The organism is Micromonospora andamanensis, from assembly GCF_016863495.1.
In the GTDB taxonomy this organism is placed as follows: domain Bacteria; phylum Actinomycetota; class Actinomycetes; order Mycobacteriales; family Micromonosporaceae; genus Micromonospora; species Micromonospora andamanensis.
In genome coordinates, this window is sequence record NZ_BOOZ01000040.1 from 1 (window position 1) to 57671 (window position 57671).

The 57671-nt window shown below is 67.8% G+C and carries 48 protein-coding genes and 3 pseudogenes (1 of these 51 running past the window's edge); 16 read left to right on the forward strand and 35 right to left on the reverse strand.

The features are described from left to right. Positions 1-102: 102 nt before the first annotated feature. Together Van01_RS25640 and Van01_RS25645 are read right to left on the reverse strand one after the other, a co-directional pair. On the reverse strand, positions 103-888 hold the full coding sequence (locus Van01_RS25640) for an alpha/beta fold hydrolase (RefSeq protein WP_239093944.1): 786 nt from the start codon (positions 886-888) through the stop codon (positions 103-105). A 194-nt stretch (positions 889-1082) separates the two neighbouring features. Continuing rightward, positions 1083-2159 carry an NADH:flavin oxidoreductase/NADH oxidase gene (locus tag Van01_RS25645; RefSeq protein ID WP_239099300.1) on the reverse strand — a complete coding sequence of 359 codons (1077 nt, stop codon included), beginning with the start codon at positions 2157-2159 and terminating at the stop codon, positions 1083-1085. A 98-nt stretch (positions 2160-2257) separates the two neighbouring features. Here Van01_RS25645 and Van01_RS25650 point away from each other — a divergent pair, with 98 nt between their 5' ends. Together Van01_RS25650 and Van01_RS25655 are read left to right on the forward strand one after the other, a co-directional pair. Then, positions 2258-2578: an ArsR/SmtB family transcription factor gene (locus Van01_RS25650; protein ID WP_239093942.1), complete on the forward strand. Its 321-nt coding sequence runs from the start codon at positions 2258-2260 to the stop codon at positions 2576-2578. Positions 2579-2722: 144 nt separating this feature from the next. After that, a complete protein-coding gene (locus tag Van01_RS25655) occupies positions 2723-3412 on the forward strand; it encodes a class I SAM-dependent methyltransferase (RefSeq protein WP_204012732.1) in 690 nt (229 codons plus the stop codon). A 72-nt stretch (positions 3413-3484) separates the two neighbouring features. Here Van01_RS25655 and Van01_RS25660 read toward each other — a convergent pair whose 3' ends face one another. Next, positions 3485-4027: a hypothetical protein gene (locus Van01_RS25660; RefSeq protein WP_204012734.1), complete on the reverse strand. Its 543-nt coding sequence runs from the start codon at positions 4025-4027 to the stop codon at positions 3485-3487. Between the two features lie 256 nt (positions 4028-4283). Between Van01_RS25660 and Van01_RS25665 the strand changes: the two genes are divergently transcribed. Further along, a complete protein-coding gene (locus Van01_RS25665) occupies positions 4284-5072 on the forward strand; it encodes a DUF4253 domain-containing protein (protein WP_204012735.1) in 789 nt (262 codons plus the stop codon). A gap of 256 nt (positions 5073-5328) precedes the next feature. Here the strand turns inward: Van01_RS25665 and Van01_RS25670 are convergent, their stop codons facing one another. Then, a complete protein-coding gene (locus Van01_RS25670; RefSeq protein ID WP_204012736.1) occupies positions 5329-6297 on the reverse strand; it encodes a nitrilase family protein in 969 nt (322 codons plus the stop codon). 70 nt (positions 6298-6367) lie between these two features. Between Van01_RS25670 and Van01_RS25675 the strand changes: the two genes are divergently transcribed. Continuing rightward, entirely contained in the window at positions 6368-7225 is an 858-nt protein-coding gene (locus tag Van01_RS25675; protein WP_204012737.1) for a LysR family transcriptional regulator, read from the forward strand. Positions 7226-7465: 240 nt separating this feature from the next. On the opposite strand, the gene Van01_RS33830 is transcribed toward Van01_RS25675, so the two are convergent. The 12 genes from Van01_RS33830 to Van01_RS25735 all read right to left on the reverse strand — a co-directional run bounded on the left by Van01_RS33830 (position 7466) and on the right by Van01_RS25735 (position 26482). Further along, on the reverse strand, positions 7466-7777 hold the full coding sequence (locus tag Van01_RS33830; protein ID WP_373306292.1) for a response regulator transcription factor: 312 nt from the start codon (positions 7775-7777) through the stop codon (positions 7466-7468). A gap of 412 nt (positions 7778-8189) precedes the next feature. Then, positions 8190-14300 carry an RHS repeat domain-containing protein gene (locus Van01_RS25685; RefSeq protein WP_204012740.1) on the reverse strand — a complete coding sequence of 2037 codons (6111 nt, stop codon included), beginning with the start codon at positions 14298-14300 and terminating at the stop codon, positions 8190-8192. Positions 14301-14377: 77 nt separating this feature from the next. After that, positions 14378-18319, reverse strand: coding sequence for a LamG-like jellyroll fold domain-containing protein (locus Van01_RS25690; protein ID WP_204012741.1), 3942 nt, complete (start codon positions 18317-18319; stop codon positions 14378-14380). 1287 nt (positions 18320-19606) lie between these two features. Then, positions 19607-19834, reverse strand: a complete 228-nt coding sequence (locus tag Van01_RS25695) for a hypothetical protein (RefSeq protein WP_204012743.1) — start codon at positions 19832-19834, stop codon at positions 19607-19609. A gap of 335 nt (positions 19835-20169) precedes the next feature. After that, positions 20170-20382, reverse strand: coding sequence for a hypothetical protein (locus Van01_RS25700; protein ID WP_204012745.1), 213 nt, complete (start codon positions 20380-20382; stop codon positions 20170-20172). A 52-nt stretch (positions 20383-20434) separates the two neighbouring features. Further along, the gene (locus tag Van01_RS25705; protein ID WP_204012747.1) at positions 20435-20662 is read right to left on the reverse strand and encodes a hypothetical protein; all 228 of its coding nucleotides are present in this window, start codon (positions 20660-20662) and stop codon (positions 20435-20437) included. Between the two features lie 194 nt (positions 20663-20856). Beyond that, positions 20857-22704: an AfsR/SARP family transcriptional regulator gene (locus Van01_RS25710; protein WP_204012749.1), complete on the reverse strand. Its 1848-nt coding sequence runs from the start codon at positions 22702-22704 to the stop codon at positions 20857-20859. 179 nt (positions 22705-22883) lie between these two features. Beyond that, positions 22884-24650: an ABC transporter ATP-binding protein gene (locus Van01_RS25715; protein ID WP_204012752.1), complete on the reverse strand. Its 1767-nt coding sequence runs from the start codon at positions 24648-24650 to the stop codon at positions 22884-22886. A 96-nt stretch (positions 24651-24746) separates the two neighbouring features. Further along, positions 24747-25277, reverse strand: coding sequence for a TlpA family protein disulfide reductase (locus Van01_RS25720; RefSeq protein ID WP_204012755.1), 531 nt, complete (start codon positions 25275-25277; stop codon positions 24747-24749). Between the two features lie 4 nt (positions 25278-25281). Continuing rightward, complete coding sequence (locus tag Van01_RS25725) at positions 25282-25815, reverse strand: MauE/DoxX family redox-associated membrane protein (RefSeq protein WP_204012759.1); 534 nt, start codon at positions 25813-25815, stop codon at positions 25282-25284. Next, a complete protein-coding gene (locus tag Van01_RS25730; protein WP_204012761.1) occupies positions 25812-26264 on the reverse strand; it encodes a S26 family signal peptidase in 453 nt (150 codons plus the stop codon). Before Van01_RS25730 ends, Van01_RS25725 begins: the two co-directional genes overlap by 4 nt. Positions 26265-26275: 11 nt before the next feature. Beyond that, complete coding sequence (locus Van01_RS25735) at positions 26276-26482, reverse strand: hypothetical protein (protein ID WP_204012764.1); 207 nt, start codon at positions 26480-26482, stop codon at positions 26276-26278. A gap of 275 nt (positions 26483-26757) precedes the next feature. On the opposite strand from Van01_RS25735, the gene Van01_RS25740 reads away from it, so the two are divergent. Continuing rightward, positions 26758-27228 carry a CYTH domain-containing protein gene (locus tag Van01_RS25740; protein ID WP_204012769.1) on the forward strand — a complete coding sequence of 157 codons (471 nt, stop codon included), beginning with the start codon at positions 26758-26760 and terminating at the stop codon, positions 27226-27228. Positions 27229-27665: 437 nt separating this feature from the next. Here the strand turns inward: Van01_RS25740 and Van01_RS25745 are convergent, their stop codons facing one another. Next, a complete protein-coding gene (locus Van01_RS25745) occupies positions 27666-28349 on the reverse strand; it encodes a class I SAM-dependent methyltransferase (protein WP_204012772.1) in 684 nt (227 codons plus the stop codon). A gap of 71 nt (positions 28350-28420) precedes the next feature. Here Van01_RS25745 and Van01_RS25750 point away from each other — a divergent pair, with 71 nt between their 5' ends. Next, on the forward strand, positions 28421-28735 hold the full coding sequence (locus Van01_RS25750) for a helix-turn-helix domain-containing protein (RefSeq protein WP_204012775.1): 315 nt from the start codon (positions 28421-28423) through the stop codon (positions 28733-28735). 7 nt (positions 28736-28742) lie between these two features. Here Van01_RS25750 and Van01_RS25755 read toward each other — a convergent pair whose 3' ends face one another. The 7 genes from Van01_RS25755 to Van01_RS25785 all read right to left on the reverse strand — a co-directional run bounded on the left by Van01_RS25755 (position 28743) and on the right by Van01_RS25785 (position 35792). Continuing rightward, positions 28743-29894, reverse strand: a complete 1152-nt coding sequence (locus Van01_RS25755) for an MFS transporter (RefSeq protein ID WP_204012777.1) — start codon at positions 29892-29894, stop codon at positions 28743-28745. Positions 29895-30121: 227 nt separating this feature from the next. Further along, complete coding sequence (locus Van01_RS25760) at positions 30122-31243, reverse strand: hypothetical protein (protein ID WP_204012779.1); 1122 nt, start codon at positions 31241-31243, stop codon at positions 30122-30124. A 16-nt stretch (positions 31244-31259) separates the two neighbouring features. After that, complete coding sequence (locus Van01_RS25765; RefSeq protein ID WP_204012781.1) at positions 31260-31910, reverse strand: cupin domain-containing protein; 651 nt, start codon at positions 31908-31910, stop codon at positions 31260-31262. A 43-nt stretch (positions 31911-31953) separates the two neighbouring features. Further along, the gene (locus Van01_RS25770; protein WP_204012783.1) at positions 31954-34038 is read right to left on the reverse strand and encodes an acetate--CoA ligase family protein; all 2085 of its coding nucleotides are present in this window, start codon (positions 34036-34038) and stop codon (positions 31954-31956) included. Positions 34039-34160: 122 nt separating this feature from the next. Then, the gene (locus Van01_RS25775; RefSeq protein ID WP_204012785.1) at positions 34161-34868 is read right to left on the reverse strand and encodes a helix-turn-helix domain-containing protein; all 708 of its coding nucleotides are present in this window, start codon (positions 34866-34868) and stop codon (positions 34161-34163) included. A gap of 91 nt (positions 34869-34959) precedes the next feature. Continuing rightward, positions 34960-35307, reverse strand: coding sequence for a hypothetical protein (locus Van01_RS25780; RefSeq protein WP_204012787.1), 348 nt, complete (start codon positions 35305-35307; stop codon positions 34960-34962). 68 nt (positions 35308-35375) lie between these two features. After that, positions 35376-35792, reverse strand: a complete 417-nt coding sequence (locus Van01_RS25785; protein ID WP_204012789.1) for a hypothetical protein — start codon at positions 35790-35792, stop codon at positions 35376-35378. A 381-nt stretch (positions 35793-36173) separates the two neighbouring features. On the opposite strand from Van01_RS25785, the gene Van01_RS25790 reads away from it, so the two are divergent. Both Van01_RS25790 and Van01_RS25795 read left to right on the forward strand, forming a co-directional pair. Further along, positions 36174-38189 carry a hypothetical protein gene (locus Van01_RS25790; RefSeq protein ID WP_204012791.1) on the forward strand — a complete coding sequence of 672 codons (2016 nt, stop codon included), beginning with the start codon at positions 36174-36176 and terminating at the stop codon, positions 38187-38189. Positions 38190-38260: 71 nt separating this feature from the next. Next, complete coding sequence (locus tag Van01_RS25795; RefSeq protein WP_204012793.1) at positions 38261-38695, forward strand: VOC family protein; 435 nt, start codon at positions 38261-38263, stop codon at positions 38693-38695. A 601-nt stretch (positions 38696-39296) separates the two neighbouring features. Here Van01_RS25795 and Van01_RS25800 read toward each other — a convergent pair. Continuing rightward, positions 39297-40187, reverse strand: a complete 891-nt coding sequence (locus tag Van01_RS25800; RefSeq protein ID WP_204012795.1) for a LysR family transcriptional regulator — start codon at positions 40185-40187, stop codon at positions 39297-39299. Between the two features lie 72 nt (positions 40188-40259). On the opposite strand from Van01_RS25800, the gene Van01_RS25805 reads away from it, so the two are divergent. Further along, positions 40260-41678 (forward strand): MFS transporter, encoded by a 1419-nt coding sequence (locus Van01_RS25805; protein ID WP_204012797.1) that lies wholly within the window; start codon positions 40260-40262, stop codon positions 41676-41678. A 237-nt stretch (positions 41679-41915) separates the two neighbouring features. Continuing rightward, positions 41916-42371, forward strand: coding sequence for an antibiotic biosynthesis monooxygenase family protein (locus Van01_RS25810; protein ID WP_204012799.1), 456 nt, complete (start codon positions 41916-41918; stop codon positions 42369-42371). Here Van01_RS25810 and Van01_RS33835 read toward each other — a convergent pair. Together Van01_RS33835 and Van01_RS25820 are read right to left on the reverse strand one after the other, a co-directional pair. Beyond that, positions 42291-42797 (reverse strand): LysE family translocator, encoded by a 507-nt coding sequence (locus tag Van01_RS33835; protein ID WP_204012862.1) that lies wholly within the window; start codon positions 42795-42797, stop codon positions 42291-42293. The genes Van01_RS25810 and Van01_RS33835 overlap by 81 nt on opposite strands. Before the next feature lie 91 nt (positions 42798-42888). Continuing rightward, positions 42889-43957: pseudogene (locus Van01_RS25820) on the reverse strand (adenosine deaminase). Between the two features lie 809 nt (positions 43958-44766). Between Van01_RS25820 and rph the strand changes: the two are divergent. After that, the gene (gene rph / locus Van01_RS25825) at positions 44767-47364 is read left to right on the forward strand and encodes a rifamycin-inactivating phosphotransferase (protein ID WP_204012801.1); all 2598 of its coding nucleotides are present in this window, start codon (positions 44767-44769) and stop codon (positions 47362-47364) included. A gap of 502 nt (positions 47365-47866) precedes the next feature. On the opposite strand, the gene Van01_RS25830 is transcribed toward rph, so the two are convergent. Continuing rightward, the gene (locus Van01_RS25830) at positions 47867-48472 is read right to left on the reverse strand and encodes a TetR/AcrR family transcriptional regulator (protein WP_204012803.1); all 606 of its coding nucleotides are present in this window, start codon (positions 48470-48472) and stop codon (positions 47867-47869) included. 131 nt (positions 48473-48603) lie between these two features. Between Van01_RS25830 and Van01_RS25835 the strand changes: the two genes are divergently transcribed. The 3 genes and pseudogenes from Van01_RS25835 to Van01_RS25845 all read left to right on the forward strand — a co-directional run bounded on the left by Van01_RS25835 (position 48604) and on the right by Van01_RS25845 (position 50538). Beyond that, positions 48604-49707 carry an aldo/keto reductase gene (locus Van01_RS25835; RefSeq protein WP_204012806.1) on the forward strand — a complete coding sequence of 368 codons (1104 nt, stop codon included), beginning with the start codon at positions 48604-48606 and terminating at the stop codon, positions 49705-49707. A 67-nt stretch (positions 49708-49774) separates the two neighbouring features. After that, positions 49775-49969 (forward strand): annotated as a pseudogene (locus tag Van01_RS25840) (nuclear transport factor 2 family protein); the annotation flags it as partial. 311 nt (positions 49970-50280) lie between these two features. Then, the gene (locus Van01_RS25845; protein ID WP_204012810.1) at positions 50281-50538 is read left to right on the forward strand and encodes a hypothetical protein; all 258 of its coding nucleotides are present in this window, start codon (positions 50281-50283) and stop codon (positions 50536-50538) included. An 88-nt stretch (positions 50539-50626) separates the two neighbouring features. On the opposite strand, the pseudogene Van01_RS33990 reads toward Van01_RS25845, so the two are convergent. After that, positions 50627-50980 (reverse strand): annotated as a pseudogene (locus Van01_RS33990) (hypothetical protein); the annotation flags it as partial. Between the two features lie 86 nt (positions 50981-51066). Further along, the gene (locus Van01_RS25850) at positions 51067-51690 is read right to left on the reverse strand and encodes a DUF2867 domain-containing protein (RefSeq protein WP_204012812.1); all 624 of its coding nucleotides are present in this window, start codon (positions 51688-51690) and stop codon (positions 51067-51069) included. A 234-nt stretch (positions 51691-51924) separates the two neighbouring features. Between Van01_RS25850 and Van01_RS25855 the strand changes: the two genes are divergently transcribed. Beyond that, positions 51925-52512 carry a TetR/AcrR family transcriptional regulator gene (locus tag Van01_RS25855; RefSeq protein WP_204012814.1) on the forward strand — a complete coding sequence of 196 codons (588 nt, stop codon included), beginning with the start codon at positions 51925-51927 and terminating at the stop codon, positions 52510-52512. A gap of 243 nt (positions 52513-52755) precedes the next feature. Here Van01_RS25855 and Van01_RS25860 read toward each other — a convergent pair whose 3' ends face one another. Continuing rightward, positions 52756-53286 (reverse strand): MarR family winged helix-turn-helix transcriptional regulator, encoded by a 531-nt coding sequence (locus tag Van01_RS25860; protein ID WP_204012816.1) that lies wholly within the window; start codon positions 53284-53286, stop codon positions 52756-52758. A 253-nt stretch (positions 53287-53539) separates the two neighbouring features. On the opposite strand from Van01_RS25860, the gene Van01_RS25865 reads away from it, so the two are divergent. Further along, complete coding sequence (locus Van01_RS25865; RefSeq protein ID WP_204012818.1) at positions 53540-54376, forward strand: DMT family transporter; 837 nt, start codon at positions 53540-53542, stop codon at positions 54374-54376. A 99-nt stretch (positions 54377-54475) separates the two neighbouring features. On the opposite strand, the gene Van01_RS25870 is transcribed toward Van01_RS25865, so the two are convergent. The 4 genes from Van01_RS25870 to Van01_RS25885 form a co-directional block, all read right to left on the reverse strand. Next, positions 54476-55267 (reverse strand): hypothetical protein, encoded by a 792-nt coding sequence (locus tag Van01_RS25870; protein WP_204012820.1) that lies wholly within the window; start codon positions 55265-55267, stop codon positions 54476-54478. Further along, positions 55264-55944, reverse strand: coding sequence for an RNA polymerase sigma factor (locus tag Van01_RS25875; RefSeq protein WP_204012823.1), 681 nt, complete (start codon positions 55942-55944; stop codon positions 55264-55266). The genes Van01_RS25870 and Van01_RS25875 overlap by 4 nt, the downstream gene beginning before the upstream one ends. A gap of 423 nt (positions 55945-56367) precedes the next feature. Then, the gene (locus tag Van01_RS25880; RefSeq protein ID WP_204012826.1) at positions 56368-56679 is read right to left on the reverse strand and encodes a hypothetical protein; all 312 of its coding nucleotides are present in this window, start codon (positions 56677-56679) and stop codon (positions 56368-56370) included. 208 nt (positions 56680-56887) lie between these two features. Then, positions 56888-57671, reverse strand: the 3' portion of a protein-coding gene (locus tag Van01_RS25885; protein WP_204012828.1) for an alpha/beta fold hydrolase. 86 nt of this gene lie beyond the right edge of the window; 784 of the gene's 870 nt are visible here — the last part of the coding sequence; its start codon lies off the right edge, out of view — the gene reads right to left on this strand; its stop codon occupies positions 56888-56890.

Sequence of the window (57671 nt, forward strand, 5' to 3'; positions counted from 1 at the left end):
GATGTCCTGAGATTTCGTGGTTTCGCTCCCATGTGAGGCACCGCCCGCGCCGCACTGCCCCGATTGTCCCGGCCAGGCTGCGCGCCATGGGTGGATGGATGTCTACGGCTGTTGAAGTGCCGCAGCCAGGATCAACTCGCCGACCTCCTCCGGTGCTTCCAGCATGGGTAGGTGTCCGACGCCGGCGAGCACCTCGATCCGCGCCTGGGGCACCGCTTCGTACTGACGTACCGATGTCGGATCCCAACGGGGGTCGGCGGACCCGAAGATCACCAACACCGGCACCTCAAGCCCGGCGAGCCGCTCAGGCAGCGTCCGTTGGCGGAGATACGAGGTGTGCTGTTGGAGAACCCGTCGCGTGGTGCGGTAGCCCGTCGCCCGCAGCCCGGCGACGACGTCGTCCGGAACGGCCACCGGGCGGGCGCAGGTCGCGACAACCGCCCGGCGGACCATCGCGTCGGAGCGGACCGCCCACAGCAGCGGGCCGAGCGGCGGAGCCAGCAGGGCTCGGAGCAGGACCGGTTGGGGTGACACCGCATCAAGGCTCGGGCCGCTGCTGATCAGCGTGAGCATGCGCACCAGGTCGGGCCGGCCGGTAGCGAGCGCCGTGGCGACGTAGCCTCCGCTGGAGTGCGCGGCGACGCTCGCGTTCCGGATGCCGAGGCCGTCGAGGGCTGCTGCCACCCGGTCGGCCTGCGCGGGAACCTCGTAGGACGACGCGGGCGGGGACTGCCCGTGGCCCGGCAGATCGATCCGGATCACGTGGTGGTCACCGGCGAGCGCCGGCACGACCGGACCCCAGAATGCGTTCGTGGCGCCCGATCCATGGATCAGAACCAGCGGTGGCGCGTGTCGCGGACCGTCACGGACGACATACATCTCACTCATACCCAAGACAACGCATATCGGCCAAAACAGATGTTCGTACGAATATCCGCCTGTCTCCGCCTTCCATTCCCCGCCCTCGCCGGTGCCCGGTCAGGCGGCCGGTCGCCAGGTAGAACCGCGCCGGGGATCTGTGGACCTCGCTCCGTCTACCGGACCGTCTGGACCGCGCCTCGCCTCGGCATGGTCGACAGGGCTCAGACAGCGCGGCGGTACTGGTCGGGCCAGCGGGCCGGTACGCCGAGCGTGCGGGCGGCCTGGTGCGGCCAGTAGGGGTTGCGCAGCAACTCGCGGCCGAGGAGGACGGCGTCGGCTTGACCGGTGGCCAGGATCGTCGCCGCCTGGTGGGGATCGGTGATCTCACCTACCGCGGCCACTGGCAGGTCGGTCTCGGCGCGGACCCTGGCGGCGAATGGCACCTGATAGCCGGGGCCGGTGTGGACCTTGGCGTTCGCTGCGTTGCCGCCGCTGGAGGTGTCGAGCAGGTCGACGCCGTGGGCGAGCAGTTCCTTGGCGAAGCGCACGGTGTCGTCGAGGGTCCAGCCGCGGTCCTCGGGCAGCCAGTCGGTGGCCGAGATGCGGAAGAACACCGGCAGGTCGTCGGGCCAGGCAGCGCGCACGGCGTCGACCACCTCCAACGGGAAGCGGATGCGGTTCTCGAACGTGCCGCCGTAGCCGTCGGTGCGATGATTACTGTGCGGGGACAGGAACTGGCCGATCAGATAGCCATGTGCGCCGTGGACCTCGACGACCTGGAAGCCCGCACGGAGTGCACGCTGGGCTGCCGTCGCGAAGTCGTCGACGATGCGCCGGATCTCGGTCGTCGTCAGCTCATCCGGCATCGGGTGGCCCTCGGTGAACGGCACTGGGCTGGGCGCCAGCGGCTGCCAGCCGCCGTTGACGCGGTCGACCGGCCCGCCGCCGCGCCACGGCCGGTCGGTCGACGCCTTGCGGCCGGCGTGCGCGAGTTGGATTGCCGGCACGGTGCCCTGTTCGGACAGGAACTCGGTGATCCGCGCAAGCTCCTTCTCCTGGCGTTCGTTCCACAGCCCGAGGTCGGCTGGGCTGATGCGGCCCTCGGGAGAGACCGCCGTCGCCTCGACGAGGATGAGACCCGCGCCGCCGACCGCCCGGGCGGCGAGGTGAGCGAAGTGCCAGTCGTTGGCGACGCCGGCCGCAGGGCCGTCCGGCGCGGCCGAGTACTGGCACATGGGTGCCATCCAGATCCGGTTGGGGATCATCAGTGATCGCAGCGTCAGGGGTTCGAAGAGCACGGCGCACCTCATGTTCTGGTCTTTACTACGGCAATCATCGTACTACGACGTTCGTCGTAGTACGACGGGCATCGTAGTATGGGATGGAGGAGGCACTGATGAGGGTTCTGGACCATCCAGCCGTCGAGGACATCCGGCTGGAGTCGGTGTTACACGCACTCGCCGATCCACGGCGACTGGAGGTGGTGTGCTTCCTGGCCAACTCGGATGTGGAGGTGCCCTGCTCGGAGATTGATCTGGCGGTCAGCAAGTCCACTGGCACCCACCACTACCGGGTGCTTCGCGAGGCCGGAGTCATCAGCCAGGTCTACCGAGGCACCGCGAAGTTGAACTCGCTACGCCGCGCCGACCTCGACGCACTCTTTCCCGGCCTGCTCGAGCGCGTCATCGCCGCAGCTACCAAGCAGTCCCGGACGTGAACGCCACGCAATCGTTGACGAGGACCAGGCGGCCGAAACCTGCGTCACCATGGCGACCAGCCCCGACGTTTCGAATTATCGGGAATCTTTTTCATCAAGGAGTTGTCGACGGTAGGGTCCAGCAACTGACGAGAGGAGCACTCCGTGGTCACGTCGGACCTGGTGACATCGTGGGACGCGATGATGGGTCGCTACCAGCCCGGCCGCGCCGACATGCTGCGGACGGCAGCGGCGACGGCGGAGGCCGCGCTGGGTGACGCCCCGGCCACGGTCCTCGACCTCGGCGGCGGACCCGGCACCACCGCGCGAGATCTGCTCGACATGTGGCCGGCGGCGCAGGTGACCGTCGCCGATCTGGATCCGGTGCTGCTGGCCCTCGCCGCCGCGACGCTGCCACCGTCGGCGACTGTCAGATCCGTCGACCTGCGCACGCCGGACTGGAACACGACACTCGGCGGCCCGTATGACCTCGTGCTCGTCGTCATGACCCTGCACTACCTGCCCGGCGACCGCGTCCGCGACGTATACGCCGACATCGCTTCGCTGCTGCGCCCACGCGGGCTGCTGCTGCACGCCGACGTGCTCGACGACGTGTCCGACACCATCGACACGGTCGACGACGGCACATGGACCCGATGGTGGGACCGGGCCCTCGCCGAGCCGGCGCTCGCCGACGCCGCCACCGCCCGGGCCACGGCCCTGCACGACGTGACGTCGGCGGAGTTCACCGCCTCGACAGCGTGGCATCGCGCAGCGCTCACCGCCGCCGGATACCGCGAGGTGTCCGTACCGTGGCGGCGCGGCCGGCACGGCCTGCTCGCCGCGACCCGCTGATCCGGCAGGACTGTGCGGGGCGCGTACCGCGGCGCGGACGGCAGTCGACGAGGGTTTCGGACGGACGGCGGGTCAGCCGATCAGGATGCCGAGGCCAGCGAGCAGGGCGGCGCCGCCGAGGACGCCCAGCACCACCCAGCGGCGGCGCACCGGATGGCGACGCCCGTAGGACAGAGCCGCCAGGGTGAACAGCACACCGGGTACGCCCCACACCGCCCAGGCTGCCGCGAAGTTGAACCAGCCGGTCGCGCTCATGTCGCTGATGCCCTTGTCGATCGGCGCCATCGCACCAGTGAGGATCAGCCCTTTGACCACGGTCTCGGCGATCGGATACGCGAGTTGCACCGCCGCGGCCCCCCAGAGCCCGGCGAGCAGCATCCACGCAGGCACGACGCGACCCCAGGGATACACCGACGCGATGGCCATCGCGATCGTGACCAGCCGCAGCAGGATGGCCAGCAGCACCACCGCGCTGTCCTCGCCGGCACCGCCCCGCGCCACGTCCCACACCAGCGCAGTTGAGGCGATCAGACAGAACAATGACACGTACACGGCAGCGGCGACGGCGGGCCACCGCCGAACAGCCGGCCGGTGCCGGGCGACATGGGTCGACATGGGAAACCTCCAGGCGGGATCAGCTCACGCAATTTATGACGAGGCGTACGCCGTTCCGGCCCGATCACGCGTCGTTCACGGTCGCCATCAGCAGACGACCGGCAGTCTCCGACGGTAGCTCCGACCGCCTACGGCGTAGCGACAGATCGGCGTCACGGCCGCAGGTGGCGCTCGGCCCGCCAGCCAGGTCCGCCACATCAACGGCAGAACGTCGACGTGACGCTGAGCCGTCACAGGCGTCACCTAGCCTGCGCGCGTGACCGAACTCCCCCGCCTCGTCGCCGCGCTGCCGCCCGATCTGCTGCCGCCCGGCCGCCTCGTCGCCCCGTTCGAACAGCTCGACACACCCGCGTACTGGCTCAGCGACGGCCCCGCCGCCGCGGAAACCTGGTCGATGCTCTATGCCCGCCGTTCGGAGACCGGCCTGTACCCGCTCCTGCTCACGGGCACCGGCCGAGACGCCACCCGCCCCTGGGCCGACGGCGAGGTCTGGCCCGCACACAACTCGGCACCCGGGGCGCACGACCCGGCAGCGCTGCTCGCCGAATGGTGGGCCCGGCACGCTCCGGACGACGACAGCGACACGAGGACCGCACCGTACGGTCGCGTCTGGCCCGGCCGTGCCGGCTCCCCGACAGACCACCCGCACGGCACGGTGGGCGACCCCGACGCCGAGGCGACAAGTCTCGCGCGCCAACTCGTCGACGACACCAAGCGCCTCGGGCTCGTAGCCGCGTCCCGCGGCGCGGACACACTCGCTACCACCGGGTGGGCCGGACCCGCGAACCACACAGGCGACAGCGGCGAGATCGCCGCTGTCGTGCGTTCCTGGGAGGACCGCTTCGACGTACGCGTCGTCGAGGTCGGCTTCGACACCCTGTATCTCAGCGTCGCCGCCCCGCCGACCACCCACGAGCACGCGCTGCATGTCGCGGCCGAACATTTCGCGTTCTGCCCGGACATCATCCTGCAGGGCGTCGGCTCCCTGCAGGCGTACGCCAAGCACCTCGTCGGGGCTCGCACCTGGGCCTTCTGGTGGGACTGACCAGACCTCGCCCAGGCTCAGCGCCATCGAACTGCGCGAACGTTATCTCGACGGTCGCGACGCCCGTCGAGACCACGTACCGCGCGATGATCGGCTGGGCGGATCCACCGCGATCGTCCTCTCGCCGACTGCACGCGCGCGCAGCTCGAGTCCGTCCTCACCCCCCGCACCGCACCGTGCCAGGAGATCCGTGATCTGATCTCTGGATGTTGAGATAAGATCATGAACTCGGCCAATCGCGCCCGTGGCGTCGTTGTCAGATGTTGACGGGTTTGGTGGAGAACCGGGCCGTGCGTGGGTCGCGTTCGTTGCCGAATCTGCGGGTGAGGATGTCGTAGAGTTCCGGGCGGCGGCCGGCGAGCCAACGTCGGCCGGTGGACAGGGGGACCATCCCGAGGTCCAGCTCGGCGAGGACCATCTCGTCGGCGGCTGCCCAGGTCTCGGCGACGATCCGACCGTAGGGGTCGAGCACCATGGCATTGCCGGTGCGTATCTCGTCGTCGTCGCGGCCGACTCCGTTGCTGAAGATCACGAACGTGCCGTTGTCGTGGGCGCGTGCCGGCAGCCAGCGCATCAGCCAGGCTCGTCCATTGGGGCCGCGGAACTCCCGCTCGATTGCTGCGGGGTCGGTGTGCCGGTTTTCCCAGAGGGCCAGGGGGACCGGGTGCATGCCGTGAGGGCTGCGGGATGCGGTCCCGCCGGTCTGATGCGGCGCGATCAGTACCGAGGCGCCGGCCAGGGCACAGGCGCGGACGTTTTCGACGAGGTTGTTGTCCCAGCAGATCAGGATCGCCATGCGTGCACCCCATGGCGTGTCAAACACGGTGTAGCTATCGCCGCTGCTGATGGCCTGGTGCTCGAACGCGTGCAGCTTGCGGTGGACGTGCACGGCCCCGTCGGGCAGACACACGGCGTAGGAGTTGAAGAGTTCTCCGTCAGCGCTTTCCAGGAATCCGGCGCCAACCCCGATGCCGTGCTGTTTCGCGAGCGAACGCACCGCGCTCACCGACGGCCCACCCACAGGTTCGGCCAGTGCCTGCAACGTATCCGCGCTATGTCGGCGCATGTGCCAGTAGCCGACCAGGCACATCTCCGGGCACACCACGAGCTGGGCCCCGGCGGCCGCACCATGACGCGCGAAGTGCGCGACGCGCTCCAGGTTGTACTGCTTGTCGTCTGCACGGTGCTCGAACTGCACCGTTGCGATCTTCAGAACTTCTGCCATGGCTTTATCCCAGACCACCCACCATCCATTCGTCCAATGAATCTTTGGCTGAGTGGCATAAGGTATAGGAATGAATCCAGGGTTACGGGCCTTCGTCGCAGTGGCCGACCATCGAGGCTTCGGCCCAGCCGCGCACAGCCTGGCGATCACCCAGCCCGCATTGACCAAACGCATCCAGGCCCTGGAACGCGAAACGGGCCTCAGTTTGTTCACCCGTGGCCGGCATGGCGCCACACTCACCGAGTTCGGTGCCATGCTGCTGCCCCAGGCACGTGAGTTGGTCGCAGCGGCTGACGAGTTCACACGTAGGGCCCATCGCCTCTCTCGCTGTGAAGAGGGTCGGCTCGCCCTCGGGTTTGGGCTCTCCACCATCGACCTCGCTCCACTCGCGGTCGCTGCGTTCCGGCGGTCGTATCCCAGGGTCGAGATCAGCCTGGAGGATCTGCCGTCCTCGGTTCAGATCGATCGGATTCGCACAGGTGAGCTGCACGCAGGATTCCTCCGACTACCCGTGGGAGACAACCTCCAGCAGCGCGTGCTCCGCGTCGATCAGCTCGCTATCGCCAGCACCGACCCAGTCCCGAACGACATCATCGGCTGGCTCGGCGAGCAGCCGCTGGTCCGGCTGGCCCACGCCAAGGGATCCGGCCTGGCCGCGCAGATCGACCGGTTGTGCGCGGCCTGGCACATCCGTCCTGGCACTCTGCACGAAACCCACGACCTACAGACCGTGCTCGCGCTCGTCGCCGCCGGCGCCGGCCCCGCACTGGTCCCCGCCACCGCCGCCCACATCGCCCCGCCCACCGTCACCTTTACCCGGCTCGACGACCCGGCCGCCGTCTGGAACGTCGGTATCGCCTGGCAACCCGCCCAACCCACCGGCCTCATCGCCAATTTCCTGGCCGTCCTAACCCATCAAGCATCCTGACTCCCTGCCTGGCCATATCGGGGCGCTGCGAAGACCCGGTCGAGCTGAGCCGGGGCTGGGTCCAGGTTGGCCCAGGACGGCGCCCACGATTTTGAGTTTCCGTGCCGCCCACGATGACGGCGGCCGCAGAGACTGCACGGACGCTGGAGAATACGGTCGCCGGGTCGGGACGTGGGGCGGCTACGAATGCAGCTACATGCCGCATGACAACCAGTCCAAGCCGTGGCGGCTGTACGCACACTACAACTGATCACTGCGGCTGACGAAGCCGGGCGGGCGGAACCAGGGAGTGGTTCCGCCCGCCCACCATTTCACAGTGAGCTCGGTACGGCTGCGCGAATCAGATTTCGCCAGGATGCGTGTGACGTGCTTCTTGACTGTCGAGACCCCGACCATTAACTCGTGAGCTATCTGTTCGTTGGTTCTCCCAGCCACCACGAGCGCCGCGACCTGCAACTCGCGAGCACTAAGGTGCCATTCTGTGCGGACAGAACCGAGGACCGCGGCGGAGTCTTTCTGGTGCCTGATTGGGCACCGATTGCAGGGTCGCACGGTCTCGTCAACTGACAACTCAATCCACTCCAGAGGTTTGCCTGGTTGGTGTCGGTCTATCCGCGACCCTAGGGTCGCGTGCCTTCACCGTTGCGTCACTCTGGCCACAAGCCAGCACCAGGTTGACCACCTCCGGCACGATGATGCCGTCGGAGCCGTCACCGCCTGGCGGCACGGCAGATGAGCCAGAGCCAGCACCGTCTGCCTTCCAGATTCGCGGCGCCGCCACCGGGCTCGGCGCTACGTGCGACGCCCGCGAGCCGCGAAGCCGCCACCGGCCCGAACACCCCCTTCACCCCTCAAGCTGATGAGCGTCCGGCCCGTTCTGACCATGTAGCCGAGGCGGCCGTGGCCGGCCGACATCAGTCGATGTCTGCCGGCCACGCCCCTCACGTGTCAGTTACGGCCTAGGTCAGAGATCGAATCGCCAGTGCTCCCGCTTGGATGCGAAGTCCCTGGCGCGACCGAGTTGGTTCTGCACGCCAGCACGACCGCCCGTGCGATAAATCTTCGATAATGCCCATCCTCCGATACCGAGTCCTTTTCTGGCAGCCGCCACGCCACCTTGAGCTGCCGATTTCAACGTCCAGCCAACCACCTTCTCATCGGTGATCTCCTCGCCGATGAGATGTGCGGCGCCAACGTGCGCCGTACCACCGACGAGCATCCCAGCGGCCGCACCGACAACGACGAGACAACCGATTCCTGCCGTCAAGCCGCAGACTGCTGCGCTAGCAGCCCCCGCGGCGATCGTGGTGGCGATGTCGACCACCTTGTGCACGATCCCCGAGTTGCGGCACCAGAAGCTGGCTTCACACTCGGCTGCCTCGCGTGCCTTCTGGGCCTGCTGTTCATCCGCTTCGTGCCGTGCCGTGTCCTCTCGCCCCTGGGCGGCGCCGACCTCCCGGTACGCCTGGTCGCGCATGACTTCGTTCTCGTCCCAGGACCGGCCGTGCTGGCCGAACGCGGCCCGACCGGCCTTCTTCTTCGCCTTCACCGCGTGGAAGTGGCAGCTGTCGCACTGCGGCGCCCACTTCCAGCTCCGCATCTGCCGCTTCTTGTACAGCTTGTACATCTTCTTGCTGTACGAGGTGCCCGGCGCCTTGGCGGCGGTGTGCTTCTTGCCCTTCTTGTTGGCGCTGGGGCCGCGGTGTCCGCCGCAGTCGCCGTCGGGGCAGCTGAACCGCAGCCCGTCGGGGTCACTCATGGTGGCGGGGTTGTTGTTGGAGTACGCGTAGGCGTTCATCTGCTGCGGATCTGCCGGGTCGATGATCGGATCCACCGAGATGAACCGGCCGAGCAGCGGGTCGTACTCCCGGGCGCCCAGGCGCACCAGACCTGTGCCCAGGTTGGTGAACCCACCGACGAAGCCCCGGTCCCCCGCCGGCCACGCCGGGTTGGCGCCCCGCGCGTTGCCGAACGGGTCGGTTCGCCGTGGCGTCACCTCCAACGTGCCGGAGTGGATCGCCACCGTGTTGGTGCCGTGGCGGTCGGCCACCGTCCAGGTGAGGCCACTCGCGGTACGCACGCCGATCCCGTCGTAGACACGGGTGCCCCGCTTGCTGCCGGTGGCGGTGTCGACGGTGACCTCGCCGCTGGCCAGGAACAGGGTGACCTTGCCGGGGTCACGACGGATCAGCACTTCGCCGTCCGCGTCGTACCGGTACTCGGTCCGCTGCGCGCCGCTGGCGATGGACGCCAGCCGTCCCTCGTCGTCCCAGGCCAGGGTCTGGGTGCCGGAAGGTCCGGGTCGACTGGTCATGTTGCCGGTCGCGTCGTAGCCGTAGGTCGCCGTCGTGGACCCGGTGACCACGGAGGTCACCGCGTGCGGACGGACCACTCCGTCCCCGGGCGTCGGGTAGGCGTAGGTGCTCGTCGAGTCCGCCGCGCCGCCGACACCGTGGCGGACAACCTGCTTCCGGTTGCCGATAGCGTCGTAGGAGTAGCTGTGCCAGTACGGCGCCGGGCCGCCAACCGTTCCGGTCGAAGGCGCCACGGTGCAGTCCTGCTCGGCCGTCCACGCCCGGGTCATCCGGCGCAGCTGGTCGTAGTCGAAGCACTGCCGGTCCTGCTCGTGGCCGATCGTCCGGTCGGTGATGGCCCGCACGTTCCCGACGTGGTCGTACTGGTACGTCAGGTCGTTGGCGAACGGACTCTCGGGCTTGTCCCGTTCGACGAGGGTCTTGGTCAGTCGGCGGGTGTCCTCCTCGTAGTACGGCGTGAAGGCCAGCCGCTTGCCCACCCGCTCTTCCATCTCGACCTGCGCGACCTCACCCAACTCGTTGTACTCGGTCTTGCCGACGTAGGTTGTCCAGCCCTTGACCGTGTCGCGCTGCCCGAGGTTGGTGTAGGTGAAGTTGAGGGTCTCGCCCCAGAGGTCGCCGCCGAGCATCGGCAGGATGACCTTCTTGATGCTGCCGTCGTGCATGTACTCGTACGACGTCTTGTAGGTGCCCTTGACCTCGGTCTCCGTGGCCGGGATGACTGTCTCGTCACCGGTGGGCCGGCCGGCCGCGTCGTAGCCGGTCACCTGGCGGGTGTAGGCGTTCCCGTCGACGTAGCGCGTCGACGACGTCGGCAGGCCCTTGCCACCCGTCAGGGTGTCGTAGACCCGCTTGGTGAGCAGCGTGCCGGTGGCCGAGCCGAGCCGCGTCTCAGTGAGACGACCGAGGGCGTCGTAGGACGAGGCCGTCGTCTTCCCTCGCGCGTCAGTGATCGTGAGCAGCTGCCCGGCGTTGTCGTACGTCATCGTCGAGTCGCCCTTGTCGGGATCCTCGGCGCTGACGGTGCGCCCCAGGACGTCGTAGCTGTAGCGCCACACGTTGCCGGCGGCGTCGGTGACCGACGCGAGCGCGTCCCCCGGGGTGTAGCTGTAGCGGGTGGTGTTCCCGGCCCCGGACGGCGGCCCCGACTGCGGGCGCGTCGCGTACTGCACGAGCTTGACGGTGCGACCCCGCGCGTCGACGTGGGTCGTTGTCGCGGTGCCACCGTCGGGTGGGACGACGCTTGTGTGGTCGCCGCCGTGGTAGGTCCTGGTCCGCCAGCGTTCGGTGTTGCGGACCAGGTGGATGGAGTCGGTCTCCCGTCCGGCGCCGTCGTAGACCGTCACCGTGGCCGAGGGAACCGCGCCGGCGTCGGGCACGACGAGTGTCGTGCCCGGGCCGGCGTCGCCGTTGTGGTAGGCGGCGTTGGTACGGGCCACCAGACCACGGGAGTCGTACCAGGTGTCGGTGATGATCCGACCGCCCACCGGGCTGGGCGCCTGCGTCTGTCGGGGTCGGAGCAGACCGTCGAGAAGCTGATAGGCGGTGACGTAGTTGCCGTTGGCCGCCAGCGATTCGGTACGGACCCAGCTCGGGCCACCAGCGTTGCGGATCTCGTAGCCGTACTTGATGCTCGCCGGGTCCGTCGTGAGGCGGCCCGGCTGCCACACCTCGACGATCCGGCCGAGCGGGTCGTACTTGACGGTGCTGCTGCGCCCGTTGGCGTCGGTCGTCTTGACCACCGCACCCCACGCCGGCTCTGTGTCGGTGGTGACGGTGTGACCGAGGGGATCGGTGGCCTTGGTGCGTGTGGTCAGGCCGCGGGTCTCCGTGTAGGCGGTCTTGCTCGTCCTGTCGAGCGAGTCGGTGGTCTCGGTGACCCGGCCGTACATGTCGTACGTGGAGGTCGCCGTGGTCAGCCAGGTCGGCTCGCCGCCGGTGTAGCCGGACACCACCTCGGTCTTCGCGAGATTACCCGCGCCGTCGTACGTGGCTTGCTCGTCGGCGATGGCGTCCGCCGGGAGGGTCGGCGTACGGTCGCAGTCGACCGCGACGGTGGTGGTCTGCTTCGGCAGGTCCATCATCCATTGGTCAACACGCTGCTCGTACGTAGTCTTGGTGCACCGCTCGTCGCCGCTGACCGCCGTGTCGCCGTGGTCGTCGACCTCGATCGCATTGCCGTAATGGTCGTGCGTGGTGTCGACCCGGGTGCTCCGGTAGGTGCCGCTGGACAGCCGGGTACGGGTGACCGTCCGGGAGTTCTCCACCTGATAGGCGGTGAACGGGCCCTGGGTGGCGACACTGCGCTTCCACGGGGTGTGGATCTCGCCTTCGACCTCGGAGCCGCCGTCACCGTTGTAGGTGATCTCCTCGCGGAGGAAGCCCGCGAGAGGTTCGGCGTCCACCATCACGGTGCCGGTCGAGTCCTCGACGCTTTGGCCGTTCATGCCCCGGAAGTACTGGTAGCGGGTCAGGGACCGCTGCCCGGCGGGGTCGCCCTTGCGCACCTCGACCTTCTGGTAGCCGCGCCACTCGTTCCAGGTCTGCTTGGCGGTGGGCACCAACGGGTCGACGTTCTTCGCCCAGGCCGCGCCACCAAGGTAGGTGTAGCTGGTGACGATGTCCTCGGATCCGCCCCCGGTACCCCCGAGGACGTGGTCGTCCTCGACGGTCTGCGTGACGACGTACTTGTGGAACCAGTCGTCGGTGGGGTCAGCCTCCTCTGGCGCTGTCCAGGTGACCGGGAAACACCGTTTGGTGTTGCCGGCCGGCACCGTGGTGCCACACTCCCGCTCCGAGTAGCTCACGTCGGTCTTGCCGCCGGACTCGGCGAGGATGCTGGTGACCCGCAGCTTGTTCAACGCGGGCAAACCGTCGGTGGCGCTGTTGACGCGGTTCGGATAGAACGTGCCGACGAACCGCACCGGTGGCAGCGGTGCCTCGCTACCCCGTGCCCCGGTGTGTCGGATCTGGGTCAACCACAGTGCCGCGCTGGTGCCGTCGCCCGGGTCCGGGTAGCTGTGGTCGGCGTTCCAACGGTCCACCGGCACGTAGTCGCCGGTGGTCGGGAGGATCCTGGTGGTCACGGTGGTCAGCCGCTTACTCGACCAGAAGGTCGGGGAGTACTTCCCGGTGCACGGCGCGGCCGTGCACTCCTGTTCCCACGGCACGTCCGGCCAGGCGGGCTTGTTGGTCTTGGCACAGTTCGAGGAGCCGGGTACGCAGCGGTCGGCCACGCTGAACAGCACCTGGGCGGGCGCCTCGGCGTAGGCGTTGGTGTCGCGCAGGCCGTACTCGATCCGCTCGAGCCAGCCACCGCGTACGTAGTCCACGACAGTTCGACCGAGGTTGGCGCCGTACTTGTTCGACTCCGTGGCGTAGTAGTAGCTCATGGCGTTACCGTTCGGGTCGACCACGTAGTCGAGGTTCCACCGGTACGCCTGCTTGTCCTTCTTGGACGCGGCAAAGTTCCCGGCGACGTATCCGGTACCGGCCGGGTCGGACGCCTCGTTCGCGTACACCGGCACGGTCCACACCGAACGCGTCTCCTGCTTACCCGACGCCCAACCGGGCAGCCGGTTGAGCCCGAAGTGATACCGGGTGCCGTCGGTGGCCGTCAGCACCCACCGCTCGCCGTCGTCGTCGCCGTTGACCGCACCCGTCAGGCGCTGGATCCGGGTGCCGTCGTCGTCCATCAACCGCCAGTTGTCGCCGTCAGCGTCCAGGGACACCAGCCGACCCGAACGGCTCCCGAAGGACAACGTGGCGTTCTGCGTCTCCCAGCACAGGTCGCCGGTCTTCTCAGTGTTGTTCGCACCAGAGCCCATGTCGTCGGCACAGGCCTTGTACGACCGTTCGACGAACGCCTCTCCGAGGTTCCAGCCCTCCCCCAGCCACGAGGGCTGGTTGTTGCGGGCCGCCACCCGACCGTCGACCGCCTGCGAGTTGTAGGACGCGGCGATCTCAGGTGTGAGGCCACCCGGCACGGGCGGCACCCGCATCGGGTAGGTCCAGGCGAAGGCACCCGACGACGTCGACACCTGCCACCTGCCCTCGGGAGACAGCGACGTCGCCGTGTAGTCGCCCGCGGAACCCGCGGGCGCCGCCATCAACGCGTACGTCGCGTCCGTACCCGACACGGTCACCTGGGCCGAGACCCGACCGGCCGTCACATCGTTGCGCACCCCCGTCGGGTCGGCCGCGCCGTCCAGCGGCACGAGCCGCAGCCGGCTCGCCCAGTCACCGCCGAACGCGTGCCGGAACGACGAATAGTCCACCGAGACCTTCACCGGGGCGGCCTCGGCCCGGCCGTCGGCGCGGCGCACGGCGAGCACGAGCCCGTCCACACCGGCCTTGGCGGTCGCTGCGCGATCCCGAACGGCCACTCGTACCCGTTGCGGTGCCGTACCCACAGCGGTGGACCGCTTGGTGGCTCCGGCGCTGACCGCTGCGGCGGCGGCTACCGGAAGCGTGCCGGCCGCCGCAGCGCGGGTCGTGAGGTTCACCTCCGCGGTTCCAGCCGGAGGCCACGTCACGTCCGGGTCACCGGTGAGTGCGCGCGGTGACGACGGCGCGGCGGTCCGGCCGGCCACCGGCCGCACCGGCACGCTGCGGACATTCTGCGGCGTGCTCCACTGCACCGGTGCCGGCCCGTCCGTGCCGTCGATGGGTTCGCGTGCCTGAACGGGCGTGACGACGGTCAGCGCCATCACTGCGCCCATGGCGGCGGCGAGACTTCGCCGCCATCGGGATGTGCTCATGTGCGTCCTCGTCAATGGTTCGAAGGGTGGGCCGGGGCGGCGTCGAGTCGACGCCGCCCCGGTGAGGGAAGTCGTGCTCAGAGCGAGGCGATCGTGTATCCGAGGAACGCGACGAAGTCCTCGCCGTCGCAGCCCGGATTGTCTGCCTCGAAGACGTCCCCGGCCGTCGTGCGGCAGCGGAACAGACCACCGAGTTCCGTCACACCCTGCGGCGGGGTCTCCGGGTGCCAGAGGCTTGCGGACTGGGTCACCACAGTCGCGCCCTCGCAGGCGGGGTCGGTGGAGCTGAACGTGTCCTCCCCGGATCGGCAGGTCATCAGCGGCACCGTCCCCGCTCCGCCGTTCAGGGAGACCAGGCCGAGCTTCTGCTGCGGCCGGTAGTCGGCAGGCAGGCCATGCGCCGCGGCGGCGCGGTCGGGCGGCGTCGACGGCCGCTGGCTGCCGACGAGGTTGCCGTAGGCGAGGGCGTGGCCGAGGAAGCCCTCATACACCCGGCCCTCGCAGGTCGAACTCCTGGAGGCGAAGTGCGTTCCAGTCGGCGACTGCTTGCACCTGTGGACCGGCACGGTCGGGATCCCGTCCGGAACTGTGGCGTACAGCCCGCCGAGCGCACCGAGCCGGGTGTACCCCTCGCAGTCCTCCATAAGCGACAGGAAGTAATTCACGTGCGCCCGGCAGGAGTACAGCGTCCGGGTGCCCTCCGTCCCCGCTGGCGTCAACGTGCCCAGGGACCACTCGAAGCGGTGATCCGCGGCGACGGGGCGGGTGGTGACCACGTGATGGCCCGCCGGACTCCAGTACCGCGACAACTGACCGCCGTGTGGCGTCTGCTTCACCGAGGCGGGATCGGTGAACTCGGCGCGGATCTGGTCACCGGTGAGCGCCCCGGACCACACCTGGACATTGTCGATCGCACCCTTCCACGGGTCCTTGACACCGCCGTTGTACTTGGCCCTACCGATCTCCATCGGCCCGTTCGCGTGCCATGCGGGCAGGGTGTAGGGCTCCGTAGCGACGAGTTCGCCGTCCTTGTACAGGCGGATCTGCTGGGCCGCGGCGTCGTACACACCGGCCAGGTGCAGCCAGTTCGACTGGCCCTGGCTGGCCGGCGTGGACGCGATGGTCCGCGCCGCGTTGTGCTCGTCCTTGTGGAACAGCATGAACGACCAACCCTTGTCAGGCCGGTACTGGAGGTTCAATCCGCTGGCGAACTCACCGTGCTGGCTCACCACGGTCCTCGTGGTGCTGTACGAATCGACGTCCGGCTTGACCCACGCGGCGACGGTGAAGCTGCTGTCGGTCCGCACCACCTGACCGGTCGTCGTCAACGCGCCGGAGCCGCTGCCGTCGAAGTCGACAGCTCCGGCGCCGACCCGGCCGGTCACCTGTGACGTGCCGGGCCCGAAGGTACCGACGTGATGCCGGCCGGCGACATCGACCGATGTGGCTCCCAATCGGTCGTCGAGCGGAAAGTGCGCCTGCGCCACGGCGGGCAGGTTAGCCAGATCCCGAACCTCCTCAGGTGCCAGGAGCCGGTCGTAGACGCGCACGTCATCCAGCGTGCCCGGCCACGGGTCGACCCTGGCACTGTTCCACTGGGACCGGCCCAGGGTCAGCGGACCCTCAGCCCGCCACGCCGGGATCGTCCTGGTCAACGATCCCGCCAACCGGCCGTTGACGTACAGCAACTGCCGCATGGCTGCGGCGTCATGCACCGCCACCAGATGGGTCCAGGCACCGGTCCGCGCCGGCCGGTCCGACCGCACCCGGTAGTGCGATGTCCCACCGCCATTGACGTTCGCGCTGGGCATCGCGAAGGCCCACTCGCCCTCCGGCGTGGCCTGAAGCTGGAACGCCGCCGTGGCACCGCCGTCGAGCGACACCGCGGCCGGGAATCCACCCAACCGGTCCAGCCGCACCCACGCCGCGACCGCGAAGGTCTTCGACGTGTCGATCGGCGCCGTTCCGGAGGTCGTCACCGACGCGTCAAGGGTGCCGTTCATCCACAGGCCGGTGCCGTGACGTCCTTCGCGCCAGGTAGCCGGGCCGAGGGTCACCGTGCCGTGCCGTCCGCCACCGGAGTCGTCACGTGCAGCCGTTTCGGTGTGCCCCTGCAGACGCCAGTGGCCGGTCGGCGGGGTGCCCGCGCCGACGAAGAAGTGGTAGATCCTCGGCGGAGAGACGTTGCCGGCCCGGTCGACCGCCCGGACGTACAGGTCCGTACTCATGTCGTCGTTCGGGGTGATCTGGGCGACCGCCTTACCGTCCGCGCCGGCCTGGACGTAGGTGGGCGCCTGGTCGTGCAGGTGGTAGCGGTAACCGGCCACGTCGCTGTCGCCGGCGGCGGGGGTCAGGGTGAAGGCGCCGGTCTGTCCGACGCCACCGCTGGCCTGGCAGTCGGGGCCGTCGCACTCGCGGTAGGTGGTCGAGGTGACCGTGGGCGTGTTGGGTGCGGTGCGGTCGATGACCACGTGGCACCACGGCGAGGTCCAGTTCGAAATGAGTGAACTGTCCTTGGCGCGGGCCCGGACCGCCAGCTTCGCCCCGTCTGCAGCGGCGGCTGAGGCGACGTCCGCGGTGAACGTCGAGCCTGAGGACTTCATCACTGTCGTCGCCCCGCCGATGCGGGTGCCGGAGTAGTTCGCCCACTCGAACTCCACCTGCACTGACCCGGCGTCCGGGTCACTGCCCGTGGCGGTCAGCCTGGGTCCGCGGGGGCCCTTGAGCGGGTCGTTGTCGATCCGCGGGTTGACATGGGGCTCGTTCGGGGACTGCTTGCAGCCCTTGCCCTCCACCGACAGCGCCGACGGCACGTTCGGGCGCGAGTTGTAGCTGACCACCAGAGTCGGGTTCGTGTCGAACTTCTTCCACGAGTACTCGTCGGTGCCCGTGGCCCGAAGGGCGATCGCCACCGTGCCACCATGACTGTCCAGGCCCTTGGTCACCGCCGCCTTGGCACCGAACCCGAGCCACCGGGGGTTACACGAGGACGAGGTGCCGTAGAACGACGCAACATGGGCTCCCAGACGCACCTTGCTGGACAGCCAGTACGGCTGGTTGTTCCAGGTCGTCGCCGAACTCACCGGGTTCGTGCCCCATGCCTCCACCTCCCGCGGCGCGTCGCATCTCGGTGAGTACCGACCGAAGACGTTGAACTCGGCACCAAGAATCTCTTTGCCCGCCAACGCCGACGCATTGAACTGGAAGTACGACATGGCAGTACCGACGTCCCTGCACGTCGAGTCGTACGAGATCGGACAGGGACCGACCTTGGCGATGTTGTCGCCATCGCCGTTCCAGTACGACTGGGTCGCCTTGGCGGTGGTCACCAACGCCCAGCCGGTCCGTCCGACACTGACGTCGGGGTCGACATACACCGGGAATCGCGTCCGCTCGTCGGTGAGCAGGCCCGGGTCCGGGGTGATCGCAAGACGCCCGTTGCCGTGCGTGACGCGGCCAAGTGCGCGTCGTGGCTGCGGCCCGGAGGAGTCCCAGACCAGGGGTGCGCCCATGCTGAACAGTGGCTTCCCAGTGGTGTCGTTCGCCGCGACGTTGCCGTGCTCGTCTGCCTGGATCTTGGTGCCCTTCGCGGTCAGGCCGAACGCCAGCCTGGCGACGCGAGGGTCCCGGGCCGCCGCTCGGTTCTTGACCACGAAGACCTTGGAGAAGCCACGCGAGGTGGCCTTGAGACGTAGGTCCACGCCCGGAAGCACGTCGGTGTAGGTGGCGGTGTCCGCAACCAGAGTCGGCGCGGGCAACGGCGTCGGCCAGGTCAGCGCCAGTTGGGCCGAACCGTCCGCGAGTCGGACCACCGGACCCTCACCACCACCGCTGAACGACACGTCCACGCTCGCCGCGGCGGGCATGACCCGTCCGTCGGATGCCGCTTTGAGGGTGGTGTCGACAGCCGTCCACTCTCCGCCGCGCCGAACGCGCACGGGTTCGAGATGCAGCTTCGCGCTGAACGACCCGTCCGGGTTCGCGTACACGTCGCCGAACTCGTCACGCTGCGCGCTCACCTCGACCGGTTGGCCTGACCGTCGGGCCTCCTGCGTCGCGCGGACAGCCGAGCCAGGCGGGGCCGGCACCTCGACAGCTGGTTTCGCCTGCTGTTGCAAGGGGGAAGAACCGGCCGCGGCAGGAGCGCCCAGTCCGGTTACCACCATCCCGCTGATCAGCAGGCCAGTCACGACCTGACGTCTCACGATGACCTCGTCCCTGGGCTTCGCCGTCGGATCTCGTCGTCCGAAGTGACGCGGCGACATGCGCCCGGGTGATCGTCGGCGCCAGGAGAAGCCTGCTCAAGAAAATCGTGGACGCTTCGAGAAACTCAGAAAGCTCGACCAGGATCTTTCAGGTCTTGAGGGTGACAACCGTGCGTTCGTCGCGGCCCGGATTGCGGGGTGGGCACAGGTGGACAGTGCTCATGGATGAACCGTTCGATGATTCTAGAAATTGATCTCCCCAGGAAGAATCGGTCGCCACTTGAACTGCGCCTGCAGCCAAGAGGGAGACAGCCGGAAAGGTCAACGTGAGACGGCCAACTTTTCCTGTGTCGGAACCGCTTCGCCAGTCTCCAGTCTCGTCCCACATCAGCACACCAAGAAGGGATCGACATGCGATCTGTGAGAGCGATGGCAGGGCGAACAGCTGCCGTCGCTGCCGTTCTCGGGCTGGGTCTGGCAACCGCCGGCCCTGCCGCGGCTGACGAGGCTGGCACCTGGCGTGCGTACGGCAACACCAACCCGATCACCTCCAGCTCCGCCTCGTGGCACTGCGGTCAGAGCGTAACGGTCGTCTCCGGTGTGTCCGCTCAGCCCTGCATGATCAGGGGGGCCACTCTGATCTCCGTGCAGGGGGCGGTGATCGTGCGCAACAACCGATCAAGCCTCTACAACGCGAGCGCGAGTGTCCATTTGCGAGCCACTGAGGACCCGCGGGGCAGTTGGGTCTGATCGTCATCGGGAGTTGCGGTGAACTCCTGGTCGGTGCGCTTCACCCGGACCTTTCCCACCAGGGCCCGCTGAGCGCGATGGGATACCTCAACAGTAGCTGGCTCAGTAGGTCGCCGTACGCCTGAGCTCGACCCTCAACCTCCGAGAGTCCTGCAGGCATCCCCGGCCGCTCACGGAAGCAGCCATTAGTCGATGATCTTCTTGATTAATGAGAGCGTCAATGGCCAAGGGCCACTTTCTGGTGACCGGTAAAGTGCTTTTATAGCAATCCCTTCGCGGATGCGGCGGTTACGTGGTCGCGGGTGCGAGGGTCGAGGCCCATGCGGACCGACGCGACAGTGCAGGGCGGCGTCAGTCGCCGCCGCGGTTGAGGCGGTAGCGCCGCCGTCGGACGTACGCCCACGTGACCGAGAGCAGAAGCGGGGGCCACAGCACGACGGGGGCGTAACAGGCGATCATAAACAGGGACCATCCCGAATCCAGCCGCCCGGCGAACCCGTTGACACTGGGCCAGTTGAGGATGCTGAGGACCACGGCGGCGAGCACCGACAGTGCCCCGCCCACCGCAAGCGTGACCACGAACGGGACCGGGACCCGCCTCCCCCCACGGCCGGCACGCGGAGCGGAACCCGCTCACCCCACCGGTACACAAGTCCGAGTGTCAGGGAGGCGGCGGCCAGCGTGGCAAGACTCAACATGAAGACGTAGAAGGTGCCGTAGCCGGGGATTCGCAGCAGTCGAAGCTGCTCCTCAGTCCACCCGAGCGGCACCCCGACACCCAGCGCCATCCGCCACAACGATGACGGGAGCACGCACGCCACACTCCCCCACGCTGCCGCGACGGCCCACCGGGGCGTACCGGGCACCGGGCGCAACCGTCGTCGGTTCATCTCGTCCGTCTCTCCGTTCCCAGGTCAGGCGGCGGCCGACAGGTCCAGGACGTGGAACCCGTCGCCGTGATCGTTCAGAAACATGCGGCTACCGTGGCTCGTCAGTACGGTCCAGTCCAGCGGCCGTCCGGCCCGGTCGACGACCCGCACGCGGTCTTCGCGGCGGACCCGACCGTTGACCAGAACAGCCCGGTACAGAAGGTCAGCTCGTCCCTCCGGACGCTCCGCGCCGGCCAACAGCAGGCGACTCCCGTCGAACGCGACGGCGTGGACGTCGTGCAGCGGACTGTCATACCGCTCGGGGACACCGTTCCCGGAAGCAGGTCAGGCCGGTCGGCCACGAGTACGACCAGGTGGCGTCCCGGGTGGCATTGACCACCGCCTCGTGGCACGCGACATCGAAGCCCCACAACCGGGTACCGTCAGCAGCCCACCGCACCGGGCCGGAACCCTGCAGGCTGTTCCACCCCGCCTCGCCGTGGGCAGTCCAGATCCCACCCTCGTCGTCAACGGTCAACGCCTCGATTGGGCAACATGTTTCCGTTCGGACCGGCCACGATCCCCGCGCAAGAGTCGGTTCCGTCGTCGTCAGGAGCCCGACAGCACCCCCGGCCGTCGCCGTAACGCCCAGGATCACCTCCCCCGGCCGCCATCGGCGCCGGCGCGGCCAGCCGAACGGCCGTCATGCTCCTCATGGCGATCCGCCCCCGCTCAGACCGCCTTGAGCGCCATCGCCGTACCCACCAGGCGCGTCACGGGTACGGACAGCGACGCCGAGGACGTCGTCAGGCCAACGGCCACGGCACGCACGAGCGGGGAGAGGCGGTAACGGTACTGGCCCTCCTGTCCCAGCAGATTGATGGCGACCAGCCGGTCGAGGGGGCTACGGACGACCGTGGGCGGTACGGCTGCGAGTTCGGCCGCCGCGGTCAACGAGAACTCCTCCCCGGCATCGGTCGCCAGTCGCCGCAGAAGTATCAGGCTCTGCGCGTCGAGCGACCGCGTGGACCACGACAGCACCGTACGGAAATTGACGAGATTGGCGTCGAAGTCGGCCGGAGCCTCCAGCCGTTCCTCGTCCTCGATAAGGTCCCGTAGCAGGTGGGGCAGGGACACGTGGGGTAGGCGGGCTACCTTCTCCGCTACGATCCGCAGAGCCAGCGGCGTTCGGTCGCACAGCTCCACGAGCCGTCGGACCTCCTGCGAACCGGGGTCGATCCTGCCGCCGACCACCGCCCCGATGAGGGCACACGCGTCGCCCGGGCTGAGCCGTGGCACGGTAACCCGCCTGACAGCATGCCGGGTCGCCAAGCCCCTCAACTGGTTACGGCTGGTGACAATCGTCAGGCAACTGGCGCCGGGGAGCAGAGCGCGCACCTGGTCCGAGCTCGCGGCGTTGTCGAGCACGACCAGCATCCGCAGCCCGCTGGTGCGCAACCGAAACATCGCAGCCCGCGCCAACGAAGAATCCGGGATCTGCTCCACAGGCGTCCCCAGGCTCTGCAGCAGAAGACCTAGCGCGTCGACCGGCTCCAGTGGGGCCGTGGGACCGAATCCCGCCAGGTCGACGTAGAGGTGTCCGTCGGGAAACCGATGGGCGTTCAGTGTCGACCAACGCAGTGCCAGAGCGCTTTTGCCCATGCCCGCAGGCCCGTCAATGACCACGGTGCGCGGCGCCGCTGGCGCCCCGGAATCAACGTCGCGTACGAACTCGTCGATCGCGGCCAACTCGCGGTCTCGACCAGCGAACTGCGGATCGTCGGTCGGCAGGCTGGACGGAACAGTGGGAGGTCCGTGGACGGTGACGGTCGTCCGTGGGGACAGCAACTCGTGCTGCCCGCGGCCGGTGAGAATCTCCTGGTGGATCTTCCGAAGGTCGACGCCGGGGTCGATGCCGAGGCCGTCCGCGAGCCGGTGAGACACCGTGTGGTAGGTCTCCAGGGCCTCGGCCTGCCGTCCCTGCCGGTGCAGCGCCGCCATCAGCAGCGCCCAGAAGCGCTCACGCAGCGGAAACTCTGCGGTCAACGCGCGCAGCTCCGCCACCAGACCATCGAAGTGGTCCACGAGCAGATCCACCTCCAGCCGCCGTTCCACGGCGCGCAGGCGTCGTTCGGTAAGAGCCAGGACGTCGTACTCCTGGATGACTCCTGAGGGAACGTCGGCACAGGCAGGGCCGCGCCACAGCTGCAACGCCCGACGCAGCAGTTCAGCCTCCCGCTCCAGATCCGTCGTCGCGGCCGCCTCGTCCAGGAGACGCCGGAAGACGGTCAGGTCGAGATCATCCGGCTCCACCCGCATGAGATAGCCCGCAGGAGTCGTGACGACCGAGTCGTTCCACGGCAGCTCGCGTCGGAGCCGAACGACGTTCGTCTGCAGAGCGCGGCGAGGTGAGGCCGGAGCGTCGCCGTTCCACACGCGGTCGGTCAACTGAGTCACGCTCATCTGCTCATTGGGATGGAGCAGTAACGCCGCGAGTAGCGTCCGCACCTTCTCCGAAGGTATCGAACGCATCCAGCCGTCCCGCATCGTCGCGACCGGCCCGAGCACCAGGTAACGCATGCCTTCTCCTACCAGGCTGCACCCGGCAGGGCAGTGGTTGGAAGCCGGGTCGGGCAACGGTATGAATCAGGTGTACGAACGTGCAAAGACTTTCGAAACTCTCGAAGTGTGTAACGATCTTCGCGCCACTCGAATACCCGATTTAGTCCTTATGCCCCTTTCGGGGCTACCCACGGATGTCACGGCAACCCCACTGATCTCCGGTCCATGGCCGCTGGATCCCCGCCGATGTCGTAACCGCGGGCCTGCAGCGAAAACAGGTGGCTGTAGCGGCCGCCATAGGCCATCAGCTCGGCGTGAGTGCCCTGCTCGACGATGCGTCCGTCAGCGAGGATCACGATGAGATCCGCCTCCCGAACCGTGCTGAGGCGGTGGGAGACGAGCAGGTTCGTCCGGCCGGCGCGCAACCCTCGGAGGTCATGGTGCACCTGGTGCTCCGCCTCAGCGTCGAGGCCGGAGCTGGGTTCGTCGAGGATCATCAGATCGGCATTGGCGCGCATGAGCGCCCGGGCCACAGCCACCCGCTGCCACTGGCCGCCCGACAGCAGCACACCGCGCTCGGGCGTGTCGGAAGCCGAGAAGAACGTACGGGTCAGGGGGGTGTCGTAGTCGCGAGGCAGCGACCGTAGCTTGTTGTCGACGCCGGCGCGTGCGGCGGCCCAGCGGATGGCGGCTCGGTCGTCGACACGGCGGAGGTCACCGAGGCCGACGTTCTCGGCCGCAGTCATGTCGTACCTCACGAAATCCTGGAACACCACACCGATCCGCTGGCGCAACTCGCTTGCGGGAACGGTCCTGATGTCGACGCCGTCCCAGGTGATCGCTCCGTGGTCCGGGTCGTACAGCCGGCACAAGAGTTTGATCAACGTACTCTTGCCGGCGCCGTTGAGCCCGACAACGGCCAGCGAACGACCAGCCGGGATGCGGAGGTTCACACCCCGTAGCACCCACGGGTGATCCGGGTCGTAGCGGAACCACACGTCGTGGAACTCGATGCCTCGGCGCAGCCTGGGAAGCTGTGCCGACGTGATCGGTGCGGCCAGATCGTCCGGCAGGTCCGTCACCGCCCGCAGGTGCCCGAACAGCAGCAGTCCCTGATATGTGCGGGAGACGGCGAAGACAAGACCGAACAGTGCGCTCTGGGCTCCGGTCACCGCAGCGATGAACGCGGGTACGGCGCCTACGCTGATCCGGCCGGTGCCTGCGGCATGCACGGCCCAGACCAGTCCCCCACCCGCGACGACCCCACCGAGCAACGACAGCAGTGTCTGGACGCGCAACTGGCGTCGGTCCACGCCGCGCTGGCTGGCGTGCACGGCACTCAACTCGGCGAGCATGCGCCGCTTGAGGAATGGTCCGGTCCCCAGGAGACGGACCTCCATGGCGGCGTCCGCCTCGCTGATGAGGGACGAGTAGAAGAACTGCCGCCGTCCGGTCGACGTGATCTCTTCCATGGCCCGCGTCTCGTCGCGGGAGAGGGCCACCTGCGCGTACAGGATGGGCACCGCCGCGACGAGAACCACAACCGCCATGACCGGTGCCAGAACGGCCAGCGTCGCAAGGACTGTGACGACAGTCGTGACGTCCCTCGCGATGGCCACGACGCCCGTCGCCACCGGACCTACCGATCTGGTCGTGGCTTGTCCGGCCAACTCGATCCGGTCGAGCATCTGTGGATCCTCGAACCGGGCCAGGCCACTGAAACCGTTGACCTTCTCGTACAGGCGGTCGGTCAGCAGCCGGGTACACCGGCGGCCGAACTCCGCCTCCACGTACTGAGACAGGTGGGGCAGTGTGGCCGCAGCCACGCTAGCGGTCGCCAGGCCCGCCGCAGCGATGACCAGCCTCGGTGCCTCTTCTCCGGCGACCAGGCCGTCGACGAGCAGGAGCGTGAGCCAGGCGATGGCCGCCGGAACCAGGCCACTGACGAGCGCGACTACGCACATCACTGCCAGGTGCCACGGTCCGGCCTGCCAGGCAGACCGCAACACGGTGCCAAGCCCGCCGGCTCCTGTCCCGAGGCACCTCACCGGCGGCATCGGTCAGTGCTGCATCTCGAGGGGCAGCGGCGGGTCGAACGCCGTGGCGACCCGGCCCTGCTCGTCCGTGCGTACCAGGGTCGGGAAGCTGCGCACCATAAGCGCCGTGGACAGGCCGTCTGATCCTGACTCCACAGTGATGTGAGGCGTGCCGGTCAGCAGCTCGAGCAGCTCGGCGCGCTCATTCTGGGTCGCGTGGTCGGTGACGACCACAGCGAGCCGGTCCGGTTCGTCGTGGTCGGCGAACCCCCGTGCCGCATCGCGGCACGGTGCGCAGGTCGCGGAGAAGAACCCGATCAGCCAGGGACGGCCGCGCAGCTGCTCCGCATCCAGCTCGACGCCGTCGAGGGTGGTCACGTCGACCTCGGGCAGATCCCGACCCAACAGCTCCAACGCCGAAGGCGGGGAGGCGGGCTGGGCCGTCGTCAGCTGCTCGCCGTACTCGCGCAGTCGGCGCAGTGCGGCGAACGTGACGGCGAGGTCGGCGACCACCAGGACAGCGAGCACGACAACGGCAACGGTGAGGATGGTCATGGGACTACTTTCGCGAGGATGGCCGTAGCACGTCGACGACGTCGTCGAGGTGCGCTATCGCCAGTGCTGTGGGGACGGCGACAAGTGCGGCGACCGCGACCCCGGCTGGGTCAACCGGGCCAGCCGTCGTCGCTACGGCCGCCGCCGCCAGCAGGAGCACGACGAAGATCAGAACCACGTTACGGACAACGTGACGGTGCCCTACCGGAACCTGCGACTGGCCGAAGCAGTGACAGGCCACCTGGTCAGCTCGGCGGCGGGCGCGGACCAGCGCAACGGTGAAACAGGTGAGTAGGGCACCGGCGAGGACGAAGCCGGCCACCGGCCCGACGGGTGCGAGCGCCAAGGCGACGATCGTCGCCTCCGCGCCGACCGTCGCGAGCGCGAGCGGGCGCGCCCATCGGGGACGGACCGCGAGCAGGCCAGCAGTGGCAGCGACGAATCGTCGGAACTGGGCGGCGCTGCGCACCTTACCGAACAGGGAGAGCAGGAAGATCCCAGCCACCAGCAACCGTCCGCCGACGATGAGGTAACTCATCGTCGCGGGCCGCCGCCGAGGCGCCGCACGACGACCCCCACCAGGCCGGCTGCCGGGTACGGGCCCCATCGACGCGAATCGGAGCCGACCTCGAGGTCGTCACTGAGGACGGCCACCGTGCCGGCTGGCAGCCGCAGGCCATCGCATCGGACCCCGTCAGGGACGACGTCACCCGCAACCGCCACCAGCCGTTTCACCTGCAGACCATCGTCGGCGGCCCGCCACAGACCGGCGCCGAGCGACACCTGGGCGGAGGGTGGCCGGAGGACCACCACGTCGCCCCGTTCGACGCCGTCCGCACCGCGACGGCGCACCAGCACCAGGTCGCCGTCGTGCAGGGTCGGCCGCATACTGGGCCCCTGGACCGCGACGACGAGCCACCGTCGCCGCAGCCACAGGGCGCCGATCACCACGACGGTGGCCGTACCGCCAATGATCAGCGCGAACATCGACCCTCCCGTCAGCGGGGGCAGTTCGACGGATGCATGCTGTACCAGCCGGAGCACCGCTCCTGGGCACCAACGGTGCAGCAGGTCTGGTAGGCCGCGACCCGAGACGTGCAGTAGTAGGTCTTGTAGCAGTTGCCAGCCTTGGCCTGCACGGTTGGGATGATCATGTTGAGCAGACGGTCTCCGACACCACGGACCGTCAGGACAGCATTCTTCACCGGTTGCGATTCCCTTCCTCGCCGGCCGCCCCGGGCTGTCCAGGGCAGTCGGCCCCAAGCTTCACAGCGCGGGACGACAGGCCGGCGTCCCCGCCGCTTCACGTCGGCGTCGCCGCAGTCGGCACGTCGGGCGCTCGAGCAGCACAACTGCCCGTCGCCCACGTCGGGTCAGCCCGAAGCTAAGGTGGCCCCGTGTCTGCGGCGGCAGACCGATGTGATGGGTCGACCACCCGACGGCGACCGCGATTCCGGTAACAAGTCCTGTGGAGGTGTGCGTGCCTGTTGAAACCGAACGCAAGTACCTGGTGGCCAGCATGGACTGGCGCGCCGAGGTGACGCGAAGCAGCAGGTTACGCCAGGGTTACCTGTCCACCGATCTGGATCGGATAGTGCGCGTACGGCTTGTCGACGACGAGACCGCCTTCCTGACGATCAAGGGCCGGCGAAGGGGCGACAGCCGGCCGGAGTTCGAGTACCAGATCCCCGCAGAAGACGCCGTGCAGATGCTCGACCACCTCTGTCAACGACCGTTGATCGAAAAGGAGCGCTACTTCCTGGACAGGAGCCCGGGGGTCTGGACCGTCGACGTTTTCTCCGGCGACAACGACGGCCTGCTCCTGGCCGAGGTCGAGTTCGATACTGGCGCCACGCCTCCGACACCACCAGGGTGGGCCGGCACGGATGTCACTGAGGACGACCGGTACACGAACTCGTCCTTGCAGGAGTCACCCTTCCGCTCCTGGTAGCTCCCCGAGGGCCTGGCAAAGTCGCGCTGGTGTCTGATCGGGCCTGGATGGCCTCGGGTGCGCCCAGGGCACTCCGCTCCTACGAGCGGCGTCATCCGAGGGAGCGCCCGGGTCGCACTGCCCATCGCCTTGCCGCTCCGGCGAGCCATTACACCCCGCGTCGGTCAGGCGATCCGATGACCCACGCGAATGCTCCGCTGAGCATCGAGGGACGGCGGCTACTCATCAAGGGCTGCCAAACTCGAGTGCATTCGGCCGTACTGGCCTGCAGTGACTGTGCGCTGAGGCCAGCACGTCGCTTTCCTGTCACCCGCTCCCGCCGTCGCTTGATACGATCGCCCGACTGATTGACGGAGGGCATTTCGGTCATTCCATCTTCCAACACGGTGGGAGGGTTGATGGCTGCTTGCACCGAATACCTCGCGCGGCGCCTTGACTCAGGTCAACACCGCCGCACGGCGCAGCGTGAATGTGATAATTGTCGGCACCCGGAACGGATGGAACTCAGAAGAACTCGACCGCCTTCCCATCCTTTCGCCGCATCCGACTATCTGCCAGCCCTGCCCGAGAGCGGCATCGACGTACTCGGCAAAGGTGAAGCACGGATGGCGGACGGTGAGATGGCGTGCGCACTGCAGGCGGAACTCCGCGTCTTCCTTTACGGAGTAGTCTCGACTCGGCTTGAGCATCAATCCCGTGATCGGGTGAGCGTCCTTCAGGTAGAAGGTCCCACCAGGTCGGGTCACCCGGGCCACCTCGGCAAATGTGGCGGCCAGATCTGCGGAGTAGTGGATTGCGTATCGACTGTAGACGAAATCGAAGCTGGCATCATCGGCGGGGATGGCCTGCATGTCGGCGGCAACGGTACGGCAGACCGGCGGCAGCGGGCCGGCTTGGGCAAGCATGTCCGGCGACAGGTCAATACCCAGGGCATCCTCGATGTCGGGGAAGCGGTTGACCGCGGCCGCGAGGTGGGTGGCATCCCCGCAGCCGATATCCAGGATGCGGCGGTGTCGCACAGACAACCCGGCGACGTCCACCAGTTCACCAACGAATGCGGGACCGCTTAACTCCTCCTGCACCCTGCGGTGATATTCCTCAGCATAAGTCGCGTAGCTCATGACGATGATAATACTCGCCTGCCCCCTTATTGGGGAGAGCGAAACATGTCTTACAGGGAAGGCGGTTGATAATGCCAATCACCAACGACGACCGGCGACCGGCGAATTTCGGAGCACTCCTGCGTTCCTTGCGGCTGCAGACGCGGTTCACGCAAGAGGACCTCGCTGAGAAATCAACGCTGAGCGTCCGAGCGATCGTCGACCTGGAATGCGGACGGGTGGTGCGGCCACGCCAGAGGACCGTCGAACTTCTGGCGGGTGCGCTGGGCCTCAATGCCGCCCAACAGGCCGCCTTCGCCGAGATGGCGAGCCGCGACTACTGGACCAACCGGTTGTATCGGGAATGTGCAACGCAGAGCAATCTGAAACTGCCCCATGAGTCGTGATCCGAAGTCAAGGTGTGTTCAGCATCGAGCGCAACCAGAGCGTCAAGCATGCCGCCAGAACACCGAAGACGATCAGGATCGACCACGCCACCAGCGCACCGAACGTTGCCGCACCTCCCAGCACGAGGAGCGGGCCGGCAACGGTACCGACGTTCCAGACGACAGAGCTCAGGCCATTGACCCGTCCGATGAGCTCGGGCGGTACGACCTTCGCCAGTAGTGGGTGGAAAGCCGTCGCGTACGCGGTTTCGGCGAAGGCGAACACCACGCCGAACGCCAGCAGCAGTCCGGCGGCACCCACGCCGTCCATAGTTGTTGCCGCGGCGCCGATCGAGAACGCGATGACCCAGGTGGCTGCCGCGTAGACGAGTGTGCCGGCGTCACTCACTCGCTTGAAGAGCGTCAGCGCCGGCATCTGGAGAAGTACGACGGCGACGGTGTTCACCACCGCGAGGGCGCCCACCACCCCCAGGTCGAGCCCCATGAAGTCGTGCACCACCACGGGAATCGACGTGTCAAGCTGCACGAAGCAGAACGTCACAAGCAATGCCTGGACGGCGAGGATGAGCAGGACCGGGCGGGAAGCCAACAATGTCCGGTACCCGCCCCGCCGCTCGTGCTTCACCCGGGGCGCGGGTGGCGGCCCCGTCAGGCCGTACACCACCAGCCCGAACTGTACGAACGTCAGCGCCTTCAGCAGGAACAGTGTCCGGAACGCCAATGGTCCGTCCCAGTTGGCCAGCACTGCTGTGCCCACCACCGCGCCCGCACCGAGGCCCAGGTTCATGGTCAGGTACCTCAGCGCGAACGCGCGTCGATGTTGGTCGCTGCGCACCATGGTGAGCACCATCGGCATCAGCGCGGAGAAGTACAGCCCACCGCCGAGCCCGGTTATCGCCGCGTTGACAAGCAGGCCGCCGATACCGGTGAGCATTGCAAGCCAGACGTTGGCGGCGGTCAGCACAACTGCCGCCGCGAGCAGATTCGTTCTGGCGCCGACTGAATCGGTGAGGCGACCCCCCAGCAGTGCGGCGACAAGCGTCGTCGCCGCAGTCACCGCGTAGTACCCCGCGAGCGAGCCCACACCCAGGTTCAGCTGCGTGGTGATGTAGATGGGAACAAACGGCATCGCCAGGCCGGTACCGAACTGCGTGACCATCTGGGACAGGGTGAATCGACGGAACTCTGGAGACAGTGGCTCCTCATCGGTACGACGGAGGCCCAGCACGGCCCGCACATCGGTCACCGGAAACCCTTTCGTCTCAGCTGTACCCGGTCCGTCGGGAGCGGCCCGGCGCCGCGGTCGTACCCGCGGCGCCGGGGATCGACGTCAGAGCCGGTGCGCCCGGTACGTCGCGTTGATCTCGATGGTCATCGCCATGCTTCTCACCTCCTCTTACTCGACGCTTGATCCACCATGACGGCGCCGTAGCCGTGCAGCCCCTCCACGGCCGCCGTCAGGGCGCTCTGGGTGACGGTCCCGAACCCAGGCTCGTGCAGGACCAGATCACGAAGGCTCTCAGCGAGATCCCCGCCGTTGAGGTGCCGCCAGGCGCGCAACATGCCCTCGCTTACCTCGGCACCTCGGTGCGGTCCGGCAAGCGCGATGCCGTCGGCGAAGCGCAGGGGGCTGTACGCCGGGTGCCGCCGCGGGCCCGACGTGCGTTGCTCCGGCGGCGGCGGAAACCGATCGACCCGGTTCTCCCACCCGTCGAGGAGGCTCCAGGCGAGCAGGTGAGAGCCCGCGAGCAGGCGCCGCTCGACGAGGCTTCGCGCCCAGCCGTTGGGTATCGCCACCGCCACTGGCGCCTGGGTGAGAAACCACAGTTCCGGGACCAGGTGCCTGGTGGCCGGTGTCCGTGCCAGGCGGCGAAACAGGAACTTGGGCCCGTGATAGACATCGTCGGCGGCGGCGAGAGCCGCTTCGGCGGCGTGCTGGAGAGCGCTGTGTGAGGCGGACAGGGCGGTGTACCAGTCGCCGGTGTCGGCGGCACCGAAAGCATCCTCGGCGGCGACCGCGAAGTCGCAGGCGTTGCGGGACATGATGATCTGCCGAACCACCTGCCGGTCCGGGATCAACGCGACCAACTCCGGGTCGGCACCCGCCATGCGCAGGCCGGTGGCCAGCCGAACCAGTCGCTTCAGTTGTGATTCGGCGAGGAACAGCTGGCTGCGGTCCGACGAGGTGGCCCGGAAACTGGCAGCCACGGCACCAAGCTCGGCCAGGTCCTTGCGCTCCATCGCTTCGATGTGCACGGGCGGCCCGTCACGGTCATCCAGCACCGTGGACGGCGGTGGATCGAGGTACACCACGTAGAGATCGATGTCCGAAAGACTGTGGCCGAGCCCGGCCGCGAGGCTGCCACCCAGGAGCGCCAATCCGATGCGGGAGTGCCGGGCCTGTTCGGCGAGTACCTCGCGGGCGGCCGTCATCTGCGCGGCTGAGAATCGCACATCGGGCGCCTGGAGCTGGCTGTGTTCGGCCACTGCATCCACTGCGCTGGTCAAAGGGTTCACCTCGAGCTCAGCCGAGTCGGGCGAGCACGGTGCGGGCGGCGTGGGCGACGTCCTCGGGTGGGCATGGCTGCCGCTCGACCACATGCGTAGGCGTGTCCAGCGGGCCGAGATTGCGCTCCATGGTCCCGGGCACCTTCTGCACGTAGGCGACGGTGACCAGGTCGCCCTGGCTGGTGTTGATGGTCGTGTGGTACTGACCGGCGGGGATGTGATAGACGTGCCCGGCAGTGACCTTCTCGACAGAGTCGATGCGGGCACGCACCTCTTCGCTTGTGGCGCGCAGCTCGCCCCGTTGACGGTCTCCGACGATTTCGAAGACCCGGTAGGGACCAAGAGGTCCGTCCGCGTCGGTTTTGATCATCTGGTTCTCGAGGCTGCCACAGTGCACGTAGCTGGTGAGGTTCCAGGTGTGCATGTGATACGGGGATGTGGTGATGTCCTCGGGGGTTCCGCCGTCGAGCCACAGGTGCAGGCGGAGCATGCCGGAGTCGTCCTTGAGCATGGGCACGTAGATGAAGCCGAGTGGGTGATAGATGGCGCCCAACCCGTGCTGAGCAGTGGTGAGAGCGTGCAGGAACGAGGTTGTCAGCGTCCCGAGCTGGTCGATGTCCTGGTGCTTGAGAATGAGATCCCGGATTTGTTCAGTTGCTGTGGTCACTGCTTCGTCGCCTCCCAACGTGGCTGATGGACGCTGACCGGTCTCACGCCAACGGCGCGCGGTAAACAAGAACGTCGACGGCTCGGCTGTCTGCCGCACGATGCAGAACCGGATTCATCTCGACGACATCGAGGTCACCCGCCAGGTCCATCGCCATGGCAGACAGGTTGGCCAGGACGAGGTGCAGGCGCTCGGCCCCGGCCTCCCCCAAGGCGACACCGCCGATACGCCGGTACGCATCGACAAGCCTGGCGGCGATGCCGGGTGACACCGGGGCGGGGGCCATGCTGACCCGGTTCGCCGCCTCGGCATCGGCACCACCGGTGCCGATGAACACCACCGGCCCCGTCTCGATGTCGACCCGGGCCCCCATGATCAGTTCGGCTGCGGGATCCGCCGATTTCTGCACGACGACCTCGGCATCGGGCAGGTCGAGGCGGACTCGAACGTCGACGAGCTGATCGAACGCGGCCCGGACGGCGTCCGCGTCGGCGAGGCCGAGCCGAACCGCGCCAGCGCGCCCCCGGTGAGCGAGGTCGACGTGGCTCAGCTTCATCGCGACCGGATAGCCCAGGACGTAACGGGCGAGGTGGGTGGCGTACTCGGCTGTCGGTGCCCCGTACTCAGGAGCATGGGGGATGTCGTACATCGCCAAGAGTCGCCACGCCTGCTGCCCCGGGACTGCGCCACCCGGCGCAGCCGAGCGGAGCAGGGCAGCCGCCTCGGCCGCCCGGTCCCGATTCGGCTGCCAGGCATCGAGTGCGGCTTGTCGCTCAACCATGATGTCCCGGTCGCGCAGCAGCACCGTACGCAGGCCGGCAACCAGCACGTCGATGGATGGCTCTACCGGGATTCCCGCAGCTTTCAGGTCCGGCGACTCGTCGGCCGTCCGCCCTTCGGCAGACCAGACCGACACCGGGATTCCGGCGGACGCCACCTCGATGAGGGCCGCCCGGACCGGGCCGAGAATCTCGTCCGGGCCAGCCTGCGCACCGTATACCAGCGCTCCGATGCGCGAGTCGGCCGCAAGCGCGCGGATAGCTGCCCGGTTGTGCTGTTCGTCGTGCAGCCCAAGGTCAACCGGGTTGAGGTGGGCGGCACCCCCGACTGCCGCCCGGATCCGTTCGGCGATCTCCGGTTCAACTGTCGGCACCGCCAACCCAGCCGCAGTCAGCCGGTCGGCCAGGAGCGCGGCGATCCCGCCGGAGCCGGACACCACACCAAGCGCCGGCATCGCGCCGGAATGGCTGCGCAGCAGGGCGGGAAGGCTGGTGAGCTCGTCGACGCTACCGGCAACGAACACACCTTCGGCTTCGCACAGCGCCCGGAACGCGGCGTGCGAGCCGACCAGCCCACCGGTGTGGTGCCGTACCGTCTCCTTGCCGACTGCTGAAGATCCCGCCTTGAGAACCACTACGTGCTTACCGGCGGCAACGGCCGTTCGGACGCCCGACAGGAAGGAATCGCGATCACGCAGCCCTTCCAGATACACCAGAACGGTCTCGGTCCCGGCGTCGTCCGCCACATGCCTCAGGAAGTCTCCGATCGAGACGTCGATCGCCTCACCTATCGAGCAGGACAACCGCAGGCCCATCCCGTTCCGGCGCAGACGGGCAACCAGTGAGCTGATCAGCGCCCCGCTCTGCGAGACCACCGACACCGGCCCGGGGAGCAACTCGGGTAGCGCGGCGAACGGTGCGGCCGTACAGGGGATGCGCTGCTCGACGACGCAGATGCCGTTGCTGTTCGGCCCGAGTACCGCCACCTTCGACTGCGTGACGAAGTCACGGATCCAGTCACGAGTGTCCTGGTCGACCCCGCCGAACACGACCGCTGCCCCGACGCCGAGCCGGTCGGCCTCAGCCAGCACGTCAGGCACTGTTGAGCTGCCGCTCATCACCAGTGCCAGGTCGGGTACCTCCGGCAGGTCGGCCAGCGAGCGGTGGCAGGGGATGCCGGCGATTTCCCGATGACGGGTGGAGACCGGCCAGGCGCGTACCGGCGACGCGTGCAGCAGCAGGTTGTGCAGCGGCCAGCTGGCTACCCGCTCAGCCTCCAGCGGCTCGCATCCGACAAGCGCTACCGACTCCGGTCGGAAGAGCTTGCTGAGGTCTCGGGGGCCGTCCATGGATCCACAATCGACCCTGCGGCCCGACGATCCCAGGCACGATCACCGGCGATATGATCCGCAGTTTGGGGCGAGAATCCGCAGTACCCGCGCTGGCCTGCCGAACGGCAGGACCTCCAGCGTCAGCCGCGGACGAGCGACCGGCTGATCGCGTGCAGCTTCTGTTCCGTCTCGCTGCCGGGCTCGGCGTGAAACAAGATCAGCAACTGGTCGTCGTCCTCGGCGGTACGCAGCACCGTGTCCCGTAGCTGCAGCAGGCCGAAGCGTGGGTGATCGAGCTGCACAATGCCGAGAGACTGCTCGCGGACCGGGTGCGCGTCCCACAATCGCGCGAAATCCGCGCTCACCGCCAGCAGATCCGTCACGACGCCGCGAATCTGCGGGTCGTCCGGGTAGTGCGCCTGCGACGCGCGAAGCCGGCCCACAATGTCCAGCGCCATCGTCTCCCAGTCCACGAAGCGTGGCCGGTGTGCCACGTCGAGAAACAGCTGCCGCGCCCAGTTCACCGCACCCGGATCGGCCCACGGGGCGTCGAAGGGCAGATGATCGGCGAACACCGCGTGGGCCAGGTAATTCCACCCGAGCACGTTCATGGATCGGCCGAGTACCCCCACCGGTGTCTCCCAGATGGTCCGGAGCAGGTGCTGGAGGTTCTCGGCGAGCGCCTCGGGGCCGTCGGCGGCGTGCTTCGGCGACTCCGCGCGTGACAGGCGGTGCATCTGTGCGCGGTCCTCCTCGTCAAGGCTCAGAGCGTTCGCGATGGCGTCCAGGACGGTCGGCGACGCCGTGACGGCGCCTTGCTCGATCCTCGTGTAATACGACACGCTCACAACCGGCGAGCAGTGTAAGAGCGACCAGGTGTCATCTCGGCGTCATGGAGTGGCCGGACCTGCGGTGACAGCCCCGACCACCCCTACGCCGTCACCTTCGCGTGACCGAAAGTGTTCGCATCTGCAGCACCGCGAACAACCCGACCACGGCGGCCTGCGCGACGAGCCAGATTCGGCCCACGGCCGTGAACTCGCCCGGCCCAGCGGCCGCCACCGCGAGCGAACCCGCAACCCAGGCGACGTTCACCGCGACGATGCCCCATCCCATGCCCGGACCAGCGGCGCGGTTCCGGGCGTACCAACCAACAAGCGCCGCGAAGACGACCAGGAAGAGGCCCGCGCCACGCTGCAGTGACGCGGAGGCCCCGAAAAGGTCGGCGAGCACGCTGGCGCCAGCGAGGTACATGACGCCGTTCGCACCGGTGACCAGAGCATCCAACAGGAACCACTTCCTACCTCCGCGCTCACGCGCGTCGGCCCGAACGGTCCGGGACAGGCGAGTCGTGGTCATCGGGTGGCCTCCCTCTGCTCACGAGCTGGCAGGTCGGAGAAGAATCCACTGATCCGACACAGCCGGCCATCCGATGCGACCAAGCCGTAGTCGACGCCTGCGAGAGCGACCTCACCCCCGGGGCCACGCAGCTCCCAACCAACCCGGAAGGTGTCGTGGTGCAGATCCACTTCCGTGGTGCGTACGAAGGCGTGGCCGGGGTAGTGCTGCTGCATCGTCGCCATCAGCGTACTGATGCCGGCGTGGCCGCGTCCGTCCAACGGAGGGTCCACGAGCGCACCGTCGTCGACCCAGCAGCCGGCAATCATCTCCAGGCGCCGGACCGGGTCCGGCTCACTCCAGGCACTGAGGTACGTGTCCACCACCCGGGTAAGTCTCGTGTCCCCGCCACGAACGGCGGCGTTGGTTGTCATCCTTGGTCCCTTCGTCAGCGTCGGCATCTGCCGGACAGAGCGAGCCTGACCCAGGGCGTGGGCGTTAACCAGACCAGGATCTGGATACCCACGCGTGTCCACCCGACCGCAGGAATCAGGACATCGCCCCGGCGAGAGGCCCATCGCTCGGTAGATCACCCACCCGGAGCATGGGCCGTATGGCGGTGGGCGGGCGTCGCGCGTCACCAGCGTCAGCGCACGGCTCCGACCGGCATCGCGGGCTCGATGGTCGGAGATGCCGAGGCTGAGCAGGTCAGACGCGCCAAGCCGTTGGCTTCGGGTTTCCTCGAATCAATGGTGCCGGGCCAGGACCGACGCCGATGCTCGACCCCGACGTGACCGGACTCGAAGGAGATCTCTGTGAAGCGCTGGGCTGCCCTGGCCTGCGGCCTTGTCGTGGGTGTCGTGTCCATCGGGGTTGCGCCCGACGAGGCGCGCGCCGACGACGACACGTGGTACGACAGGTATGTGGCAATGGACGCCGCAGTCGGTGACACCTATTACCGCTCGGCGGACGGTGCGCAACTGGCGTGGAACGAGAGCTACGTGCTTGACAGCTACGTCGACGTGTACGGACTCAGCCGCGACCGGCGTTGGCTGGACAAGGCCGTCACCCATATCGACGGGATGATCGCCGACGCCGACGACGCCGACGGTGATGGGTATCGAGGCTGGCAGACAGCCCGCTACTCACCCGTGGAGATCGACAACGGCGGGATGGAGACCGGCGCTCAGGGCGACAGCACCCTGCCGGCGGACTGGCTACGGTTTCAGACCACAAGCGCGAACGCGTTCCGCACCACTGACCGCCGCGCCGGCGCGTACGCCGCACGCATCGACTCCGACGGGCAACTGTGGCGCAAGCTGTACCAGCCGGTCAACACCTACCACCCGAACACTGTCTACCAACTGAGGTTCTGGTCGCGGACCAACGGATCGGCGGCGGGTGGCCAGGCGTACCTGTACGACGCCACCGCAAAGCAGGTGCTATGCAGCACCGACGTGACCGCCACGGTGTGGACGTACCACAGCCTTGACTGCCGGACCCCATCGGTGGCGGGCCACACGCTCCAGGTCTGGATCGGGCACAGGGACTACCGCGTCGCGGGCGGTCAGGCGTACTTCGACGACGTGGCGCTCAGCGGCAGGTTCCCGTATCTGGTGCACGACGGAATGATCGGGTCGTCGATCGCGCGGTTCGCGCGGCTCGTCGAGCAGACACCCGAGTTGCACGAGTCCTACCGGGCGAAGGCCGTCAGCTACCGGACGTTCCTCGAAAGCGAGGTGGTGCCACGGTGGGAGTCCAGCTCCTACATCGGCAACACCTGGTACGCCCTCACCTCGACAACCGGCACCTACAAGCAGTCACTGAAGATCGACGCCTTCTCGCACAAGCGCAACTGGTCGATCCTGCCTTACAACCAGTCACTGGCCTTCAGCAACATGCTGCTGATCCTGCATGAGATCAACGGCAACGCGGCCTACCTGGACAGGGCTCGCCTGAACGGCCAGTACTTCAAGAACGCCCTGACGCTCAGCGGCGACGCCTACACCTGGCCCTACTCGTACAGCTCGGCCCAGCCCGAGGACGTCTCGCACGCCAACATCGACGTCGGCGCGGCCCGCGAGCTCCACCGCCGCGGCATCGTCTTCACCCCCACCGACATGCAGCGGTTCACCAACACGCTGACGAACAGGTTGTGGAACGGGTCGCTCACGGCACCGAAGGTCCGCAAGTTCGTCGACGGCACCGGCGACGACAGCTTCAGCAAATACCTCGTCGAATGGACCGAGTACGCCCAGTGGGCGAAGGCCATCGCTCCGATCGTGTCCGAGCAGTACCGCCACTCCACCGTCAACCACGGCTACGACATGTTGGCACTGGCACGGATCATGAAGTGGGATCGGACGAAGCTCGTCAACCAGGGATTCGAGCTGGCAACCAGCTTCGACACCACCCAGCCGGCGCAATGGACCCGCGCGGGGTCGACCGCGACCACCGCCTTCCGGGACAGCGCCAACACGCACACCGGCCAGTACGGTCTGACCATCCGGTCCACGGGTGGAGCACCACAAGGCGTCTTCCAGAGCTGGGAAGGTTGGTCGCCGGCCACGTCCTACACGTTGACGTTCAGCGGCCGAAGCAGCGGTGGCGCGGCGGGCGGACGGGTGGTCGTGACGAACGTGACCACCGGCGCCGTGTTGGCGGCCCTGACCTTCACCGACCAGGACTGGACCGGTCACACCCTGACGTTCCAGTCGCCAGATACGGCGACGCAGACCGTGCGCGTCTCCATCGGCAACGCCGATCCGACCGTGGCCGGAGCCGCCCACGTGGACGACATCAGGATCCGCGTCACCGGGGAGCCTTGGTGACCGACCCGACACATCCGTGTGCCGCCGCAGCCAAGTCGTGCGGCGATCAACCCTCAGAGAGGATCCACACCATGCTGACCAGCTTCTACCCGGTGCTCGGCTCGCACGACGTCGCAGCCGCCAGGGACTTCTACACCCGGCACTTCGGGTTCGAGGTCACCTTCGAAGCCGACTGGTACGTCAGTCTGCGACGCACCGACGCCCCGCAGTACGAACTCGCGCTGCTCGACTTCACCCACCCCACGGTGCCCGCGGCCTACCGCAAACCGGTGCAGGGAATGCTGCTCAACTTCGAAGTCGATGACGTGGACGCCGAGCACCAACGGTTGGTCGGCGAGGCCGGACTGACCGAGGAACTCACGCTGCGCAGCGAGGAGTTCGGGCAGCGGCACTTCATCGTCGCCGCCCCCGACGGTGTGCTCATCGACGTCATCACCAACATCCCGCCCGCCGGTGACTACGTCGAGCAGTTCGCTCCCGGCATCGCCGAACAGCCGTCGTCCTGACCCACAAACCGCCGACCCCCGCGCATCGCGGCAGCACGGACAAGACGTGGTCGGGGGCGAGCGTCACGTACTGGTGCGCACCGACTTCCTCGCACACGCGGTCGAGCCTCGCCTCGATGCGCAACGCCGCATCGGGGCGGAGCCCGCGACGTGATGGCGGCACGTCGAGTCCACGAGCCCCGCTGCCATCCGTGACGCACGGCGAGGCCAGTCTGTTCGCCGCATTCGAGCCGGTTACGGCCAAGGTCATCGGGCAACTGCACCGCCGGCACCGCGATCAGGAGTTCCTGAAGGTCCTGAAGGTCATCGCCCCCCGCCAAGGCGGATCTGGACCTGGTGCTGGGCAACTGCGCCACCCACAGGACCCGGCCGTGTACCGATGGCTGGTGGCGCATCCCCCGCTTCCTCCTGCACTTCACCCCGGCATCGGCGTCCTGGCTCAACCTCGTCGAGCGCTGGTTCGCCGAACCGACCAAGCGCAGGCTCCGCCGATCCAGCCACCGCAGCCGCGCCGACCTTGCATTCGACGCACGAACCTGGATCGAAGCATGGAACACCCACCCAAGACCGTTCGTCTGGACCAGAACCGCAGACGAGGTCCTCAACAGCCTCGCCGGGGTTTCGCGGGCCAGGATGTGCCGAGAATGCGATTGGTGATCCGGGGCAGGGCCCGGGTGAGCGCCGAGGGCTGCGGAGATCTGCTTACCAGGGACACAGTCACCTGGCCGGGCATTGGCGAGGGCACGAGGCGGTCCCCGCGGGCGGCGTACCAGCGGGCTACGAGTTCGGGTACCAGGGCGGGGCAACGGTGGTGGCGGGCTATCCGCAGGGTGGCCTCTGTGGTGGCCCCTGGACATGGGAGGGCGCCGAGCGCGGACAGTCGCTCATGCAGTAGCTCCCCCGCCAGGTCGATCGTGCTGTAGAGGACCATCTGCTCGGCGAAGGGCCGGGATCCCTCGGCCAGATCCGCGGCGCCCTTGGGAAGCATGATTACCAAGGGTGACTGGCCGATAACAGTGCGCTGCAAGCCGCGAGGGACGACGGTCTGCTGGGCGATCGTGATGATGGCGGCGTCGAGAGTGCCCTCGTGCACCTGCTGCAGCAGAACCGGCCCGTGATCGATTTCCGGCCGTACGCTGACGCTGTCCAGCTCGATCTCCAGAGCGGTGAACACCATCGGGCTCAGTGCCTGGATGGTGCCCACTGCCAGCGTGGGAGTGTCGACGGCAGCAAGGACCTGGTCCGGTAGGGCATCCAGGTCGGACAGCAGCCGGGCGGCGTGGCGGGCCAGCTCCCTGCCGGCCGGGGTCGCCCGGGCTCCAGTGGTGTCGCGGTCGAACAGTTTCGTGCTCAGGCGGCGTTCCAGGGCGAGCAAGCGACGGCTGGCTGAGGGCTGGGCGATGAGTAGTTCTTTGGCCGCTGCGCCCACAGATCCATGCCGGGCCACGGCCTCCACCAGTTGCAGGTCGACGACCGTCAGGCGTGAGGTCATGCCCTCAGCGTATGAGCATGTCGAATGAGCCGCCATCTACCGGGCAGACAGGTGCTTCCTGAGGATCGAGGCATGCGCCGACCGCTGCTGATCCTGACCGCCATCACGTTCCTGACCTGCATTGCTACCCGCATGAGCGCCGTGGCCCTTCCTCTGATGGCGCTGAGCGAGACGGGTCAGGCGTGGGCGACCGGCCTAGTGGGTGGCGTGGCCGGCCTGCCGCTGCTGACCGTCGGCTGGTGGGGCCGCACCCTGCGCGACCGACTCACCTGCGGCCGCGACCTGGCCGTGGTGACCCTGCTCCAGGCCGTAGGGCTCGCGGTCCTGCCGGTGGCCGCGCTGATGGGACAGCTTGACGCGCTCGCACTGTGCGCCTCCGGGCTGGTCACCGGGTTGGCCGGTGCGTTGTTGGCCCCGGCCCAGCGGGCTCTGGTTTCCGACTTCGCCGACGCCGATGCCCATGGGAGCGGAAGGTCGTCGGCGGCACGGTGGTTGGCTTGGCAGGACCTTGCCCAGCGGGTCTCAATGATCTTTGCGCCTCCGGCCGGGGCCTGGCTCGTGGTCACCTGGGGTGCCGAGCAGCTCCTGTGGTGCGAGGCCGCCGTCGTCCTTGCTGGGGCTGCCGCCATGCTCGCCGTTCCCGGCGCAAGCACACCGCCGACAGCGGCACCGCGGTCAGGTGCACGGATCGACGGCGCCGCTGAGCGTGACGCCAGCAGCCCCGCAGTGTCTGCGACGGCCGTGCTGCGTGCCCGCCCGCAGGTAGCGGCCGGGATCCTCATGGCCGGCGTCGGTGGAATCTGCTGGTTTGGGTTCACCCTGGGCCTGGCCGTCCTCGGCGTCGAACTCGGCATGCCTGGCGCGCTGGTCGCCGCAGGCATGAGCGGGTACGGCACCGCCTCCGTGGCCACCTCGTTCCTGGCCCCCGTGGTTATCAACCACGTGCCCCGGATGGCCACGATGGCCCTGTCCTGGGCGGTGCTCGGCGCCGCCTTCGTCGCCCTCTCGGTGGCCGCGCCGAATCTAGTCCTGGTCACGGTGGTATCCGCCGTGGGCGGGGCGGCGATGCCATGGGGCATCGCAGCGCTCAACGCACTGATCAGCGAGCAGACCACAGGAATCGAGCGCCGCGTGGCATTCACGGCCGAGACCGTCATGCACTCCGGTGGAATCTCCCTGGGGCTGTTGGTCGGCGGCGCGGTCATCGGCTGGGCAGGAGCGGGCCCCGTCCTAGCCGCCACGGGCGCTGTACAGGTACTCGCTGCCGCCGCAGGACTCCTGCTGGGACGCAGGGCATTCTCCCGGGAGCACCAACGGACGCGGGAAGGCGTGGATGACGCTGCACGAACGACCGCACAGGTGGATCGCGGACGGGTCTTGGGCTGGACCGAGACAGGCGTTACGCAGGCGCGGCACCTCGACAAACGTGACCACGTCGCTCACCGGCTGCGAGGGGGCTCTCCGGTGCCTCGTAGCGGGTCGAGGAGATGACTACCTTATCGACTGCGTCCAGCCACTGGGCGAAGGTCCGGTCGCGCAGGTCGGCATTCTCGTCCTGAGCGACCGCAGGCCAGAATCCGCCGAAACCCTCGTAGTTCTTCCGGCCGAGCAAAGCCGTCGTGGCGGCGCCGCTCACCCGAACCATGTGGGCGCGAGAACCATCCGTGATGGCGTGGGAACGATCCAGCCCATGTCGTAGTCGCCGCCTGCCAGCAAGTACCATGAGCCATGACCACCCCTTACTGGGTCCGGCCTGAGCCGCCGTACTATGTTGCCGTTTTCACGATCACGCCAAGCGGAACCGATCCCGAGGGCTACGCCGAGATGAACCAGCGGATGGTGACGCTCGCTGAGGTTCAGCCCGGCTACCTCGGCCGGGAATCAGCGGTCCTGCCGGACGGCAGTGATCTGATTGTCATTTACTACGCCGACGCCGAATCGATCCACGCCTGGAAACGGAACCCCGAGCACGTGATCGCACAGCATCTCGGCCGGCAGAAGTGGCTGGCGCGTTACCGGGTTGAGGTCGCGAGTGTTGAGCGTGCCTACGAGTTCTGCGCGAGCTCCGATGCAGGTGCGGCACCAAGGGACCACGACTCTACGTTAGTACGCGGTCAAGGCGGCCCATCCACCCAAGGTCAGGTACGTAGCGCCAGCGATCCAACCCAACCAGTTCGCCGATGATCCCGATTGTCGCGAGAGGCTGCGCCGATGCAGCCGGGCACCGACCATCGCGTATCCAACGTCCATGGCGAGAGCCACGACGAAGAACCCGGCACCCAGGACCACCAGGTGCAGACGCGTCGCCGTAGCACTCAGGTCGGGCGGCACGAACTGCGGTAGGAACGCCACGAAGAACAACGTGACCTTCGGGTTGAGTAGGTTGACCAGCACGCCGTGACGGAAGGTATGGGACAGCCGGGGCGGTGGCCGGTCGACGCTGGTCGTCGTGCCCCGACGCAAGCGAAGCAGTGCCTGCACACCGAGGTACAGCAGGTAACCGGCGCCGAGCAGGCGTACGGCGGTGGCCGCGGCCGGCGATGCCGTGATCAGGGTAGCGCCGCCGAGGGCCGCGACCGCTAAGGGGGCCGGGCCCCGTCGGCCCGGCAGCCCTTATCCTTCGCCCGGTCCCGGAGCTCCGCGATCCGGCCATGGGTGACGGTGCCGGCGTGGAGTGCTCGGGTATCGGCAAGTCGGCGACTCATCGGTGATTTTGCGCAATCGAACTGTTCGTCGCGGGCGCGCGGCGCGCGAATGTCTGCAGATACTCGTCGATCTCAGCCACCACGGTGGTCTTGTCTGCCGCGTCGAGGAACGAGTACCGCACGGCCTGTCGGGCCAGTTCGGCGACGCCTCCCTCGTCGAGGTCGAGCAGCTCGGCGGCCACCTGGTACTCATTGTTCAGGGTGGTGGAGAACATGGGCGGGTCGTCGGAGTTGACCGTGACCGGCACACCGGCGGCCACCAACTGCGGCAGCGGATGCTCGGCCAGCGAGGGCACCGACCGGGTACAGGCGTTGGAGGTCGGGCATACCTCCAACGCGATGTCGTGCTCGCGCAGATAAGCCATCAACTCAGGGTCACGGGCTGCGGCGATGCCGTGGCCGATGCGTTCCGCGCCGAGATGGCGTACCGCATCCCACACGGCCTGCGGACCGGTTGACTCACCGGCGTGCGGAACGCTGCGCAGTCCGGCTGCCCGGGCGGCGGCGAAGTGCCCGGCGTACCGGGCGCGGGGGATGCCGGCCTCAGGACCCCAGCCCGAAGCTGACCAGCCCGTCCGGGCGCTGCTTGAGGGCCACCTCCAAGGTGACGTCGGCACCGGTCATCGTGGGCTCGCCCGGGATGTCGAAGCACCAGCGCAGCTTGATGCCGTGGTCGCGGTCGGCCCGCAGGCGGGCGTCCTCCACCGCCTCGCAGTACGCCTCGGCTGGGATACCGCGCACGATCGAGGAGTACGGGGTCAGCGTCAGCTCGGCGTACCGCACCGACTGTGCGGCCAGGCCGGCGCCGATGTCGTAGGTGAGCGTGGCTACGTCCTCGGCGTCGCGGATCAGGTCCACCACCGACAGGTACACCTCGATGAAGTGCGCGAAGTCAGTGAAGGTGAAGTACTCGGCCAGCAGTGCCGGGTCGGCCGGCACCGCAGTGGTCCCGGCGTGCCGTTCGGCCAGCCGAGCAACAGTCTGCGGCGTTGCTGAGCCGACGTGGTGGACGTGCAGTTCCACCTTTGGCAGGCAGGCGATGAAGTCAGTCAGGTCCGTTGCCATGAGCACAACCCTCACAGTGCGGGTGGATCCGCCGGAGGGCCGGTAGCCTCCCGACGGGAGGCGCCCTTGGAGCAATGACGGGGCCGAGCGTGGCGGATAGTCATCCGTCGCAGCGCCTCTCGACCGCATCGGCACGCTAGCAGGACCGCTCCGCGACGACAAGGCGACGATCGCCCTTAGCGGAGCGAGATCGAATGCGGCTTCGCGGTCGAGGAACTGCATGACGGACATCAGGTGAGGGTGGGGGCGCTCACGCTGATGGCCGGCGGTAGTAGCTATCGACAACCCGAGCTACACCGTTCGTTGAAGATTCAGGACCACGGCGGTCCGCACGGGATCCGAACTGTCGAGGTCAAGGCCATGTTCAACGACCCATCCCGCCGACGCGGGGGGTTCGCGAGAAGATTGTCGATTTCAGCCCAGCTCACAAAGGAGGCAAGGAGATCCATCCCCTTGCCTTCTCCAACATATAGCACACCGGGGGGCTTGTGGCAAGACCCCGGTTATGACGCAGAATCGTTGGCCGTCGCCGCTACCTGCCGAAATGAAGGTACGAAGCATATACGGAGTTGTCGATTAATGGGGGGGCGCAGTGACCGCGCAGGCAGGGATGGGACGGGCAATGCGGGTACGGGCACTCGGGCGCAAGCGCGAGGTGTACGCCTCATCCGACTGGATGAGGCCGGTCCATTGCATGAGAGGCGTCAGAAATGACGACATTCCCAACAAGAGATCGATAGATATGGAGCGCCGGTGACTCGATCAGCCAGTGCAATGCAACAGGGTACGACTGTCCCGGAGGTATCACGATGACCGAGCAATACGTGTTGGATCTTCAGAAAATTGAGGAAGTGCAGGTCGCGGTCGTTGGTGGCAAGGGCGCGCACCTGGGCGGGCTATCGCGGATCGGAGGCGTCCGGGTGCCGGCTGGCTTCTGCGTGACCACGGACGCCTTCCGGCGGGTCATGGCGGAAGCGCCGTCAATCGACGACCAGCTCGATCAGCTGTCGCGTCTGGACCCGGACGACCGGGAGGGGATCCGCATCCTCAGCGCGGAGATCCGCCAAACCATCGAAGGGATCGCCGTCCCGGGCGATGTGTCGGCGGCGATCACCGACGCGCTCGCGCAGCTCGGCGAACAGGTCGCCTACGCCGTCCGATCCAGCGCGACGGCCGAGGACTTGCCGACGGCATCCTTCGCCGGCCAGCAGGACACGTACCTCAACATCGTGGGGCCGTCGGCGATCCTGCGGCACGTCAGCCGGTGCTGGGCGTCGCTGTATACCGAGCGGGCAGTGACGTACCGCCAGCGCAACGGTATCGACCACCGCACGGTCCACATGGCCGTGGTCGTGCAACAGATGGTCTTCCCGGATGCGGCCGGCATCCTGTTCACGGCCGACCCCATCACGGGCAACCGGAGAATCGCCACCGTGGACGCCGGCTTCGGCCTCGGCGAGGCGCTGGTCTCCGGTCTGGTGAACCCGGACGTCTTCAGGGTGTGCGGCGACAAGATCGTCACGAAGTCGATCGCCGCCAAGCAGCGTGCCGTGTATGCACTGGACATCGGCGGTACGCAGGAAGTGGCGGTCGACCCGCGGCGGCAGGATCAGCCGGCCTTGACAGATGCGCAGGTCGTACGGCTCGTACAGTTGGGCCGCCGGATCGAGACGTACTTTGGCCGCCCGCAGGACATTGAATGGTGCCTGATCGACGATGACTTCCAGATCATCCAGAGCCGGCCGATCACCACGCTGTTCCCCATCCCCGCAGCCGAGGACGCGGAGAACCACGTCTACGTCTCAGTCGGCCACCAACAGATGATGACCGACCCCATGAAGCCCTTGGGACTCTCCGTGTGGCAGCTGACTGCCATGGCACCCATGCATGAGGCCGGAGGGCGGCTGTTCGTCGACGTCACCCATGGCCTCGCCTCGCCCGTAAGCCGCGCCGGCCTCCTCGAGGTGATGGGGCGGGGCGACCCGCTGGTGAGGGACGCCCTGGAGACCATTCTCGACCGCGGCGACTTCGTCCCGTCGCTCCCAGCCGCAGGTCCCGCCGGGCCGCCAGCCGGCGGCGGTGCCGCCCCGATCGAGACCGACCCGGCCATCGTCACCGACCTGATCAATCGCAACGAGGCGTCCATCGCCGCCCTACGGCGCGAGATCCGCACGAAGACCGGACCGGCGCTGTTCGACTTCCTGCTTGAGGCATTCGAGGAGCACAAGCGAATCCTCAGTGATCCGGTGAGCATGCAGGCCATCATGGCGGGGATGGAGGCCACCTGGTGGCTCAACGACCAGCTGCAGGAGTGGCTGGGCGAGAGGAACGCGGCCGACACGCTCACACTGTCCGCCCCCAACAACATCACCTCGGAGATGGGACTGGCGCTGCTCGACGTCGCCGATGCGATCCGTCCCCACCCAGAGGTGCTGGCGTTCCTGAACGGCGTAGAGGGCCAGCATTTTCTGGACGAGCTGCCGAAACTCCCCGGCGGGACTGAGGCGCGCGCCGCCATCGAGGCGTACCTCGACCGATACGGCATGCGCTGCGTCGGCGAGATCGACATCACGAGGCCGCGCTGGAGCGAACGCCCCATCACGCTCGTGCCGCTGATCCTCGACAACGTCAAAAACTTCGAGCCGGGCGCCGCCGAGCGGCGCTTCGCGCGAGGGCTTCAAGAGGCGCAGAAGAAGGAACAGGAGGTCCTCGCGCGCCTGCGAGCCCTGCCTGACGGGCCGCAGAAAGCCGCCGAGGCCAAGCGGATGATCGACCGGGTCCGGACCTTCATCGGGTACCGGGAGTACCCGAAGTACGGCATCGTCAGCCGTTACTTCGTCTACAAACAGGCCTTGCTGCAGGAAGCCGAGCGTCTCGTGCGGGCCAATGTGCTTACCGAGAAGGAAGACATCTTCTACCTCACATTCGAGGAGCTGCACGACGTCGCCCGCTCGAACAAGGTGGACAACCAGCTCATCCAGCGGCGCAAGGACGCGTTCCGGTCGTACCAGGCGCTCACACCTCCCCGGGTACTCACGTCCGACGGCGAGGCGGTCGCCGGGGCGTACCGGCGCGACGACGCACCGGCCGGCGCCCTGGTCGGCCTGCCGGTCTCGGCCGGGACTATTGAGGGAAGAGCCCGCGTCGTCCTCGACATCGCGGACGCCGATCTCGAGGCCGGTGACATCCTGGTCACGATCTTCACCGATCCGAGCTGGTCGCCCGTGTTCGTCGCGGTCGCAGGTCTGGTGACGGAGGTGGGCGGCCTGATGACCCATGGCGCAGTGATTGCCCGGGAATACGGTTTGCCCGCCGTCGTCGGCGTAGCGGATGCCACCCGGCTTATCCGGAACGGCCAGCGGATCCGCGTACACGGCACCGACGGGTACGTCGAGATCCTGCCTTAACCGAGAACACCGAAAACGCATCAGTTCGCTTCCGGCCAGCCCTCCAGATGTACCTGGTGAAGCTGGCGTTGTCGCTGGTCGTGAGCTGTCGTGGCGGGCATGGCTGACCCAGACGTCGAGGTGTTGGCCGGCGTTGCGGTGGCGGACCAGTCCGGCTGAGCCGCCGGCGAGGGTTGGCGACCGTGCCGAGGTCGGAGGAGCGGCTGCGGCGTCGGCCAGGTTGGTGCGGGTCGTCGTCGGTCAGCTTGTGTCCGGGTCGCGTAGTGATCCGCCGCCAATGGACCGGACGGGTACCGGATGGGGTCGACTCCGGTTCGTGGCAAGCAGGTTCAGCAGTACATTCCGGCCTGCCTGGTATCCGCAGGCCAGGATGCCTGCGGGCAGGCCAGCTGTCGGTGGATGCCGTCAGCTGGCCTGCCGTAAGGAAGGGCGGAACCGCCAGGCTGGTCGTACTGCCCGGCGGCCTGAAGCATTTTCGCTCCAGGCCGCCGCCGACCGACCGTCAGGCCGTGCGGGCGCCAGCCCGCAGGCGTTCGATGGTCAGGTCGAGAACGGCCTCGAGGTGATCGATCCTCCCGGTGGAGAGCAGCAGCAGTACGCCGCCCTGAATGCCGGCCAGCAGCGCCGCCGCGGCGCGGTCGGCGTCCACCTCGGCGGCGATGTCCCCGGTCGACTGCATGTGCCGGATGCCCTCGGTGATCGCCGCCTGCCAGCGCCACATGAGCCCGGTCACGAGCGCCTGGGCGCCCGGCGCGCGCCGGCCGGTCTGACCGAGCAGACCGTTGAGCGGGCACTTCACTCCCTGCGCGAGGTAGCGCTCGATGAGCCGGTCGCGCCACGCCAGCCAGGCCGGCCAGGAGGTCAGGTTGCTGAGCATCGGCTCCTGGTCGATGAGGACCTGGTCGGCCTCGTGCTGGGCCACCGCGAGCAGCAACTCCTCCTTGCCGTCGGGAAAGTAGTGGAAAAGTTGACCCTTGCTGGTGCCGGTGCGGGCCATCACGTCCTCAAGGCGTACCTCATCGACGCCGCGCTCCCGAATTTCGGCGGCCGCGCCGACGACGATCCGCGCCCGGGTCGCCTCGCCCTTGCGGGTAAACGCCCGTGTCATGGCACCTCCTGATCTGCATCTGCGGGTACAACCCTAGCTCAGGTTTGGACTTGCAGGTCCATTTTTAGCGAGCAAAGGTCAGGGACACGCGGCCCGCACCGGGCCGACACCATGATCGGGAGGACGCAACGATGAACCACTACTACCTGCTCGGGCGGTCCGGTCTGCGAGTCAGTCGGCTGGCGCTGGGCACCATGAACTTCGGCGTCGACGGCTTCCATGCCGCGTACGGCAAGACCGAGGAGGAGGCCGAGCCGATCTTCCGGCGATACCTGGAGGCGGGCGGGAATCTCATCGACACGGCGGACTTCTACACCGCCGGGGAGAGCGAGAAGATCCTCGGCCGCCTCATCGACCGGGCCGGCGTCCGCGAACGGCTCGTGCTCACCAGCAAGTTCACCAACAGTGTCGACCCGAGCGACCCCAACGCCAGCGGCAACGGCCGCAAGCACATCATGCGGGCCGTGGAGGCGTCGCTGAGTCGGCTCGGCACTGACTACATCGACCTGTACCTGCTGCACACCTGGGACCGGATCACCCCGGTCGAGGAGGTCGTGCACACCCTCGACGACCTGGTGCGCTCCGGCAAGATCCGGTACGCCGGCCTCTCCGACGTGCCCGCCTGGTACGCGGCCCGCGCGCAGAGCTACGCCGAGGCGCATGGCCTGGCCCCGATGATCAACCTGCAGCTCCCCTACTCCCTGGTCGTCCGGGGCATCGAGGCGGAGTACGTGGCGATGGCCCAGACCGTCGGCATCGGGCTGACCGCGTGGAGCCCGATCGGTGGCGGCCTGCTCAGCGGCAAGTACCGGCGCACCGGCGACGGCCTGAGCGGGACCGGCCGGTTGACCAATCCCGAGGCCGGAGGTCGCGCGGTCAGCCCCAGCGAATGGCAGGTCATCGAGGCCCTGGAGAGCGTGGCCGCCGAGCTGGGTCGCAGCATGGCCCAGGTCGCGATCAACTGGGTCGCCACCCAGCCAGCCGTCGCCTCGGTGATCATCGGGGCGAGCAACGCCGAGCAGGTCGGCAGCAACTTCGAGGCGCTCGACTTCGAGATCCCCGCCGACGCCCGTCGCCGCCTCGACGAGGCCAGCGCCCCGATCCTCGGAATGCCGTACGGCATGTTCACCCCGCAGTACCAGTCCTGGGTGGTGAACCCCGGCCTCGGCGTCGGCGACAAGCCGGCCGGCTACGCCCCGCCGGTGTTCAACGGCGCCGCCCAACCCACCAAGTGAAGGAACCTGACATGACACAGAGCAACGACACCCTTGTTCGTGAGTCGTCGAGGCGTTCAACACCAAGGACGCGGTCCTGGACGTGTGGCGCGGCGTCTTCGGCACGTTCGCGGAGATCCAGTTCGCGACCGTGCACCAGGCGGTCGACGGCGACATCGTGATCGCCGAGCAGGTCCACGGCCTCGGGCTGCCGGGTCGGCCGGTGGCGCCGGTCATGAACATGGCGATCTACGAAATCCGCGACGACGAGATGCACGAGTAAGGCGGACCGGAGGTGCTCCGTTACGAGGAGGCCCCAATTCCCGTCTCCGGGCCCGGCGAGGTCCTGATCAGGGCCGCCGGCACGTCGTTCAACCCGGCGGACGCCATCATCCGGGCCGGAGTCCTGCACCGCTCTCATCCTGTCCGGATGCCGCACATCCCTGGCACAGACGTCGCCAACGAGCATCCCGGTCGCCGGGCTCACCGCCTGGCAAGGCATCCACGACCAGAATCGGGTAGGGGTTCGGTCAGCGCATCCTCGTCAACGGCGCGGGCGGTGGCGTCGACCGTCTGACCGAGCCGGTCGACGCGGTGATCAACACAGCACCCATAGACGGTTCCGGCCTGAACCGGCTCGTCACCCTCATCGAGCCGGAGGGTCAACTGGTCTCCATCACCTCGTCCGCGTCATCGGACCGCCACCACGCGGTACGCGTGACGGTCATGACCGTCCGCTGGGATCCCACCCAGCTCGACGCGATCGCTCGCGGGGTGGATGCGGACCAGATCTCGCCGGTGCGATGCCTGGACAGCTACCAAGCGAGTCTCCTGCGGTGGGAGCTGGCTTGACACATGCCAGCCGCTGAGCATTTTCGGCGACGGTTGGAGCGTCCTCAGGCGCGAGGGGGTCGGTGTGCTTGGCGCGGCGGTGTGCTGCCAGCAGCAGGCCACAAGCGGCCAGAAGAATCACATCTTGTCCGACCCCGGGCCCGGCGATCACGGTGCCGACCAGAACCCAGGCAGCCATCGACCATGCGAGAAACTGCGGAGGCGTGATCCCGCGGCGATTCAGCCACAGCACTGTGAGGCCGATCAGGATGAGCGGTGGGCCAAAGCTGTTCACGGTGAGCCAGTACGCGCTCATGGCGGGGCTCATGTTTGCGAGTTCCTCACCCCACATCTCCCCGCCGAACCACGTCCCGGCGTGGCGAGCAGCGCCCTCCGCCGCCAAGCCGCCGAGGGTGTGCGCGGCTCCGTAGAACACGATGAGCCCGCCTGCCCACTTGACCATCTGAATTCTCCACTCGATTGCGGAGCCGCACGACGCGGCTCGTTGCGGCTGTGACTTCGCGGGATACCGCTATCCCGGGCCGCGGGTCAGGCGGGGCTAGTGGTGGTGCCCGCGCCGGCTCCGGTGTACCTGTCCCGGTTCAGCCAGGCGCGTTCCCATTTCCGGGTCATGGCCGGGTAGACGATCAGGTACCGGAACGGCTTGATCGCGGCCATGTACAGCCGTCCGAACAGGCCGTTGGGCTTGACCAGGGCAGCCATCCGCAGTTCGTACTCACCGTCGTTGTTCGGGACCCAGCCCAGGTGGCAGATGTCGTGGACGGTCCTGTTGGCCAGCTCGATGGCGCACTCGTCACGTAGCTCGTACACCATGGTGAACGGGGTGTTCGAGACCGGCTCCCCGGCCGCGTCCTGGCGCAGGTCCGGCGGCAGCCGGTCGCAGAGCGACTCGACCCGCCCCTTGACGCCCTCGTCGGGTCGGTCCCAGCCGAACACGGCGCCAAGCTTCCAGCGCACGGCGAACAGGAACCGGACCACCGCCGGGTTCTCGTTGAGCCCGCCGGCCGCCCGCAGTGCGGCCAACATCGCGGGAAAGTCGTCCGGCCCGGCGCCCGGTGTGCGGTACGCCCACACATCCTCGATCCGGAAGTCGGGCGTGATCTCGTGGATCCGCCACGGGCGGGCGGTGTGCTCAGCGTCGGGGAGCCTCATCGGAACCACAGGCCTCAGTCAGCGTGACCGGCGAAGAGAGAACCAGGGCGGCTGTGCCACTGTGACGGCTTTGCCGACCGACTCCTCGGCAGGTTCAGAAGGTGGATGGTCGCAGGTCCTGAAACCAAATGACATAGCTTCAACCCCTCCTGTTGTACGCTACCGTATAAGGCGAAGCTACACCGGCTTTTCGCAGTTACACAACCGGACGACGAGAGTGAGGTCAGTTACACCGTGGGTGCGTTGCGTACACCGCGCCAGAAGTGGATCGAGGAGGGACTGCGGGCGCTGTCCAAGGGTGGCGTGGATGCGGTGCGCGTCGAGGTCCTCGCCAAGGCGCTCGGCGTGACCAAGGGCGGGTTCTACGGCTACTTCGCCGACCGCGAGCAACTGCTGACCGAAATGCTGGACACTTGGGAACGCGAGAGCGTCGACAACGTCCTGAGTCGAATCGAGCAGGAGGGCGGTGACGCCCTGGACAAGGTTCGGCTGGCTGGCCAGCTCACCTTCTCCAGCGACCGCGTGCTCCCTATCGACCTGGCGATCCGCGACTGGGCCCGCCGCGACCAGGACGTCGCCGAACGCCTGAGCCGCGTGGACAACCGACGCATGCAGCTGTTACGCGAGGCAATCAGCAGTTTCTGCGCTGATCCCGACGAGGTCGAGGCCCGCTGCCTGCTCGCGTTCTGCTTGGCGATCGGCAGGCATTTCCTGGCCGCCGAACATCCTGACCGCACCCGTGACCAGGTCGTCGCTCGAGCCGCAGATCTCATCCTCAGCTCCCGCCCGGCAGCTGGTGGACCTGGTGCGCGTCGTGCTTGATGAACCTCGACGGGTCGGGAGAACCTCGGTCATTCACGGAACTCCCCTGGTCGATGATCTTCTTGTCTAGGTTCTGACTCGCCGCACACCGGATCCGTGGAACCTGGGCACAAGCTCCGTGGCGGCTCGGCGACGTGCTCATGCTTGGCATCCGGCGCACCCTCGCGACAGACGGGCCGCAGCCGGCCCACATCGTCGACCATGATCGACACCGACTTCATCGCCCGTTCGCAGGAGGCCGGGTCAAGTCGCCAGGCGAGCTCTCAGTGTGGCGCTGATCTGCATCAACGCAGTTCGCTGTTCCGCGCTGAGCACGCTCGCGAAATGCCTCCACACGGTGGCCTCGAGCTGCGCCTCAGCCCGCTTGAGGGCTTGCCGGCCGGCGGCGGTGAGCTCGACGTCGTCGCCTCTACCGTCGAGCTCACACGGCACGCGTGCGATGAGATCACGGCGCTCCATTCGGCCGAGTTGGCGAGACAGACGGCTGCGCGACCAACGCATCCGGTCGGCGAGGGCGGCAACGCGGACGCAGTGGGCCGTGCGTGCCGACGGAGCGCGATCGGGGACGAGTGGCACCAGCCAGGTGTCGAGTTCGGGTGTCGCGCCGCGGTCAGAGAGCGCGTCGACGGCCGCAAGGACGTCAACGTCTGGCATCGACAGCTCCACGGCAGCCTCAAGGTCGCGAGCCACCCGGGCGTCGAGGAGCAGCCGCATCTCCCGGTAGGCAGCCCATGCCTGCTGATCTGCCGCAGCCAACTTCTTGATGGTGGTCACACCGCGCAGTCTAGCGTGACCTTGTTGACGTGTAACCAAGTCGCGGGTACGTTGCACCATGTTTGGTTACATGTAAGCGACTGGAGCTCGTCATGGGTGGACAGAAGGCACGAGCCAAGGGTCTGGAGCGACGTACGACAGCCGCTTCGGCACGGCTGCCGGCCAGGAACGGCACCGGCGACGGGCCACGGTCGCGATCCCGGTGGAAGGCAGCGGCGCTCGCGGTCGGCACGCACACCTTTGGCGGTACGCAGTGACAACCGCCGTCCTCCTTGCCCTCGCGTCGGCGGTGAGCTGGGGCATCTCCGACCTTCTCGGCGGGGTGCGCAGCCGCAGGCTGGGGGTGGCGTCAGTGCTCCTCGTCTCCCAGGTGGCCGCGCTGGTCTTGCTTACCGGAAACGTGGCGGTACTGGGGGCACGTCCACCGGAGCCGGTTCACCTGATGGCCGCGGTTGGTGCCGGGCTCAGCGAGGTGGTGGGCGTCGCTGCCCTCTACCGAGGCCTGGCCACCTACAGAGCAAGCGTGGTGGCACCTGTCGCGGCCTGCGCGCCGGTTGTCCCAATAGCTGTCGGTGTGGCGCTGGGAGAGGTACCAGGTCCGTTCCGGTTCGCGGGGTTGGCCCTCGTCGTCATCGGGATCGTCCTGGCCGCGCACCAGCGGCGAGCAACGGGTGGCGGCGGCACCGGCACCGCTGTGGCGCACGGGGCGGTGGCCGCAGCCGGGTTCGGTGCCTTCTTCGTCTTCATGGACCTCGCCGGAGAGGGCGGGATCCCGTGGGCGCTTGTGGTGTCGCGGTTCACCGCGGTCATCGGGATACTCGCGTTCGTACTGGCAGTCCGGGCACGGATCGAGGTGCCGTGGCGAGCGGTACCGAGCCTGGTACTGATCGGAGCACTCATAATCGTGGCCGACGCCGCCTATACCGCCGCAACACATCTGGGCCATCTGAGCGTCGTGGCGGTGCTCAGTGCGTTTCACCCAGTGGTGACCATCGCACTGGCCGCAGCGGTGCTACGGGAGCGCATCGACCACATTCAACGGATAGGCGTCGCCGCATCACTTGTCGGAATCCTCGCCGTGACCGTCTGACACCTGCGCGACTGCGGACTCGGACGGCAGGCTCACGGAGATCGGGGATCTCCGTGAGGCAGCCTGGTTCCTGCCGAATCTGTTTGTCGTCGCAGACGACTACCGATTAGGCAGGACGATCTCGAGGGGTTCGGCGGCGGGCTGGCTGTCAGCGGTCAGGAGGTGTACGGAGAGGTTGACCTTGGGGTTGCGGGCGGGCGTGGTGAACACCGCGTATCGAGGGCCGCCAGGCCGGTCCGGCAGGGGTTGCGTGCGGACGTCGCGGGTAGCGCGTGCGTCTTCGGCCACGCGCAGAGTGGTGACCGTCGGGTGGACGGCGATCAGGGTGATCCAGTCTCCATCCTGATCCTTGCCCCCGAGCCGTTGGGAAAGCTTGCCGACGCGGCCCGGATCGGTCAGCCACTGCGACTCCTCGCTGACGTAGCACCCGGAACCGGGCGCCCCGTCCTTCGGAGCCTCACCGTAGGCAACGCTGGCAGTGTTCCACTCTTTGCCGACGATGTTGTTGCTCTCCATCACCAGCTCGGCCCCACCGAAGGTGTTTCCGCAGGCATCCCTGTGGAATGACGGGACAAGCCAGTAGCGCTCGTCATCCGCTGAGCCAGTGACGAAGGCGTCTCGGGGTGGGATCTGGTCGACGTCGCCGGGACCGATGGCGAGGGCGGAGAACGCCGCCACTGGCACGACGGCCGCTGCCAGGCCGATCGCCAGCCCGCGCCTGCGCCAGCCCCGTCGGGTGCCCACTACCGTTGCGGGCTGCGCCGGAACGTGCTGCGGTGCCTCATGGACGGGAGCGACGTCGGTGATCGTTGCCGCGACCGCGTTCAGCGTCCCGCGCAGCCGGGCGGCGAGAGCGGGATCGACCAGAAGGTCGAGGTCCTCGTTGCTCATGGGTTGAGTGCCTTCCGTAGATGTTCCAGGGCACGTTTCAGGTCGGACCGGACCGTCGCCGGCGGACGTGCCATCACCGCCGCGATCTCGACAAGCGTGAGGTCCTCGTAGAAGCGCAGGATCACCACAGTGCGCTGAACCAGCGACAACCTCTGGATCTCAGCCCACGTCTCATCGACCTCGGGCGGATACGTCACCGGCTCCGGTACAGGGAGCGTGCGTTCCCTCGCGGCGCGACGGTGGTGATCCGCCGCCTGGTTGACGATCGTCCGCCTCAGGTACGCCAACGGCTGCTCGATGCGATCCCAACGCGGCATCGCTGAGGCGAACGCGATCTGAACAAGATCCTCGCTGTGCTCCCGCGAGCCGGTCAGCAGATACGCCAACCGCAACAATCCCACGCGGTGGTCCTGATAGACCCGCACCAGCTCAGGCGGGTCTGTCGTCGTTTCCATCACACCTGTACGTCGCCCCCACAATCTGAAACGTGGCAGCTGGCGGTCAAAAAGAATGAACCGACCGAGGCCACAGCCCATGCTGGTGTGGACGAGACGACCAGCCGACGGGCCAGCATCCGGGACGGCCATGGGCGTCCGCTTCATCAGGAAGGCGCAGACAGCGGCCTGGGCGTACTGCGGTGGCATCAGCTGACAGGGACACCGACGCAGGTCCAGCACCGAACCGTGTCATCAACTGTCGCGTGCCCCAGCATGACGATCGACCCAGCGGTCTCGATGAAGGAGATCCGGCTCGGCATCGCCGAAGTGTCCATTCGGTGCGGGTCCGGGCTTGGCAGCCAGGCCGCACGCCGACAGCCGGGGAGTCGAACAAGCCGGTCCGCTGCCGCACGGATGCGGCACCGGACCCGCCTGCCGACTATCCGGTTGTCCGATTCAGTTACTTGCCGAGCAGGCCGACGAAGGACCCGAAGGCTGCCGCTGCGCGTGCCTGGAGCCGATTGGCCAGTGGTGAGCGGTCACGGCAACAGTCAGCATGACACCGAACCGACTCCCGACATATCTCTGGGCGTGCCCGGACCCCCTGCCGGACGGCCCCTTTCTTACACCGCCTACCCGGACATGACGTCGGGCGTACGGACGTCAAGGGCAGGTGCCTACCACGGAGGCGCCCTTCAACGCGCCCGTCCCGGTGCCGGTCCAATACCCGAGGTGTCGCCACTGGTAGGCCTCGACGCAAACGTGCTGGGAGCTGCGGCCATAGTAGTCGATCTTGACTTTCTTGCCCTGGTAGCTGCAGTTGTGGTACCGGTGCGAGACGTTCCCGGCGGAGTCCGTCTGGTTGTAGAAGCCGCAGGGCGGCGCCGCGCTGGCGACCGACGGGGCAAGGGCCAGACTGCCTGCCGTCACGGCGCCGATCAGTAGGGCCCGAACGATGTTCTTGCGCATGTACACCTCAAAATCGTCGTCGGCACGGTCCCACTCGGCACCGCACGTACGACGCTAGGCAGGCGCAGCCGCAGGACTGTTTCGTATCGCTGCCAGCGCGACGTCATCGCAGCCACGGATCAGCCGGGGTCGACACGGATCGACCCCGGCTCAAGATCAGGTTCAGGCGTGTTTCGTGAGCCGGTCAGCGCCCTCGCCCAGGCTGCGGCTCAGCTCAGGCGTCCTCTGCGCGGAGGTTGTGCAGGTCCGCGAGACCGGCGAGAACGGTGTCCCAGGTGTGCTCGGGGAAAAGTTCGTGTCCGGTGCCGGGCAGCGTGATGAAGCGCGCGCCTGAGATCTCGTAACTGAGCGCCTCGCCGTGCGCGGGTGGGAAGAACGGGTCGTCGCCGCCGTGGAACACGACCGTCGGGATGTGGATCGTGGACAGGCGGTCGCGCCACGGCTCGCCGGCGTCGATGAGGAACGGGTTGGTGATCTGTGCGGCGATGTCGCGGGCGTGCTCGTACAGCCGGGTGGCCAGCGCCCGGGTGGCGGTCTCGTCGAAGGGGCGGCTGGCGGCGGCGAAGGGACGCTCGGCGGCGACCAGGTAGTCGATCACCTGGGTGCGGTCGGACCAGTCCGGCTCGACCGGCTCTGCGGTGAAGAGGGCGCTGATCTCCTCGGTTGGGCCGGGTAGGTCGGGGTTGTCGTGGCCGGGGCCGCCGGGGGTGGAGGCGTGCAGTGCGAGTGACGCCACGCGGTCGGGGTGGTCGATCGCGAGGAGCTGGGCTGTCGCGGCTCCCTGCGACATGGCGAGAACGTGCGCGCTTCGCACGCCGAGCGCGTCCAGTGTCGCGGCGGCGTCGGAAACCAGGTCGCGCAGGGCGTAGTCGGGCTTGCCTGGCGGGTAGGTGGTGGAGACGCCGGCGTCGCGGCTGTCCAGCCGGATCACGAATCGTCCGCCGGCGGCCAGGCGGGCGCAGAATCGCTCATCCCAGGCGGCACTTGAGTGGCCGGCG

Excerpts from the sequence above, each read along its gene's own strand:
- Van01_RS25850 (WP_204012812.1), bottom strand. The coding sequence starts at position 51,690 with ATGAGGCTCCCCGACGCTGAGCACACCGCCCGCCCGTGGCGGATCCAC.
- Van01_RS25675 (WP_204012737.1), top strand. The coding sequence starts at position 6,368 with ATGAATCCAGGGTTACGGGCCTTCGTCGCAGTGGCCGACCATCGAGGC.
- Van01_RS25770 (WP_204012783.1), bottom strand. The coding sequence starts at position 34,038 with ATGGACGGCCCCCGAGACCTCAGCAAGCTCTTCCGACCGGAGTCGGTA.
- Van01_RS25720 (WP_204012755.1), bottom strand. The coding sequence starts at position 25,277 with ATGACCATCCTCACCGTTGCCGTTGTCGTGCTCGCTGTCCTGGTGGTC.
- Van01_RS25730 (WP_204012761.1), bottom strand. The coding sequence starts at position 26,264 with ATGTTCGCGCTGATCATTGGCGGTACGGCCACCGTCGTGGTGATCGGC.
- Van01_RS25715 (WP_204012752.1), bottom strand. The coding sequence starts at position 24,650 with ATGTGCGTAGTCGCGCTCGTCAGTGGCCTGGTTCCGGCGGCCATCGCC.
- Van01_RS25750 (WP_204012775.1), top strand. The coding sequence starts at position 28,421 with ATGCCAATCACCAACGACGACCGGCGACCGGCGAATTTCGGAGCACTC.
- Van01_RS25650 (WP_239093942.1), top strand. The coding sequence starts at position 2,258 with ATGAGGGTTCTGGACCATCCAGCCGTCGAGGACATCCGGCTGGAGTCG.
- Van01_RS25830 (WP_204012803.1), bottom strand. The coding sequence starts at position 48,472 with ATGACACGGGCGTTTACCCGCAAGGGCGAGGCGACCCGGGCGCGGATC.
- Van01_RS25805 (WP_204012797.1), top strand. The coding sequence starts at position 40,260 with ATGCGCCGACCGCTGCTGATCCTGACCGCCATCACGTTCCTGACCTGC.
- Van01_RS25660 (WP_204012734.1), bottom strand. The coding sequence starts at position 4,027 with ATGTCGACCCATGTCGCCCGGCACCGGCCGGCTGTTCGGCGGTGGCCC.
- Van01_RS25685 (WP_204012740.1), bottom strand. The coding sequence starts at position 14,300 with ATGAGCACATCCCGATGGCGGCGAAGTCTCGCCGCCGCCATGGGCGCA.
- Van01_RS25670 (WP_204012736.1), bottom strand. The coding sequence starts at position 6,297 with ATGGCAGAAGTTCTGAAGATCGCAACGGTGCAGTTCGAGCACCGTGCA.
- Van01_RS25870 (WP_204012820.1), bottom strand. The coding sequence starts at position 55,267 with ATGAGCAACGAGGACCTCGACCTTCTGGTCGATCCCGCTCTCGCCGCC.
- Van01_RS25640 (WP_239093944.1), bottom strand. The coding sequence starts at position 888 with ATGAGTGAGATGTATGTCGTCCGTGACGGTCCGCGACACGCGCCACCG.
- Van01_RS25835 (WP_204012806.1), top strand. The coding sequence starts at position 48,604 with ATGAACCACTACTACCTGCTCGGGCGGTCCGGTCTGCGAGTCAGTCGG.
- Van01_RS25810 (WP_204012799.1), top strand. The coding sequence starts at position 41,916 with ATGACCACCCCTTACTGGGTCCGGCCTGAGCCGCCGTACTATGTTGCC.
- Van01_RS25755 (WP_204012777.1), bottom strand. The coding sequence starts at position 29,894 with ATGGTCACGCAGTTCGGTACCGGCCTGGCGATGCCGTTTGTTCCCATC.
- Van01_RS25785 (WP_204012789.1), bottom strand. The coding sequence starts at position 35,792 with ATGACAACCAACGCCGCCGTTCGTGGCGGGGACACGAGACTTACCCGG.
- Van01_RS25800 (WP_204012795.1), bottom strand. The coding sequence starts at position 40,187 with ATGACCTCACGCCTGACGGTCGTCGACCTGCAACTGGTGGAGGCCGTG.
- rph (WP_204012801.1), top strand. The coding sequence starts at position 44,767 with ATGACCGAGCAATACGTGTTGGATCTTCAGAAAATTGAGGAAGTGCAG.
- Van01_RS25795 (WP_204012793.1), top strand. The coding sequence starts at position 38,261 with ATGCTGACCAGCTTCTACCCGGTGCTCGGCTCGCACGACGTCGCAGCC.
- Van01_RS25710 (WP_204012749.1), bottom strand. The coding sequence starts at position 22,704 with ATGCGTTACCTGGTGCTCGGGCCGGTCGCGACGATGCGGGACGGCTGG.
- Van01_RS25725 (WP_204012759.1), bottom strand. The coding sequence starts at position 25,815 with ATGAGTTACCTCATCGTCGGCGGACGGTTGCTGGTGGCTGGGATCTTC.
- Van01_RS25745 (WP_204012772.1), bottom strand. The coding sequence starts at position 28,349 with ATGAGCTACGCGACTTATGCTGAGGAATATCACCGCAGGGTGCAGGAG.